Origin of the sequence: Microbacterium nymphoidis (assembly GCF_021044885.1) — a bacterium.
GTDB lineage: Bacteria > Actinomycetota > Actinomycetes > Actinomycetales > Microbacteriaceae > Microbacterium > Microbacterium nymphoidis.
In genome coordinates this window covers 458,202-515,348 of the sequence record NZ_JAJNOD010000002.1, presented here as the reverse complement: position 1 = coordinate 515,348, position 57,147 = coordinate 458,202, and the positions used below count along the sequence as shown (strand labels likewise).

At 68.9% G+C, this 57,147-nt stretch carries 52 protein-coding genes and 1 tRNA gene (2 of these 53 running past the window's edge); 14 read left to right on the top strand and 39 right to left on the bottom strand.

Going from position 1 to position 57,147, the window contains the following annotated elements; all coding sequences use genetic code 11:
* Positions 1-128 carry the beginning of a TadA family conjugal transfer-associated ATPase gene (locus LQ566_RS17680; RefSeq protein ID WP_308070892.1) on the bottom strand. 1,957 nt of this gene lie to the left of the window's left edge, so the window shows 128 of its 2,085 coding nt (coding positions 1-128); the start codon lies at positions 126-128; its stop codon lies beyond the left edge, outside the window.
* Between the two features lie 363 nt (positions 129-491).
* Here LQ566_RS17680 and acs point away from each other — a divergent pair, with 363 nt between their 5' ends.
* Together acs and LQ566_RS11575 are read left to right on the top strand one after the other, a co-directional pair.
* Positions 492-2,459, top strand: a complete 1,968-nt coding sequence (acs, locus tag LQ566_RS11580; RefSeq protein WP_231091856.1) for an acetate--CoA ligase — start codon at positions 492-494, stop codon at positions 2,457-2,459.
* A 189-nt stretch (positions 2,460-2,648) separates the two neighbouring features.
* A complete protein-coding gene (locus LQ566_RS11575; RefSeq protein WP_231091855.1) occupies positions 2,649-4,757 on the top strand; it encodes a hypothetical protein in 2,109 nt (702 codons plus the stop codon).
* 54 nt (positions 4,758-4,811) lie between these two features.
* On the opposite strand, the gene LQ566_RS11570 is transcribed toward LQ566_RS11575, so the two are convergent.
* The 8 genes from LQ566_RS11570 to LQ566_RS11535 form a co-directional block, all read right to left on the bottom strand.
* Positions 4,812-6,440 carry an ABC transporter ATP-binding protein gene (locus LQ566_RS11570; RefSeq protein WP_231091854.1) on the bottom strand — a complete coding sequence of 543 codons (1,629 nt, stop codon included), beginning with the start codon at positions 6,438-6,440 and terminating at the stop codon, positions 4,812-4,814.
* Positions 6,437-7,489: a serine hydrolase domain-containing protein gene (locus tag LQ566_RS11565; protein ID WP_231091853.1), complete on the bottom strand. Its 1,053-nt coding sequence runs from the start codon at positions 7,487-7,489 to the stop codon at positions 6,437-6,439. Before LQ566_RS11565 ends, LQ566_RS11570 begins: the two co-directional genes overlap by 4 nt.
* Positions 7,486-8,562, bottom strand: coding sequence for a mandelate racemase/muconate lactonizing enzyme family protein (locus LQ566_RS11560; RefSeq protein WP_231091852.1), 1,077 nt, complete (start codon positions 8,560-8,562; stop codon positions 7,486-7,488). The genes LQ566_RS11565 and LQ566_RS11560 overlap by 4 nt, the downstream gene beginning before the upstream one ends.
* A complete protein-coding gene (locus LQ566_RS11555) occupies positions 8,559-9,035 on the bottom strand; it encodes a GNAT family N-acetyltransferase (RefSeq protein ID WP_231091851.1) in 477 nt (158 codons plus the stop codon). The genes LQ566_RS11560 and LQ566_RS11555 overlap by 4 nt, the downstream gene beginning before the upstream one ends.
* Positions 9,032-10,192: an anhydro-N-acetylmuramic acid kinase gene (locus tag LQ566_RS11550; RefSeq protein WP_231091850.1), complete on the bottom strand. Its 1,161-nt coding sequence runs from the start codon at positions 10,190-10,192 to the stop codon at positions 9,032-9,034. The genes LQ566_RS11555 and LQ566_RS11550 overlap by 4 nt, the downstream gene beginning before the upstream one ends.
* Before the next feature lie 76 nt (positions 10,193-10,268).
* The gene (locus LQ566_RS11545) at positions 10,269-11,153 is read right to left on the bottom strand and encodes an ABC transporter permease (protein WP_231091849.1); all 885 of its coding nucleotides are present in this window, start codon (positions 11,151-11,153) and stop codon (positions 10,269-10,271) included.
* Complete coding sequence (locus LQ566_RS11540; protein ID WP_231091848.1) at positions 11,150-12,121, bottom strand: ABC transporter permease; 972 nt, start codon at positions 12,119-12,121, stop codon at positions 11,150-11,152. Before LQ566_RS11540 ends, LQ566_RS11545 begins: the two co-directional genes overlap by 4 nt.
* Before the next feature lie 69 nt (positions 12,122-12,190).
* Complete coding sequence (locus LQ566_RS11535) at positions 12,191-13,765, bottom strand: ABC transporter substrate-binding protein (protein WP_231091847.1); 1,575 nt, start codon at positions 13,763-13,765, stop codon at positions 12,191-12,193.
* Between the two features lie 152 nt (positions 13,766-13,917).
* Here LQ566_RS11535 and LQ566_RS11530 point away from each other — a divergent pair, with 152 nt between their 5' ends.
* Both LQ566_RS11530 and LQ566_RS11525 read left to right on the top strand, forming a co-directional pair.
* A complete protein-coding gene (locus LQ566_RS11530; protein WP_231091846.1) occupies positions 13,918-14,814 on the top strand; it encodes a MurR/RpiR family transcriptional regulator in 897 nt (298 codons plus the stop codon).
* 1 nt (position 14,815) lies between these two features.
* A complete protein-coding gene (locus tag LQ566_RS11525) occupies positions 14,816-15,949 on the top strand; it encodes an MFS transporter (RefSeq protein ID WP_231091845.1) in 1,134 nt (377 codons plus the stop codon).
* 74 nt (positions 15,950-16,023) lie between these two features.
* On the opposite strand, the gene LQ566_RS11520 is transcribed toward LQ566_RS11525, so the two are convergent.
* Both LQ566_RS11520 and sp36 read right to left on the bottom strand, forming a co-directional pair.
* A complete protein-coding gene (locus LQ566_RS11520) occupies positions 16,024-16,491 on the bottom strand; it encodes a RidA family protein (RefSeq protein ID WP_231091844.1) in 468 nt (155 codons plus the stop codon).
* A gap of 2 nt (positions 16,492-16,493) precedes the next feature.
* Positions 16,494-16,709, bottom strand: a complete 216-nt coding sequence (sp36, locus tag LQ566_RS11515; protein ID WP_231091843.1) for a Sp36 family protein — start codon at positions 16,707-16,709, stop codon at positions 16,494-16,496.
* Positions 16,710-16,773: 64 nt separating this feature from the next.
* Between sp36 and LQ566_RS11510 the strand changes: the two genes are divergently transcribed.
* From LQ566_RS11510 to LQ566_RS11490, 5 genes are all read left to right on the top strand, one after another.
* On the top strand, positions 16,774-19,347 hold the full coding sequence (locus LQ566_RS11510) for a transglycosylase domain-containing protein (RefSeq protein ID WP_231091842.1): 2,574 nt from the start codon (positions 16,774-16,776) through the stop codon (positions 19,345-19,347).
* 25 nt (positions 19,348-19,372) lie between these two features.
* Complete coding sequence (locus LQ566_RS11505; protein ID WP_231091841.1) at positions 19,373-20,311, top strand: metallophosphoesterase; 939 nt, start codon at positions 19,373-19,375, stop codon at positions 20,309-20,311.
* 53 nt (positions 20,312-20,364) lie between these two features.
* Positions 20,365-20,438: transfer RNA gene (locus LQ566_RS11500), tRNA-Pro, on the top strand.
* Between the two features lie 232 nt (positions 20,439-20,670).
* Positions 20,671-21,300, top strand: coding sequence for a Pr6Pr family membrane protein (locus LQ566_RS11495; protein ID WP_231091840.1), 630 nt, complete (start codon positions 20,671-20,673; stop codon positions 21,298-21,300).
* Between the two features lie 33 nt (positions 21,301-21,333).
* The gene (locus LQ566_RS11490) at positions 21,334-22,101 is read left to right on the top strand and encodes an HAD-IIB family hydrolase (protein ID WP_231091839.1); all 768 of its coding nucleotides are present in this window, start codon (positions 21,334-21,336) and stop codon (positions 22,099-22,101) included.
* Positions 22,102-22,172: 71 nt separating this feature from the next.
* Here LQ566_RS11490 and LQ566_RS11485 read toward each other — a convergent pair whose 3' ends face one another.
* The 7 genes from LQ566_RS11485 to LQ566_RS11455 all read right to left on the bottom strand — a co-directional run bounded on the left by LQ566_RS11485 (position 22,173) and on the right by LQ566_RS11455 (position 30,888).
* The gene (locus LQ566_RS11485) at positions 22,173-23,531 is read right to left on the bottom strand and encodes an alpha-hydroxy acid oxidase (protein WP_231091838.1); all 1,359 of its coding nucleotides are present in this window, start codon (positions 23,529-23,531) and stop codon (positions 22,173-22,175) included.
* A complete protein-coding gene (locus tag LQ566_RS11480) occupies positions 23,531-24,277 on the bottom strand; it encodes a FadR/GntR family transcriptional regulator (protein WP_231091837.1) in 747 nt (248 codons plus the stop codon). Before LQ566_RS11480 ends, LQ566_RS11485 begins: the two co-directional genes overlap by 1 nt.
* A gap of 197 nt (positions 24,278-24,474) precedes the next feature.
* A complete protein-coding gene (locus LQ566_RS11475) occupies positions 24,475-25,131 on the bottom strand; it encodes a thymidine kinase (protein WP_231091836.1) in 657 nt (218 codons plus the stop codon).
* Positions 25,132-25,421: 290 nt separating this feature from the next.
* Positions 25,422-27,512 carry a RecQ family ATP-dependent DNA helicase gene (locus LQ566_RS11470; RefSeq protein ID WP_231091835.1) on the bottom strand — a complete coding sequence of 697 codons (2,091 nt, stop codon included), beginning with the start codon at positions 27,510-27,512 and terminating at the stop codon, positions 25,422-25,424.
* Between the two features lie 50 nt (positions 27,513-27,562).
* The gene (locus LQ566_RS11465) at positions 27,563-28,009 is read right to left on the bottom strand and encodes a pyrimidine dimer DNA glycosylase/endonuclease V (protein WP_231091834.1); all 447 of its coding nucleotides are present in this window, start codon (positions 28,007-28,009) and stop codon (positions 27,563-27,565) included.
* Positions 28,010-28,261: 252 nt separating this feature from the next.
* On the bottom strand, positions 28,262-29,719 hold the full coding sequence (mqo, locus tag LQ566_RS11460) for a malate dehydrogenase (quinone) (RefSeq protein WP_308070887.1): 1,458 nt from the start codon (positions 29,717-29,719) through the stop codon (positions 28,262-28,264).
* 101 nt (positions 29,720-29,820) lie between these two features.
* Positions 29,821-30,888, bottom strand: coding sequence for an aspartate-semialdehyde dehydrogenase (locus LQ566_RS11455; RefSeq protein ID WP_231091833.1), 1,068 nt, complete (start codon positions 30,886-30,888; stop codon positions 29,821-29,823).
* 174 nt (positions 30,889-31,062) lie between these two features.
* Between LQ566_RS11455 and LQ566_RS11450 the strand changes: the two genes are divergently transcribed.
* The 4 genes from LQ566_RS11450 to LQ566_RS11435 all read left to right on the top strand — a co-directional run bounded on the left by LQ566_RS11450 (position 31,063) and on the right by LQ566_RS11435 (position 34,555).
* Positions 31,063-32,013 carry an ABC transporter ATP-binding protein gene (locus tag LQ566_RS11450; protein ID WP_231091832.1) on the top strand — a complete coding sequence of 317 codons (951 nt, stop codon included), beginning with the start codon at positions 31,063-31,065 and terminating at the stop codon, positions 32,011-32,013.
* Positions 32,010-32,822 carry an ABC transporter permease subunit gene (locus LQ566_RS11445; RefSeq protein ID WP_231091831.1) on the top strand — a complete coding sequence of 271 codons (813 nt, stop codon included), beginning with the start codon at positions 32,010-32,012 and terminating at the stop codon, positions 32,820-32,822. Before LQ566_RS11450 ends, LQ566_RS11445 begins: the two co-directional genes overlap by 4 nt.
* Before the next feature lie 42 nt (positions 32,823-32,864).
* Positions 32,865-33,887, top strand: a complete 1,023-nt coding sequence (locus LQ566_RS11440) for an LLM class flavin-dependent oxidoreductase (RefSeq protein ID WP_231091830.1) — start codon at positions 32,865-32,867, stop codon at positions 33,885-33,887.
* A 176-nt stretch (positions 33,888-34,063) separates the two neighbouring features.
* Positions 34,064-34,555, top strand: a complete 492-nt coding sequence (locus LQ566_RS11435) for a hypothetical protein (protein ID WP_231091829.1) — start codon at positions 34,064-34,066, stop codon at positions 34,553-34,555.
* Positions 34,556-34,625: 70 nt separating this feature from the next.
* On the opposite strand, the gene LQ566_RS11430 is transcribed toward LQ566_RS11435, so the two are convergent.
* Entirely contained in the window at positions 34,626-35,084 is a 459-nt protein-coding gene (locus tag LQ566_RS11430) for a GNAT family N-acetyltransferase (RefSeq protein WP_231091828.1), read from the bottom strand.
* A 67-nt stretch (positions 35,085-35,151) separates the two neighbouring features.
* Between LQ566_RS11430 and LQ566_RS11425 the strand changes: the two genes are divergently transcribed.
* Positions 35,152-35,460, top strand: a complete 309-nt coding sequence (locus LQ566_RS11425) for a YciI-like protein (RefSeq protein ID WP_231091827.1) — start codon at positions 35,152-35,154, stop codon at positions 35,458-35,460.
* A gap of 14 nt (positions 35,461-35,474) precedes the next feature.
* Here the strand turns inward: LQ566_RS11425 and LQ566_RS11420 are convergent, their stop codons facing one another.
* From LQ566_RS11420 to LQ566_RS11325, 20 genes are all read right to left on the bottom strand, one after another.
* Entirely contained in the window at positions 35,475-35,852 is a 378-nt protein-coding gene (locus LQ566_RS11420; protein ID WP_231091826.1) for a RidA family protein, read from the bottom strand.
* Positions 35,853-35,914: 62 nt separating this feature from the next.
* The gene (locus tag LQ566_RS11415) at positions 35,915-37,018 is read right to left on the bottom strand and encodes an alanine racemase (RefSeq protein ID WP_231091825.1); all 1,104 of its coding nucleotides are present in this window, start codon (positions 37,016-37,018) and stop codon (positions 35,915-35,917) included.
* Complete coding sequence (locus LQ566_RS11410) at positions 37,015-38,037, bottom strand: ABC transporter ATP-binding protein (protein WP_231091824.1); 1,023 nt, start codon at positions 38,035-38,037, stop codon at positions 37,015-37,017. Before LQ566_RS11410 ends, LQ566_RS11415 begins: the two co-directional genes overlap by 4 nt.
* On the bottom strand, positions 38,034-39,032 hold the full coding sequence (locus LQ566_RS11405; protein ID WP_231091823.1) for an ABC transporter ATP-binding protein: 999 nt from the start codon (positions 39,030-39,032) through the stop codon (positions 38,034-38,036). The genes LQ566_RS11410 and LQ566_RS11405 overlap by 4 nt, the downstream gene beginning before the upstream one ends.
* Entirely contained in the window at positions 39,032-39,916 is an 885-nt protein-coding gene (locus LQ566_RS11400; protein WP_231091822.1) for an ABC transporter permease, read from the bottom strand. Before LQ566_RS11400 ends, LQ566_RS11405 begins: the two co-directional genes overlap by 1 nt.
* Positions 39,913-40,872 (bottom strand): ABC transporter permease, encoded by a 960-nt coding sequence (locus LQ566_RS11395; RefSeq protein WP_231091821.1) that lies wholly within the window; start codon positions 40,870-40,872, stop codon positions 39,913-39,915. The genes LQ566_RS11400 and LQ566_RS11395 overlap by 4 nt, the downstream gene beginning before the upstream one ends.
* An 18-nt stretch (positions 40,873-40,890) precedes the next feature.
* Positions 40,891-42,510 (bottom strand): ABC transporter substrate-binding protein, encoded by a 1,620-nt coding sequence (locus LQ566_RS11390; RefSeq protein WP_231091820.1) that lies wholly within the window; start codon positions 42,508-42,510, stop codon positions 40,891-40,893.
* A 31-nt stretch (positions 42,511-42,541) separates the two neighbouring features.
* Entirely contained in the window at positions 42,542-43,399 is an 858-nt protein-coding gene (locus tag LQ566_RS11385; protein ID WP_231091819.1) for a fumarylacetoacetate hydrolase family protein, read from the bottom strand.
* A gap of 13 nt (positions 43,400-43,412) precedes the next feature.
* On the bottom strand, positions 43,413-44,369 hold the full coding sequence (locus LQ566_RS11380) for a Gfo/Idh/MocA family oxidoreductase (protein WP_231091818.1): 957 nt from the start codon (positions 44,367-44,369) through the stop codon (positions 43,413-43,415).
* Positions 44,369-45,382 carry a Gfo/Idh/MocA family protein gene (locus tag LQ566_RS11375; RefSeq protein WP_231091817.1) on the bottom strand — a complete coding sequence of 338 codons (1,014 nt, stop codon included), beginning with the start codon at positions 45,380-45,382 and terminating at the stop codon, positions 44,369-44,371. The genes LQ566_RS11380 and LQ566_RS11375 overlap by 1 nt, the downstream gene beginning before the upstream one ends.
* Positions 45,379-46,923 carry an N-acyl-D-amino-acid deacylase family protein gene (locus LQ566_RS11370; protein ID WP_231091816.1) on the bottom strand — a complete coding sequence of 515 codons (1,545 nt, stop codon included), beginning with the start codon at positions 46,921-46,923 and terminating at the stop codon, positions 45,379-45,381. The genes LQ566_RS11375 and LQ566_RS11370 overlap by 4 nt, the downstream gene beginning before the upstream one ends.
* Complete coding sequence (locus LQ566_RS11365; RefSeq protein ID WP_231091815.1) at positions 46,924-48,249, bottom strand: aspartate aminotransferase family protein; 1,326 nt, start codon at positions 48,247-48,249, stop codon at positions 46,924-46,926. It abuts the gene before it with no gap.
* Positions 48,246-49,091: an amidohydrolase family protein gene (locus LQ566_RS11360; RefSeq protein WP_231091814.1), complete on the bottom strand. Its 846-nt coding sequence runs from the start codon at positions 49,089-49,091 to the stop codon at positions 48,246-48,248. Before LQ566_RS11360 ends, LQ566_RS11365 begins: the two co-directional genes overlap by 4 nt.
* Positions 49,088-49,894: an IclR family transcriptional regulator gene (locus LQ566_RS11355; protein ID WP_231091813.1), complete on the bottom strand. Its 807-nt coding sequence runs from the start codon at positions 49,892-49,894 to the stop codon at positions 49,088-49,090. The genes LQ566_RS11360 and LQ566_RS11355 overlap by 4 nt, the downstream gene beginning before the upstream one ends.
* Before the next feature lie 111 nt (positions 49,895-50,005).
* Positions 50,006-51,703 carry a sialidase family protein gene (locus LQ566_RS11350; RefSeq protein ID WP_231091812.1) on the bottom strand — a complete coding sequence of 566 codons (1,698 nt, stop codon included), beginning with the start codon at positions 51,701-51,703 and terminating at the stop codon, positions 50,006-50,008.
* 143 nt (positions 51,704-51,846) lie between these two features.
* Positions 51,847-53,133, bottom strand: coding sequence for an aspartate kinase (locus LQ566_RS11345; protein WP_231091811.1), 1,287 nt, complete (start codon positions 53,131-53,133; stop codon positions 51,847-51,849).
* A gap of 109 nt (positions 53,134-53,242) precedes the next feature.
* Complete coding sequence (locus LQ566_RS11340; protein ID WP_231091810.1) at positions 53,243-53,716, bottom strand: DUF2004 domain-containing protein; 474 nt, start codon at positions 53,714-53,716, stop codon at positions 53,243-53,245.
* The gene (locus tag LQ566_RS11335) at positions 53,713-54,633 is read right to left on the bottom strand and encodes a DMT family transporter (RefSeq protein ID WP_231091809.1); all 921 of its coding nucleotides are present in this window, start codon (positions 54,631-54,633) and stop codon (positions 53,713-53,715) included. The genes LQ566_RS11340 and LQ566_RS11335 overlap by 4 nt, the downstream gene beginning before the upstream one ends.
* A 33-nt stretch (positions 54,634-54,666) precedes the next feature.
* Positions 54,667-55,260 carry a recombination mediator RecR gene (recR, locus tag LQ566_RS11330; RefSeq protein ID WP_231091808.1) on the bottom strand — a complete coding sequence of 198 codons (594 nt, stop codon included), beginning with the start codon at positions 55,258-55,260 and terminating at the stop codon, positions 54,667-54,669.
* Positions 55,260-57,147, bottom strand: the 3' portion of a protein-coding gene (locus LQ566_RS11325) for a DNA polymerase III subunit gamma and tau (RefSeq protein ID WP_231091807.1). 1,052 nt of this gene lie beyond the right edge of the window; only the last 1,888 of its 2,940 coding nucleotides appear in the window; its start codon lies beyond the right edge, outside the window — the gene reads right to left on this strand; it ends in the stop codon at positions 55,260-55,262. The genes recR and LQ566_RS11325 overlap by 1 nt, the downstream gene beginning before the upstream one ends.

Here is a 57,147-nt window from a genome sequence, read left to right as displayed (position 1 = left end):
CGTGATCCGTTCACGAACACGTCGGTGACGAGCGGGTCTTCCAGCTGGGCGCGAAACGGCGCGAGCGCATCTTCGATGGCGGGCGCGTGCGTTCTCGACGCCGGTGCGATGACGAATCCAGATCCCATGCCGAGAGCGTAGGCAGGGCGTTCCGAGGGCGACGGGAATAGTCCCTCGACCGGGAGAACTCCCTCGCGGGACACTCCTGGGGAGAGACAGAAGAAAGGTGGCATCCCGTGGGGGAACAGGATGCCACCTGATGCGATGACCGCCCTTGGGGGGTGCGGCGGTCTCGCCGATGCCAGAATCGATTGATCGGCCAGCACCGATCTTACGCATCGGGCGGCGTAGAGCACAAGCCATGTTCGGACCCCTCACAAACCCCCGTGCACTACCCCTTTCCGGCAGTAGTCTGGGCTCTCGGGGCGAAGTAGATTCGCCACAGCCGCGATGGAGCGGCCTTCGTCATTTCATCGCAAAGGAGCATGCGCATGAGCAGTCAGATCGATCACCTGCTGAACGAGTCACGACGATTCCCGCCGACACCCGAGTTCACCGCACAGGCCAACGCCACGGCGGACCTCTATGACGAGGCTGCCGACCGCGAGGCCTTCTGGGCGCAGCAGGCACGCGATCTGATCACCTGGCACACTCCTTTCACCGAGGTGCTGGACTGGTCCAACCCGCCGTTCGCGAAATGGTTCGGCGATGGAAAGCTGAACGTGGCGTACAACTGCCTCGACCGCCACATCGAAGCCGGCAACGGCGACCGTGTCGCGCTGCTCTGGGAGGGCGAGCCGGGCGACTCCCGGGCCGTCACGTACGCGGAGCTCACCGACACGGTCAAGCGCATGGCCAATGTTCTCGAGGGCCTGGGCGTCACCCAGGGTGACCGTGTGGCCATCTACATGCCGATGATCCCCGAAGCGACCGCGGCGATGCTCGCGTGTGCTCGCATCGGCGCGATCCACTCGGTCGTGTTCGGCGGCTTCTCGGTGGACAGCCTGCGTTCTCGCATCGATGACGCCGGCGCGAAGGTGGTCATCACCGCAGACGGCGGCTACCGCAAGGGTCGGGTGTCGTCTCTGAAGCCAGCCGTGGACCAGGCCCTCGCCGACCGCAACGGCGAAGGCGCACAGGCCACCGTGGAGCACGTGATCGTCGTTCGCCGTGGTGAGAACGAGATCGATTGGGACGCCGAGCGCGACATCTGGTGGCACGAGGCGGTCGAAGCAGCCAGCCCGGAGCACGAGGCCCAGGGCTTCGACGCCGAATCGCCGCTGTTCATCCTCTACACCTCGGGTACCACCGGCAAGCCCAAGGGCATCGTCCACACCTCCGGCGGCTACATCACCCAGGCCGCCTACACCAACCGCATCGTCCACGATCTTCACCCGGAGACGGATGTCTACTGGTGCACCGCAGACATCGGGTGGGTCACCGGCCACACCTATGTCACGTACGGACCACTTGCGAACGGCGCGACCCAGGTGATGTACGAAGGCACCCCCGACGCACCCCACCCCGGACGCTGGTGGGAGATTATCCAGAAGTACGGCGTGACGATCCTGTACGCGGCACCGACCGCCGTGCGCTCGTTCATGAAGACCGGCCGCCAGATCCCGGAACAGTACGATCTCTCCTCCATCCGCCTGCTGGGGTCGGTGGGTGAGCCCATCAACCCTGAGGCGTGGATGTGGTACCGCGACGTCATCGGCGGCGGGTCCGCGCCGATCGTCGACACGTGGTGGCAGACCGAGACCGGCGCCATCATGATCAGCCCGCTTCCCGGCGTGACCGAGCTCACCCCCGGTTCGGCGCAGATCCCGGTCCCCGGTATCGACGTGGCGATCGTCGACGAGAGCGGCAACCCGGTGGAGGACGGCAACGGCGGCCTGCTTGTGATCACGCGCCCCTGGCCGAGCATGCTCCGCGGCATCTGGGGCGACCCGGATCGCTACGTGGAGACCTACTGGCGGATGTTCGCCGACAAGGGCTACTACTTCGCCGGTGACGGCGCGCGCAAGGACGAGGACGGTGACATCTGGCTGCTGGGGCGCGTGGACGACGTGATGAACGTGTCCGGCCACCGCCTGTCCACCGCCGAGATCGAGTCCGCTCTGGTCGCTCACGAGGCGACGGCGGAAGCCGCGGTGGTGGGGGCGAACGACGAGACCACCGGCCAGGCCGTCGTCGCGTTCGTGATCATCAAGGAGAACTACCTCAAGACGCACCAGGTCGACGGGCTCGCCGACACCCTGCGGCTGTGGGTGGGACAGCAGATCGGCCCGATCGCGCGGCCCCGCGACGTCTACATCGTGGGTGAGCTGCCCAAGACGCGTTCCGGCAAGATCATGCGTCGTCTGCTGCGTGATGTGGCCGAAGGGCGCGAGGTCGGCGACACCACGACGCTCGCCGACACCGCCGTGATGAGCGTGATCTCAAAGCAGGTCAAGTAGTCACGACGCAGACCCGAGGGCCCGATCGTTCCCGCTCCGGAACGGTCGGGCCCTCGTCCGTGCCACGGCGCACCGGAAGCTGACACCGTACGCGGGGCGGAAGAACGGGTTGTGAGCGGATTTGGCGGTCATCCATACTGGGCTTCAACCCGACTGATGCTTCACCTCCCCTCCCCCGAAAGGTGCATCATGCTTCCTCGCCGTCCCCGCGGCCTGTCCTCCCCCACCCCTTCACCGCGATTCGTCCGCGCCGCGCGCGTCAGCGGTACCGCTCTGGCCACGGCGGGTCTGCTGCTGGCGGGTCTGCCTGCCGCAGCTGTCGCCACCGCCACGACCGCCACGACCACCACCGTGGCCACCACCACCGTGGCCGTCCGCGTCACCATCGCGGACGGATCCGCCGATGCACCCCTGGCCGGGGTGCGTGTGAGTGTGCAGCGTGCCGAGGGCGATGGCACCGTCCTCGTCACCGGCGTCACCGGTCCCACCGGCGAGGTGGGGCTGGCCGTGACGGGCGAACCCACGAGCTACATCGCCGAAGCGGTCTGGCCCGGTGCGCGCGGCGATCTCGAGCAGTCGTCGGCGCGCGCGGAGTTCTTTCTGAGCGACGACGCCTCCACCGACATCTCCCTGAACGGTCCGTTCAACCGGGTGACGGGATCGCTCACCGCCTCGATCGACGGTGGCTACCTCGCCGATTTCTCCGGCGCATCGGTCGCGGTCCGAGCCGGTGAGGTCGTCGTGCAGCGGGTGCCGGTGCAGGCCGATGGCTCGTTCCAGACCGGGGCTCTGCCGACCAGCAGCGACGCGGACTACGCCGTGGCGTTCGAGCCGCCCACCGGATACCTGCTGGCGGACGAGCAGCCGTCCGTGAACAGCGCCTTCGCGCTGCCGCGCGAGCTCACCGATCCGCTTCGTCTCGAGCGCTCGTTCGCTCTCGTGTCGATGTCCACGCCCGAGCCCACACCCACGAGCACCCCCACGCCCACGAGCACGCCGGAACCCACGCGGACGCCGGAACCCACGCGGACGCCGGAACCCACGAGCACGCCGGAACCCACGCCGACGCCGGAACCCACGAGCACGCCGGAACCCACGCCGACGCCGGAACCCACGAGCACGCCGGAACCCACGCCGACGCCGGAACCGACGGCCACGCCCACCGGCACGCCGGAACCCACCCCCACGCCGGAACCCACGGCCTCCCCCGAGCCCACGGCGACCCCCACAGCGACCCCCACTCCGGAGCCCACGGTGACGCCGACATCCACCCCCACCCCGGAACCGACGTCCTCGCCCCGGCCGACGGCGACGCCCCGGCCCACTCCTCTGCCTACGGCGCCCGTCGTGAGCGTCCCCGGTGCGACAGACCTCACGAGCCTGCTGGCGAACGCGAACGGTGCGCAGTTCGAGGAGATCATTCGGATGATCCAGAACGAACGTCCCACCGTGGTCTTCGGTGATCCGGGAGAGGTGCTCGGCGTCGCCTGGCAGCCGAACCTCGGCCCGGCCACTCTGGCGCCGATCCTGAACCCCCTCATCACCCAGACCCCGGGCATGAGTCTCGGCGGCCAGCCCCTGGCCGCGATGGACCTGGAAACCATGCTGCAGGCGGTCCAGAACAGCCGTGCTTCCCTTCTCGATCAGCAGCTGGCGGATCAGATCACGGCGATCCGTGATGCGAACGCACGGATCACCGCGTACAACGCGCTGCTGACCGCGGCCAACCGGTTCGCCGCTTCCAGTACGGATGAGGCGTTCGCGGCCGTCGTGGAGGCTGCTCGTGCCGCAGCGGTCGATGACCGATTCCTCCACGTGCCGGCTGCCGAGCGCGCCGCAGCGCTGAACGGTCTCATCAGCACCGTGAAGGGGAAGATGGACTCCACCGCGAGCAGCCAGCAGATGGAGGCGCTGCGCCTGCAGACGCTGACCAACAAGCGCAACGAGTCCTTCGACCTGATGACGGACTTCATGAAGAAGATGCAGGACGAGCGCTCCCGCATCCTCGCGAGCATGCGCTCCGAGCCGGTGGACGTGGGGACGCTGCAGTGGGACCGCGGAGCGATCACGGGCACGCTCGACCTCAGCGATGTGCCCGCGGGTGAGCACCACCTCGTCCTCGGCTTCGCGGACGCGGGTGTCACCGTGATCTCCGAGGCGACGATCGGTCGCGCGCCCCTGCCCGCCACGGGGGTGGCACCGACCGCGGCGCCTGCCATCGGGGCCGGTCTCCTGCTACTGGGCGTGCTGAGCATGTGCGCACCGACGCTACGCAGCGCGCGCCGCCGCGCGCACTGACGCCACCGCCGTCGAAGCCCGTCGCACCGTTTTGGTGCGACGGGCTTCGACGTCTCACACGAGCCCGAGCTCCGCGCCTGGAATCGCCGCCAGTAGCTCGCGGGTGTACTCGTGCTGGGGTGCGTCGAAGATCTGCTCGGGTGTACCGCTCTCCACGATCCGCCCCCGCTGCATCACGTGCACCTCGTCGGAGATCATGCGCACCACCGCGAGGTCGTGGCTGATGAAGAGATAGCTCAGGCCCAGCCGCTGCTGGAGGTCGGCGAGCAGGTCGAGGATCTGCGCCTGCACCAGCACGTCCAGCGCCGACACGGCCTCATCGAGCACCACGAGCTCCGGTTCGAGTGCGAGAGCGCGTGCGATCGCCACGCGCTGGCGCTGACCGCCCGACAGCTCGTGCGGCAGCCGTGACGCCATCGCGGCGGGAAGCGCCACGCTGTCCAGCAGCTCGGCGACCCGCGCGCGCCGGGACGCGCTCGTTCCCACCCGGTGCACGGCCATCGGCTCCTCGATGCTCTGCTGCACGGTGTAGCGCGGATCGAGGGAGGCGAAAGGATTCTGGAACACCGGCTGGATCCGCCGCCGCAACGCGAACATCTGGCGGCGTCGCGCGCTGGCGATATCGACACCATCGATCGTGATCGTGCCGCTGGTGACGTCTTCGAGACCCAGCACCATGTTGGCCGTCGTGGACTTGCCCGAACCGGACTCCCCCACGATCGACACCGTGCGACCGCGCGGGATCTCGAAGCTCACCCCATCCACAGCGGTGAAGGTGGTGGGGCCGCCCGCCACCGGGTTGCGCAGCGAGAACACCTTCGTGAGATCCGAGACCACCACGAGCGGCTCGGCGGAGGTCGCTGTCCGTGCCGGCAGTGGTTCGCGGCGGCTGGAGAGGCTCGGAGCCGCCGCGATCAGCTGCTTCGTGTACTCGTGCTGGGGGTTTCGCAGCACCTCCTCGCTCGTGCCAGTCTCCACCACATCACCCCGGAACATCACCACGATGCGATCCGCGCGCTCGGCTGCGAGCGCGAGATCGTGAGTGATGAGGAACACGGCGGTTCCGAGCTCGTCCGTAAGCGTGTCCAGCTGGTCGAGGATGCGCCGCTGCACGGTGACATCGAGCGCGGATGTCGGTTCGTCGGCGATGAGCAGTCGCGGGCGGCAGGCCAGACCCATGGCGATGAGGACGCGCTGGCGCATGCCCCCGGAGAACTCGTGCGGGTACTGGCGCGCACGGTTAGGGGCATCGGGGATGCCGACCATGTCGAGCAGCTCGATGACGCGCTCCGTGGTCTTGTCCCCCTTCGTGAGGCCGTGCACCTCGAGCGCTTCGCCGATCTGATCGCCCACGCGCATCAGCGGGTTGAGGTTGGACATCGGGTCCTGGGGAACGAGGCCGATCCCGGCCCCGCGCAGGCTCACCATCTGGTGCTCGCTGAGCTCGGTGATCTCCCTCCCGTCGAAGCGGACGCTCCCCCCGGTGATCCGGCCGTTCTCCGGCAGCAGACGGTTGATGGCGGCCGCGGTGGTGGACTTTCCCGACCCCGACTCGCCCACGACCGCGACCGTCTCTCCGGCTGCGACGTCGATCGACACGCCCTTCACCGCGGTGACGGTCTCCGACCCGGAGCGGAAGGCGATCGAGAGGTTCTCGATGCGCAGAACGGGTTCTGTGCTCATGATGTGATCTCCCAGGTGAGGTCCGGGACCGCGCGAAGCGCGTCGGTCCAGATGGAGTCGGTGGTACGCGGCTCGGGTGCGAGCAGGCGATTGCTCAGCACCGCCACCGCGGTGTCTGCGCCGGGCAGCACGCCGAACGCGCATCCGGTGAAGCCGGGGTGCCAGATGAGGCGACGGGGCTCACCGCCCAGGCGCACGTCGGCTGCACGCCATCCGAGCGCCTGCCCGTCATCGGGTCCCGCCGTGAAGAACTCGCGGACGACGGGCTCAGCGATGAATTCCCCGCCCATCACGGCGCGCCCGAGTGTGAGCAGATCCTCCACGGTGGTGAAGAGTCCCGCATGCCCGGAGACGCCGCCGAAGGCGTGAGCGGCGTTCCCGTCGTTCACCACACCGCGGATGTCTTCCTCGCGCCAGGTGAATCCGGGGTCGGTGAGCAGCACGGGGTAGGGCTCGCCGGTGCGCACCATGCGCTGCTCGGTGGCATCGCCGTGACCGCTCACGACCGCGCCCGTCACGGGCCCGTATCCGGTGGAGGACAGCCCCAGCGGCTCGGTGACGAGCGTTCGCACGGCTTCGTCCAGAGGCGCAGCGGCGATCGCCGACACGATACGGCCGAGGATCATGAAACCGAGATCCGAGTAGTGACGACCGGTGCCGGGCTCATAGCGCAGGGGCAGGTCGCACACGGTGGCCCAGGGATCGGGAGTGAAGTAGAGGGGCTGCCACTCCCACAGCCCGGCGCGGTGGGTGAGCAGGTCGCGGATGCTCGCCCCGGCTGCGCTGCGGAGTTCAGGAAGGATGCGTCCCGCCGCGACGTCCAGATCGAGCGCACCCTGAGAGACCAGGCACATGAGCGCGGCCGTGGTGGCCGCGACCTTCGTCACCGACGCCACGTCGAACGTCGACGCCGGCGTGACAGTGCCGCCCGTTCCGTCCGTACCACCCGCGGCGATGTCGACGGCACCGGATATGGACGTGCCCACGACCACACCGGTGGGCGGGTTCGTCCCGCCGAGGATCTGCTCGACGGCTGCCATGGCGCTCATTCCGCTCCCTCCGCGATGGCTGCAATGCCCAGACCCGGGCGCGGGCTCAGGATGATGCGGTCTTCGTCGTAGTGCGCGCCGCCCACCACCGGCGATCCGATCAGCCACAGCCCACCGTCCAGGTCGTGGACGCCCTCGGGTGCGCAGGCGGCCGCGACGGCCGCGGACGCGGCGACGCCCACCGCACTCTCCAGCATGCAGCCGACAAGCACCCCCAGACCGGCGTCTCGCGCACGGGACGCGAGACGCAGCGCCGCGGTGGGGCCCCCGCTCTTGGCGAGCTTGAGGTTGACCGCGTCGGCGGCGCCGAGCGTGAGGACGCGGTCCAGATCTTCCTCGGTGCGCACCGCCTCGTCGGCGAGGACGGGGATGCCCACCCCCGCCCGCACCGCGGCCAGGCCCGCGAGGTCCGCGGCCGGCACCGGTTGTTCCACGAGCTCGATCGGCATGCCCGCCGACTCGGCGGCGCGGAGGCGATCGATCGCGTCGTCGACGCTCCAGGCCTGGTTCGCGTCGATGCGGATGCGGACGTCGTCGCCGACGGCGGAACGGACCGCCCGCAGCAGCGGCACCAGATCCGTGGACCGATCCGCCTTCAGCTTGATCGTGCCGAATCCCCGCTCCACGGCGGTGACGGCGGCCGCTTCGGTCTCCTCGATGGAGGCGGCGGACAAGGTCATGTCGGTGCGGACCGCGAGGGTCCCGGCTCCGAGAGCCGCGGGCAACGAGCGGTCGGCGCGCTGCGCGGCGAGGTCGAGCGCGGCGCACTCGACGGCGCTGCGCGCCGCGGCGTTTCCCCATACGGCGCCGGTGATGATCCCCGGCAGGTCCGGGTCTGCGGGATCCCGCATCAGCACCGCTTCGGCGAGCGCCCCGTCGACGACAGCGGTCACGGACTCGGGGCTCTCCCCCGTCACCCGCCAGCTGACGGCCGCCTCACCCCAACCCGACCGCCCGGTGTCGTCGCGTGCTTCGACGAGGGTCACATCGAGGTGATCGGCGCGGCGGACGGCCGTGACGAACGGGCGGGCCAGCCGTAGACGGCGTCGGTGGACGAGGAGTCGGGTGATCATCGGATCACCTTCTCCATCTGCTGTTCCTGGCTGGCGAACTCGGCCTCCACGCGCGTGCGACCGGTGGGGACCCATCCGCGCGAGCGGTAGAAGGCGACCGACGGGGCATTGTCGGCGAACACCCACAGACGCGCACGGTCGAAGCCCTCACCGATGCGCGCCACTGCCGCATCCAGCAGCATCGAGCCGATGCCCGCACCGTGCGCGTCGGGATCGACGTACAGCGAGTGGACGTCAGCGGCCGACCAGCGCGTCACACCGACCACCGATCCATCGCGCACCGCCACCAGGGACGCACCCTCCGCCGCGTCGAGCACACGCCGCCACAGGGCGTCAGCTCGTTCGTCGGTCATCGCCGCGATCGTCTCGTCGGCGATGATCCCGCGATAGCTCTCGCGGAAGCACCGGAGAAACAGCGCGGTGATCTCCGCGTGATCGTCGGCGTCCGCGAGGCGGAGGGAAATGGCGGTCATGCCGATTCCAGGCGCAGGTCGCGCAGCGCGGCGACGGGTGCGGGCAGCTGCAGCGGCCCCGCACCCGGTGTGATCGTTCCCAGCACGCGCGGTTCCCGCGCGCCGGTGCCCCCGGGAACGATCGCGGGGACGGCGTGCATCGTGCACCAGCCGATGAGGGCGAGGAGGATCGCCTCCTTCGCGTCTGCAGGGGCGCCCAGCTCATCCGCCAGCACCACCTCCGTGTCCGGGAGTCCGGCGCGCAGCCCATCGAGGATCACCGGGTTGCGCACTCCCCCGCCGGAGGCGGCGAGATAGCCGACGTTCGCGCGGCGCACGTCATCCACGATCGTGCGTACCGTGAGCTCGGTCAGCGTGGCGATGAGATCGGCGGGGGCCACCTCGCGTCCGAGTGCCGCGACGTGCTGGTGGACGTACGGCAGGTGGAACAGCTCCTTGCCCGTGCTCTTCGGGGCGGGCTGCGCGTAGTACGGCTCGGCGAGGAATGATGCCAGAAGTTCCTCGTCCACGGTGCCCGAGCGCGCGATCGCGCCGTCGGCGTCGAACCCGAGCGGATTCAGGCCGAGATCGGTGACCACGGCGTCGATCAGAGCACCTGCCGGACCGATGTCGTACGCCACGACCGACCCGTCGCGGATGACGGTGACGTTGGAGATGCCGCCCATGTTGAGGGCGGCGGCCGTGCCCCGGCCACGCAGCAGCAGCTCGTCCAGGAAGGAGACGAGCGGAGCGCCATGACCGCCGGCAGTGATGTCGCGAATCCGCACATCCGAGATCACGGCAGCGCCGGTCCGCTCCGCGATCCACGCGGGCTGGCCGATCTGCAGGGTTCCGCGGGCGTGCCCGTCCTCCACCCAGTGGAACACCGTCTGCCCGTGGGAGCAGATCGCGTCGACCTCGCCCGCTGCGGCGATCGAGGCAACAGCGGCGTCCGCGAACGCCTGCCCCACCAGAGTGTCCAGCTCGCACATCTCGGCGAAGGTGGTGGGTCGCGGCGGCAGGGCGTCGATGATGCGCTGGCGCAGCGCCGGCTCGTAGGGGGTCTCGGCGGTGTGCACGACGCGGCCGACGAGATGACCGTCGCTCTCATGGAAATCGACGATCGCGGCGTCGATCCCATCGTGGGAGGTGCCCGAGATCAGTCCGAGAATGCGCATGGTTGCTCCTGTTCCGACGCGGTGTGCCGGGTCTGCGAGAGGGAAGCCGCGGGACGCGCGGCGTGAGGGGATCGATTCATCGCTTGCCGCGGTTGCGCGGATCGAGGCTGTCACGGAGTCCGTCGCCGAGCAGGTTCAACCCCACAACGAGCAGGACAACTACCACGCCCGGGGCGATCATCGTCCACGGTGCCACCATGATCAGCGTGCGCGCCTCGAAGATCATCGATCCGAGCGAGGGGGCGGGCGGCGGCGCGCCGAGTCCGAGGAAGCTCAGCGCCGCTTCGGTGAGCACCGCCCAGGACAGCGACAGCGTCACCTGCACGATGATGATCGACGTGAGGTTGGGGATCACGTGGCGAAACACCGTGGCGATGCTGGACTGACCGGTGCTCTTGGCCGCCTTGACGTATTCCACCTCGCGCAGCGTGAGCACGGGTCCACGCGTCACGCGGATGAAAATCGGCACGTACACGATGGCGATCGCCACCGCGATGGTGAACCAGTTGCGCTCGAACACCGACGCGAGGGCGAGGGCGAGCAGCAGCGGCGGGAAGGCGAAGAGGATGTTGGTGATGGCCGTCACGACACCGTCGGAGATGCCGCGATAGAAGCCGGCGAACACCCCGGCGAGCGTGCCGACCACGGTGGCGAACGCCACAGCCACCACGGCGATGAGACCGGAGTTTGCGACACCGGCGGCGACGCGCACGAAGACGTCGCGCCCGAACTGGTCGGTACCGAACCAGTGCGCGCCGCTGGGCGGCTGCAGGCGCGAGGGCGGATCCTGCGCAAGCGGGTCGTACGGCAGCCAGCCGAACGCGGAGGCGAGGCTGAGCAGGGTGAGAAGGATGACGAGGATCATGCCGATGAGACCCGAGCGGCTGCGCAGCAGGAGCCGGACGCGTTCGCCGAGCTGGCCGCCTCCGGGGGCGATCGCGGTGGTGGAGATGTCGCTCATGATGCACGCACCCGGGGGTCGATGATCCGGTAGAGGAGGTCGGTCAGCAGATTCACGATGACGAAGGACAGCGCGATGATCAGCACCGTCGACTGCACCAGCGCATACTCCTTCTGCTGGATGCCCAGCAGCACCTGGCGGCCGATGCCGGGAAGCGAGAAGATCTGCTCCACGACGACCGCACCGCCGAGCAGGTAGCCGAACTGGAGGCCGGTCATCGTCACGATCGGCACCAGCGCGTTGCCGAGGACGTGGGTGAACTGGAGGCGGCGCGCGGGAACGCCCTTGGCACGCGCTGTGCGGATGAAGTCGTTGGAGCGGACTTCGAGCACCGCCGTGCGTGTGGTGCGCATGATCGGTGCGGCGATACCGAAGGCCAGCACGAACGCGGGCATCAGCATCTGCTGCAGGTTCAGCCCCGGGTTCACCCACAGCGGGGCGTATCCCTGGCCGTTCGGGTTGTAGCCGAACGAGGCCGCGAAGACCGCGAGCAGTGCGGTGCCGAGGAGGAAGGCGGGAATGGAGAGGCCGGCCAGACCCACGACCTGTCCCACCGCATCGCGCGGGGAATCGGGCTTGGAGGCCGACAGCATGCCGAGCGGGATGCCGATCACCAGCGCGAGCACGATCGACAGGATCGCCAGCTCGATCGTGACGGGGAGCGAAGCCGCGGTGAGTTCGGCCACGCTCGTCTGTGCCCGCGAAGAGAAGCCGAGGTTTCCGACGAAGATGTTCCCGAGCCAGGAGAAGAACTGCACGATCAGCGGCTTGTCGATGCCGTAGTAGGCCTCCAGCGCCTGCCTTTGCTCCGGCGTCAGCGAGGCTCCCTCTGTGCCCAGGCTCGCGGTGATCTGGTCACCGGGAATGGCGCGCAGCATCACGAACACGAAGACGGCCACGCCGAACAGCGTGCCGATCGCGGCGAGGATTTTCCGCAGCCAGACGTTGCGGAGGATCGATCTCAGCATGGATCAGCTCCCGTGGGGTTCATGCGAACGTGGGGGGCGGGCGCGATGCCCGCCCCGCACGACGTCGGATCAGTTCAGGCCGGTGGTGCGCAGCGACTGCAGCGAGCCGTTGGCCATCGGGGTGAAGCCGGTCACGTTCGACGTGGTCGCGGTGTAGGTGTAGCTCGTGAACATCCAGATCCACGCCGCGTTGTTCTCGAGCTCGTCGGAGACCTGCGCGTAGATCTTCTTGCGCTCGGCGGGGTCGCTCGTGGCCTTGCCGTCGGCGAACAGCTTGTCCAGCTCGGGCGAGCTGTAGCCGGCCACCTGGTTCAGGTTGCCCGTGCTGGTGAAGTAGCGCGAGTACATGCCGTCCGGGTCCGGGCGACCGCCGTTGAGGGCGACCGCCGCGTCGAAGTCGCCGGCCTTCCAGCGCTCGACATACGCACCGGACTCCAGGACATCGAGCTTCAGCGTGATGCCGGCGTCGGCCAGCTGCGACTTCAGGTTCTGCGCCTCGTTGACCGACGTAGCGTACTCGCCCTGCGACACGATGGTGGTCAGCTCGACGCCGCCGGACTTGCCAGCCTTCGCCAAGTATTCCTTGGCCTTGTTCAGGTCGCGCGTGGGGCAGGGCCGCGCCTCCGGGTCGGAGCGGTACGCCGGCGACGTGATGGGGCCGGTCACTTCGCCCTCACCGAGTGCCGCGGTGTCCAGCACCTGCTGGCGGTCGACGGCGCACTGGATCGCGAGGCGGACGTTGACGTCGGAGACGGCGTCCTTGTGCGCGTTGAGCTGGAGTGCGTGGTAGCTCAGCTGCGGGGTCTTCTCCACCGTGATGCTGCCGGTCTCGGCGGTCTGTGCCACCAGCGGGTCGTTGAACACGGCGAACTGGACGTTGCCGGACTGCATCGCAGAGACGATCGAGGACTCGTCGGGGATCACGCGGAACTCCACCGAGTCGAGCACAGCCTTGTCGCCCCAGTACGCCTCGTTTCGCTTGAGCGTGATGGACTGGCTCGGCGTACGGCTGTCGAAGCTGAACGCGCCGGTGCCGTTGGGCTTGGTCTCCAGGGAGGACTCGGCGTCATCGCTGGAGAGCATCGCCATGTTGACCACGGCGAGGTTCGCGAAGAGGGCGGCATCCGGCGACTTCATCGTGAGCACGACCGTGCTCGCGTCCGGCGCCTCGACGGCGGCGACCGATGCCAGCGAGGCTGCGGAGACGGCGGCGGTGTCGGGGTTCATGATGGCCTCGAGCGAGTGCTTCACGTCAGCGGAATCGAACGCGCTGCCGTCGGCGAAGGTGACACCGCTGCGCAGCGTGAACGTGACGGTGAGGCCGTCCTCGGAGACGTCCCACTTCTCCGCGAGGCCCGGCACCACGTTGAGGTCGGCGTCGAACTCGGTGAGGGTGCCGTAGAGGTTCTGCAGGACGTTGACGGCCTGGAACTGGGTGGCCTTCCACGGGTCCAGCGTGTCGGGGTCACTGGTGACACCGATCACGAGCGCTCCCCCCGCTGCGGCGCTGCCGCTGTCCTCGGGCGCCGAGCTCGGCGAGGTGCCACCGCCACCGGAGGTGCAACCGGTGACGATCAGTGCCAGCGCGGCCGCCAGGCCGGTCGTGGCGAGGGTGACGCGCATCCGGCGCGATCCTGCGTTCATGAGGACTCCTCTTCAGATGCCTCGTCTGGCGATGAGTGCTGTGCCGCCGGGAGAGCATCGGTGATCTCGATTGGCACAAAAGTACACCAGAACGTTCCCAGATGAAACTTTTTTCCATTCACGGTAGTGTCATGCCGGAAAGAGGAGTTCCGATGAGCCCAACGACCGCCCGCGACGATGCGAGCGCGACCACCGTCCTCGTCCGCATCCGGGCGATGATGCCCGAACTTCGCCCCACGGAGAAACGGATCGCCGACTTCTTCCTGAGCGATCCGCTCACGGCGGCAGAGACCTCGGTCGGCCTGATCGCCACCGCCTGTGACACCTCCACGACCTCGGTGATGCGCTTCGTGCAGCGCCTCGGCTACGCGCACATGAAGCAGCTGCGGGCAGATGTGCTCGCCGCCAGCGTGAGCGAGCGGCTGGTAGCGGAGAGGCTGACCGAGGCGCGTGGCGACATCGAACGCGACGACAGCATGGACGACATCGTCGCGAAGGTCTCGCTGGCCGAGACCCTCTCGATCGCGGACACGGCGCGCACTCTCGACACCACGGAGCTGGCGCGCGCCGTGGAGATCGTCGCGCGCGCCGCGCGTGTGGACATCTTCGGAATCGGTGCGAGCGCCTTCATCGGCCTCGACCTGCAGCAGAAGCTCAATCGCATCGGCCGCACGGCGCTGTCGTGGAACGACGCACACGCCGCGTGGACGTCAGCGGCGACCTATGGCCCGTCCAGCGTTGCGATCGCGGTGTCCCACTCCGGCAACACCAGCGACACGGTCGAGTATCTGGCGCTCGCCCGCGCCCGTGGCGCCGTCACCATCGCGATCACCAATCATGCCGGCTCCCTCCTCGCCCAGCAGGCGGACATCGTCCTCACCACGGCGGCGCGTGAGACGGGGTTCCGCTCCGGTGCTCTGGGCAGTCGCATCGCTCAGCTGATGGTCGTCGACTGTCTCTTCATCGGTGTCGCGAGCTCCGACTACGACGCCTCGATGAGTGCGCTGCACTCCACCTACGACGCCATTCAGCGCATGCGCAGCCGCTGACGTGAACGCCCGTACCGCGGTCTATCTCTCCTTCGCCGGGCTCGGCATCACGACGGCCACCTTTCCCGCCCTCATTCCGGCCCGGGCCGCCTCTGACGGCGACCTGGTGCTGCTCGCGGCACCGATGCTCTTCCTGGGTCTGCTGATCGGCGTGCTCGTCACCACCGCGGTCGGCGCGCGCATGCGCCCGACGGCGATGGCGGCCATCGGCTCCGTCGTGCAGGCGACGGCGCTCATCGCGGTGCCGATCACACCCGGCCCCATCGGGTTCGTCGCCGCGGCCGCGATCGGCGGTCTCGGCTTCGGCATCTCCGAGGCCGCGGGCAACCTCGTGGCGCGCGCCGCGGCGCAGACCACGGGAACGGCCGGGCTCCTTGCCCGCCTCACCGGCGTGGTGGCGATCGTGGCGGCCACGGTTCCGCTGCTCTTCGCCGTGGCGCACGCGGAGCCGTGGCGGATCTCGCTGATCGGCGTCCTGGCGGCGGCCCACACTCTCACCGCGGTGCTGCTGTGGCGCTCGGTGCTGCCCGATGCGCGTCCCATCCTCGCCGCCGGGCGCCTCTCCCACCGCGGCACCCTCGTGATCGTCGCCATCGCTCTCGCCCTGTTCGTGGGCGTGGAGAGCGTTTTCGCAGGCTGGTCGGCGGTGTTCGGCGAGCGGCTGGGCGGCCTGGCGCCCACCACCGCGTCGATCGCGACGACCGCGTACTGGGGTGTGGTCGCCGCAGGTCGCTTCGGTTTCGCCGCACTGGTGCACCGCGGGCATCCGCCGCGGCGCACCTTCATCATCGGCATGGCCGCCGCGACGGTGCTGCTCGGCGTCGCGGCCCTGCTTCGCGACGTAGCCCCGCTCGCGGCTCTCGTGTGCATCGCCGTCGTCGTCGCGACTGTCGCCACCGGGTACGCGGCACTCGTCGGGATCGGACTGGACACGGTCACCGATGCCCAGGCCCCTCGCGTGGTGGGAGTCCTGGTGGCGTGCGGGGCCATCGGCGGAACCCTCATCCCGGCCGTACTGCTCGTGGGCACGGGGGATCCCACGGCCGTGGCGACGCTGCTGATCTGTTCCGCACTCAGCGCGACCGTCGCCATCGCGGCCGCGGTGGCGTCCCACCGGCTGCATCGCGGTTCCTGAACACCGTACGCCGCAGCCGCACAGAGCACACCGGCTCCCCTCAAAGAGCGGGAGCCGGCGCAGTGGACGAGTCGTCAGGCGACGGTGAAGACCACCTCGACCTCGACGGGTGCGTCGAGCGGCAGCACAGGAACACCCACGGCGGAGCGGGCGTGCACGCCAGCATCGCCGAAGATCTCGCCGAACACGACCGAGGCTCCGTTGATGACCCCCGGCTGCCCGGTGAACTCCGGCACGGAGGCGACGAAGCCGGTGAGCTTGAGGACGCCCGTGATGTTGTCGACACCATCCACGATCGCGGCGGCCGCAGCGAGGGCGTTCAACGCGGACTGACGCGCGTACGACTGGGCGTCGGACGCCGGAACCAGCCCGTGCCCCTCCCCTACCTTGCCGGTGGCGGGAAGCGCGCCCGAGACCATGGGAAGCTGGCCCGACGTGTAGACGAGATCGCCGTGACGAACCGCCGGGACATAGGCGGCGACGGGGGCTGCGACCGGGGGCAGCTCGATGCCGAGCTCGGCGAGGCGTGCGGAAACGGTCATGCTCACTCCTGGAACTGCTGGGCGGCCTGCGCGGCGGAGGCGAGGCCGGTGTTGGCGGGTGCCGCGTCGGTGACGGGGCGCTTGAAGTAGCCGACGAGACCACCCTCGGGCCCGGTCACCACCTGCACCAGCTCCCAGCCCTGCTTGCCCCAGTTGTTGAGGATGGCTGCGGTGTTGTGGATGAGCAGCGGCGTCGTCAGGTATTCCCACGTGGTCATTGAAAGCTCCGAATGCGGCGAACGAGAGGCCGTCCTCACAGGGAGCGGCATTAGCATCTAGCCTATGCCTCGAACCAAACGCACGGCCAGCGGCGTCGTCGGCGGCCTTCTCGGCCTCGTCGGCCTCAGTGCCATCGCCGGTGTTCTCGTCACCGCGACCGTCACGCCCGCCATCGCCGTCGGCGGCACCGCGGCCAAGGGTGCCATCTCGATGTTCAACGAGCTGCCCCCCATGCTGCAGATCGACACCGCGATGCTGCCGTCCACGTTCTACGCCAAGGATCCCGCCAGCGGGCAGTACGTGGAGATGGCGAAGTTCTACGAACAGAACCGCGACCCCGTGACGCTGGATCAGGTCGCGCCCGTGATGATCGATGCGCTGCTGTCCAGCGAGGACAACCGCTACTTCGCCCATGGCGGCGTCGACCTCACCGGCACCACCCGCGCCGTGATCTCCACGCTGCTCAAGCAGGGAACGTCGGGCGGCTCGTCCATCACGCAGCAGTACGTGAAGAACGTGCTGCTGCAGCAGTGTGAGCGAGAGACCGCCCCCGGCGACACAGAAGCTCTGGGCGCGTGCTGGGACGACTACGCCGGCCAGGAAGGCCTGGACGGCATCGAGCGCAAGCTCCGCGAGATGCGCTACGCGATCACGCTGGAGCAGCAGTACAGCAAGGAGGAGATCCTCCTCGGCTACCTCAACATCGCCTCCTGGGGTGGGCTGACGTACGGCATCGAGGCCGCCGCCCAGCGCTACTTCAGCGTCTCCGCGGCGAACCTCAACCTGAACCAGGCGGCGACCCTCGCCGGCATGGTCCAATCGCCCAACAACTACCGGCTGGATCAGCCCGAGAACGAGGTCAACGGCGCCGCCGATGGCTACTCCGTCACCAAAGAGCGCCGTGACAGCGTCCTCGGCCGCATGATCCACGACGGCAAGATCACCCAGGAAGAATACGATGCGGCCCTGGCCGCGCCGATCGAGCCGGTGATCCAGGAACTGAAGAAGGGTTGTGCCACTGCCGCCGGTGCCGAGTACTTCTGCACCCTGGTGCAGGAGAGCATCCTCTCCGACCCCGCTTTCGGCGCCGAGCAGGAGGACCGGGAACTCCTCCTCAACCGCGGTGGGCTGAAGGTCTACACGACGCTGGACTGGAACCTGCAGACGCGTGCGAACGACGCGATGCACTCCCTGGTCCCGGCCTACATGGACACGATTCAGGTGGGATCGTCCGGCCTGAACATCGAGGCGTCGACCGGCCGTGTGCTGAGCCTCACGCAGAACACGAACTACGATCCCGAGGGCGCCGCGCCCGGAACCTCTCCACAGGTGTGGGCGGGCGATTATCGCTGGGGTGACTCCAGCATCGGTTTCTCCGTCGGTTCAACCTTCAAGGTGTTCACGCTGATCGACTGGCTCGAGAAGGGCAAGTCGCTCAACGAGCAGCTCGACGGCCGCTACCGGAAGAACTTCACCTCCCACTGCGGCGATGACACCATCACCGGCACCTCCGAGAACTTCGCGAGCAACCCCGGATACCGTGGCACACCCCTCAAGTTCACGAGGGACTCCCTCAACTCCGGCTTCTTCGCCATGGCGGAGCAGCTGGACGTGTGCGAAATCATCGACGTCGCCAAGCGCTTCGGCGCCGTTTTCGGTGACCCGGCCCGCGACTTCGACAAGGTGCTGTTCACCCTGCTCGGCTCCGGCAACGTCTCGCCGCTCGGCATGGGCGGGGCCTACGCCGCACTGGCCAACGGAGGCGTCTACCACAAGCCGCGCCTCATCGACAGCGTTCAGAACGCTGACGGTTCGGAGATCGACCTCGGCATCAACCCCGACGGAACGCGGGTCACGACGCCGGAAGTCGCCGCGACCGCGCTCTTCGCGCTGCGAGGTGTCATGGAAGGCGGCACGGGAGACCGAGGCAACCCCTACGACGGCACGATGGTGGGTGGAAAGACGGGAACACACGAGTCCCAGCAGACGTGGCTGATCCAGACCAGCTCCCGTGTGACCAGCGTCGCCTGGGTGGGTCAGTACAACGGGGATGTCCCCGTCGAGCACACCTGGGTCGATCAGGCCGGCATGATGCTCAACGACATCCGCTATTACCTCGGCCGCGACCTGCAGGCCGCCGCGGATCAGTTCTACCCCGCCCCGGACTTCCCGGCACCGGATCAGAACCTCATCCGCGTCGTCCTCAAGGACCTCCCCAACGTCGTCGGCATGACCGTCGATCAGGCAACGAAGGTCCTGGAGGATGCGGGATTCCAGGTCTCGGTCGGTACCCCGGTCGACGCCGATGAGGCGGCCGGCACGATCACCGCGCAGGACCCGGGGGCGGGCAGGGCTGCAGGCGGCACGCTCGTGACCATCACCCCGAGCACCGGCAAGGGCAAGCCCGACAACACGAAGGGCAACGTCACGATCCCGGATGTGACCGGACAGTCGTTCCAGAAGGCGATCCAGGCGCTGCAAGGGGCCGGGTTCACCGACCTCGCGCAGACCTGCACGAGCGATCCCAACGCCCCGGGGGGCGGAACGGTGACCAGCACGAGCCCCGCCGCCAATACGAAGGCGAAGCCGGATACCCAGGTGGTCATCATCTACTCCGCGAAGAACTGCAACGGATGACCATGACAAGGAGCACCGCTCACTGATGCGATCCGCAGCACGCCAGGCCCTCACCGCCCTCGGGGTGGTGGGGGCCGCTGGCACCGCCGCCCTCACGTGGGGCATCGGCATCGAACGCCATCTGTACACCCTCCGTCAGCACACCGTCGCGGTGCTGCCCGACGGATCCGACCCTGTCCGCATCCTGCACATCTCTGATGTCCACATGGCGCCGTGGCAGGTGCGCAAGCAAGCGTGGCTCGCCTCGCTCGCCTCGCTGCGTCCTGACCTGATCATCGACACCGGCGACAACCTCGGCCACGAGGATGCCCTCCGCGGCATCCGGGCAGCGTTCGCCGGTTTCGCGGGCGTGCCCGGAGCCTACGTCTACGGCTCGAACGACGTCTTCAGTCCGGCACCGCGCAATCCGTTCCGGTACTTCACGGGTCCGTCGAAGTTCATCGAGGACGCCCCGCGGCTCGACATCGAGGGGCTGGACTCCTTCCTCGCGGACGGCCTCGGCTGGAACAGCGTCGACAATGGCGCGACCTCCGTGGAGATCCGCGGGCACCGCATCGACATCATCGGCACGGGTGATGCTCATCGGCAGTGGGACCGTCTGGACGAACTGCCCGGGCACGCGGCCGCGCTGCGCGCGCAGGAGTCCAGTCTCCCCCGCCTCACCATCGGCGTGACCCACGCACCGTACCGGCGCGTGCTCGACGCGTTCGCCTCCGAGGGCGCCGACATGATCTTCGCCGGGCACACCCACGGCGGGCAGATCCGGATCCCCAGCGTGGGCGCCCTGGTGGCGAACTGCGACATCCCGCTGTCGCAGTCCCGCGGCCTCAGCTCGTGGCCGTCCGCGACACGCCCGATCCCGCTCAACGTCAGTGCAGGACTCGGACACTCGATCTACGCGCCAATCCGCTTCGCGTGCCGCCCCGAGGCCTCGCTCATCACGCTCGTGCCCCGAAAAGGGTGACTTTGGTCAAGACCACCTCCCCCGATCAGGTAGACTGAATGAGTTGTCATCAACGGGGTGTGGCGCAGCTTGGTAGCGCGCTTCGTTCGGGACGAAGAGGCCGCAGGTTCAAATCCTGTCACCCCGACACAATCGCCGAAGGGCCGGTTCATCAGGACCGGCCCTTCGGCGTTTCTGCTCGTGCCTCTCGCCGTCGCAGCGCCCGGTCCCGCTCGCGGGAGGGTTCGTGTGGATAATGGCAACCGACGTCTCGAACCCTGTGGGGGAATCATGCATGCGTTGATGACCGGTGCTCGGGCACTCGCCCGCACGACGTGCTGCGCTTTGCTCGCTCGAGCCGTCGACGCGGGCGGTCTCCCGTGAACCGGCCTCCCCGGACGGCAGTCGCCGTCGCCCGGGTCTCGGTCGGCCTGGTCGTGCTCGGTGTCCTCACATACACGTTCGGTCTCCTCTCCTCCACGCACCGCATCTCACTGGTCGACTACTTCGGCTTCTTCACCAATCTGACCAGCCTTCTCACCGCGCTCGTGCTGGTGGCGACCGGTGCGACGGCACTTCTGCGACGGAGCACACCGCTCGCGCTCACACTCGCGCGCGCCGTCGCCACCGCGTGCATGATCCTCGTGGCGGTCATCTACAACCTGCTGGTGCCGGGGACGGGGGCCGCGCCGCCGTGGGTGAGCGCCGTGCTGCACGTCGTCCTGCCGGCACTGATGCTCCTGGACTGGATCGTGATCCGCGATCACCCCGGCATTCGGTGGAAGCACTTCTGGCTACTCCTCCCCTACCCCGTGGTGTGGCTCGTCGTGGTCCTGATTCGCGGTGTCACCGACGGGTGGGTGCCGTACGGTTTCCTGCTCCCGGAACGCGGCTGGCCGAGCATCCTGCTGACCTCCCTCGGGCTGCTTCTCGCCCTCCTGGCGGCCGGCGGAGTGGTGTGGGCGATGCGCGGATCCCCATCCGGCCATCGTTCAGACCCCGCTGGATAAACTGGGCACCGCTCACACAAAGGAAGAACTGCCGTGCCTGCACCGAAGCTCGTCGCCTTCGATCTCGACGACACCCTCGCTCCGTCGAAGTCCCCCGTGGACCCGCGCATCGCTCAGTTGCTCGTCGAGCTGGCGGAGCGCGTCGAAGTCGCGATCATCTCCGGCGGACAGTGGGAGCAGTTCCGCAACCAGGTGCTCGCGCACCTGCCCTCGACATCCGCTGCGGTCCTGGACCGTATGCACCTGATGCCCACCTGCGGCACCCAGTACTTCCGTCACGACGGTTCGTCCTTCACGGCCGTGTACGCCGACTACCTCACCGACGACGAGAAGGAGCGCGCGATCGCCGCACTGCGCTCTGAGGCGGAGCGGCTCGGGCTGTGGGAATCCAGTCCGGCCGGTGACGTGATCGAGGACCGCGGCTCCCAGATCACCTTCTCGGCTCTTGGCCAGCAGGCCGCTCTCGCCGACAAGAAGGCCTGGGATCCCACGGGCGCGAAGAAGTCCGCCCTGCGTGAGGCCGTCGCCGCCCTGCTTCCGGATCTCGAGGTCCGTTCGGGCGGCTCCACGTCCATCGACATCACCCGCATCGGCATCGACAAGGCGTACGGGATGACGCGGCTGTCCGAGGCCACCGGTATCGCGTTCGCCGACATGCTCTTCTACGGCGACCGTCTCGACGAGGGCGGCAACGACTATCCGGTGCTGTCACTGGGTGTGCCCGCGCGCGCCGTCGAGGGCTGGGAAGACACCGCCGCACATCTGGATGCACTGCTTCTGGAGCTTCCGGTCCGGGTGTGAAAGCACTCGCTGCGCGGGCGGCAATGCGAAGGGCCGGGCGGGAGGTTCCGTCCGGCCCTTCGCACGCATGATCAGCTCGCGGCGACGTCCTTCGCCTTGCCGGCCTTGGCAGGAGCCTTCGCCGAACGCGCCGGCTTGTTGGCCGGGACGGTCCGCGGCTGGCGCGCGGTCATCGCCTCGGCCACGTCGGCGAACGGCTTCGCGATGGGCTGCAGGCGGGACAGCTGCGTGACGTGCTTCGGGCTCAGCTCCTCGATGGTCGCGGCCTCCAGCAGCTTCATCGTGCGCTCGATCTCGCTGCCGAGGATCGAGATGGTCTTGTCGACACCGCGGCGGCCACCGGCCATCAGCCCGTACAGGTACGCGCGACCGACGAGCGTGAACTTGGCGCCCAGCGCGACGGATGCCACGATGTCGGCACCGTTCATGATCCCGGTGTCCACGTGGATCTCCATGTCGGAGCCGAGCTCCTTCACCACGTGCGGCAGCAGGTGGAACGGGATCGGGGCACGGTCGAGCTGACGACCGCCGTGGTTGGACAGCACGATGCCGTCCACGCCCTTGTCGGCGAGCAGCAGCGCGTCCTCCACGGTCTGCACACCCTTCACCATGATCTTGCCCGGCCACAGCGAGCGGATGATCTCCAGATCGTCGAAGGAGATCGTGGGGTCCATCGCGGCGTTGAGCAGGTCGCCCACGGTGCCGCCGGTGGAGGACAGCGACGCGAACTCGAGCTTCGGGGTGGTGAGGAAGTTGATCCACCAGGCCGGACGCGGGATCGCGTTGATGACCACGCCGGGTGTGAGCTGCGGCGGGATCGAGAAGCCCGCGCGCTTGTCTCGCAGACGAGCGCCGGCGACGGGGGTGTCCACGGTGAAGAAGAGGGTGTCGAAGCCTGCCGCAGCGGCGCGGCGCACCAGATCGTAGGAGACCTCGCGGTCGCGCATCACGTACAGCTGGAACCAGTTCCGGCCCGTGGGATTGTTCGCCTTCACGTCCTCGATGGACGTGGTTCCGAGGGTCGAGAGCGTGAACGGGATGCCCGCGGCGCCCGCGGCTCCAGACCCGGCGATCTCGCCCTCGGTCTGCATCATCCGCGTGAAGCCCGTGGGCGCGATGCCGAACGGCATCGACGACGTCCCACCGAGCACCTGGGTGGTCATGTCGACCTCGGGCACGTTGCGCAGGATCGACGGGTGGAACTCCACGTCCTCGAATGCCTGCCGCGCGCGTGCGAGGGACAGCTCGCCTTCGGCCGCGCCCTCGGTGTAGTCGAAGGGGGCCCGCGGGGTGCGACGCTGTGCGATCGTGCGGAGGTCTGCGATCGTGAGCGCCTTCTCGAGGCGACGATCGGTGGGGTTGAGGGTGGGCTTCTTGAACCGCATGAGCTCGGCGAGCTCGATGGGGTTCGGGAACTGGCGCTTGACCATCAGGCGCTTTCCTCTCGCTGTGCGGTGTCTGTGTGGTGGGGGTCGAGGGAGATCGCGGCGTAGTAGCCGGCGATGTGATCGTGTGTGCGGCTCGATGCCGCGTCGGCGTCGCCGTCGCGGATCGCGGCCACGATGCCGCGGTGCTCCGCACGCAGGCGAGCCGCCATCGCGGGCCAGTCCGCGAGGCGAGCCGCGCCATCGCGCACGTAGGTCTCGATGCTGTGACGCAGCCCCGCCATGGTCGCAATGATGACCTGGTTCCCCGCGGCTGATGCCAGAGCGAGGTGGAATGCAGCATCGAGGGCGAGAAATTCCTCCGCGGTGACATCGGGGGCGTCCATGGCGTCCAGCAGCGCTAGTGCTGCGGACAGGTCTCCCCCGCGGGCAAGGTCGCCGGCGACGGCCGACTCCAGCAGCAGTCGGGTGCGAACGATATCCGCGACCCGGAACCCACTGGCTGCCACCTGCAGGCGCATCAGGGCGCTCATGCCGCCCTCCGGAGTGGCGACGATGATCGCTCCCGCGTTCGGGCCGGACCCCGTGGCGGTGCGGATGAGACCCATGACTTCCAGCACACGCAGCGCCTCCCGCACGCTGGAGCGACCCACGCCGAGTTCTGCCGACAGGATCCGCTCGCCGGGCAGCCGGTCACCCGGGACGAGATCGCCGGACAGCAGGCGCGACTCGACATGCTCGATGACGCTCTGCCACGCCTTCGGCGCAGCCTCGCCGGTGTTCTCGCTCATCCTCGCCCCGTTGCTCGAACGCCGCTCCCGCGGTCGCCACTGTGGTCCGACCACAGCGTATCACCGTGGTCGGACCACACACAACGGCGCCGATACGCGCGCCGCACGCCGAAAGACCCCGGCACACCCGAAACACCCGGCGCCGCGGGGCATCTCGGACGGGCTGGGGTTTGCCGGCGTGCAGAGGGGGGCGAGGATCAGGAGGCGAGGACGCCGCCGGACTCCTCCAGGTAGCAGGAACCGCACAGCGACTCGTAGGTGACGAAGTGCTCGTCTCGAACGTCCGCGGTCGCGGCGTCGATGGCCACCTGATCACCGTCGAACACGAACCGGCCGTCGATCACGCGACCGTTGAAGACGGCCTTGCGCCCGCACCGGCAGATCGTCTTCAGTTCCTCCAGCGAGTGCGCGATCTCCAGCAGCCGTCGGGATCCGGGGAACGCGGCGGTGCGGAAATCGCTGCGAATTCCGTATGCCAGTACCGGAATCCCGTCCAGGACCGCAATGCGGAATAGGTCATCGATCTGAGCGGGAGTGAGGAACTGCGCCTCGTCCACGAGCACGCACGCGATGTCGCCGACTCCGCCCGGGATCAGCGCCTCCGCGGCCTGCGCGCGGTGCCGCTCACGGTACTCGCGCACCACGGCCCGCGCATCGTCATCCGCATGCAAGAGGAAGTCGACGTCACGGGTCATCCCGAGGCGGGACTCGATCTGTCCGGCGCCCTTGGTGTCGATGGCCGGCTTGGTCAGCAGCACGGCCTGACCGCGCTCCTCGTAGTTGTACGCGGCCTGGAGCAGTGCGGTGGACTTGCCGGAGTTCATCGCTCCATAGCGGAAGTAGAGTTTGGCCACCGGAAGAGTCTACGGACTCGAACCGATGCCCGCGGTCCGAGTCCGGCGCGCAGGGCGAGTGTGCCGCCCCGGGATGCTCGGGACGACGGCGAAGGCCTCAGAAACGAACGTCCGGCAGGACACCGTGAGGAGCGCAGCCGTCCGGAACGACGCCGTCAGACGCGCAGCCGTCCCGCGCACAGCCGCCCCGCGCACAGCCGCCCCGCGCACAGCCGCCCCGCGCACAGCCGCCCCGCGCGCAGCCGTCCCGCGCCCGGCCGTCCCGCGCGCGGCCGTCTCGCGCGCGGCCGTCAGGCGCGGAGGGCGAGCGTGAAGGGCAGTACGCGGGTGGCGCCCGCCGCGCGGAGCGCAGAGGAGGCGACCTGCAGCGTCCAGCGACTGTCGGCGATGTCGTCGACGAGCAGCACCGGCCCCGCGGGGACATCGAGGCTCGCGGCGTCCAGCGTCCCCCACACGCGCGACAGGCGGAAGGCGCTGTTGCCGCCCGTCTCGGATGGCGCACCCACCGCCGTGGTGGCAAGCTCCCCGAGATATGGCAATCGTCCCAGCCCTGCGAGACCATGCGCGAGGGACGCCACGAGTTGCGGGCGAGTCCGCGACGGTACGGAGACCACGGCAACGGGTCGCTCCGCCCACGGCCACTCCCCCAGCACTCGCGCGCAGGCCTGGAGCACGGCCGGTTGCAGGGGTGCATCTGCGGCCCCCGCGGCGAAGATCTCACGCAGGGTGTTGCCCCAGCCGAGGTCGGTGAGACGGGCAAGCGCACGACCCTCGTCGTACCGTTCGTCCACCGGGATACGACCGGACAGACTCAGCCCCAGAGAGGCCATGCCGGTGGGCCACTGAGCGCGCGGCTCAATGACGGCGCCGACCCGGTCCATCGCGGTGCGTGCCTCCTCCGCCGCGAAGGAGGCGACCTGCGCGTCGATCCATGTGCCGGCACAGTTGTCGCATCGTCCGCAGGGCGCTGCGGTGGCGTCATCGAGGGCGCGCTGGAGGAACATCATGCGACATTCGTCCGTGCGCTCGTAGGCGAGCATGGCTTCCTGCTCCGCGCGGCGGGCGGCGGCGATTCGCCCATAACGCTCGGCGTCGTAGGCCCACGGCTGGCCGGTGCCGACCCAGCCGCCCTGCACCCGCCGGACGGCACCGTCCACATCCAGCACCTTGAGGAGGAGTTCGAGGCGGGAGCGCCGGATATCCACCCGCGCCTCCAGCGCCGGCGTGGACAGCGGCGCATCGCCGAGAGCGGAGATCACACGTTCCGCACGCTCCTGGTCGGGCATGGACGAGGTGGCGAAATACTCCCAGATCGCCGTGTCCTCCGGCCCGGGCAGCAAGAGGACATCGGCACGATCCGTGGCACGACCCGCGCGTCCGACCTGCTGGTAGTAGGCCACCGGTGAGGACGGCGCGCCGAGGTGCACCACGAAGCCGAGGTCGGGCTTGTCGAATCCCATACCCAGTGCCGACGTGGCGACGAGTGCCTTCACTTCGTTGCGACGCAGCTTCTCTTCAAGCTCCTCCCGCTCTTCCACGGGCGTCTGACCGGAGTAGGCGTAGGCGTCGATGCCGGCGGCGCGCATTGCCCGCGCCGTGTCTTCCGCCGCGGCGACGGTGAGGGTGTAGACGATGCCCGATCCAGACAGCTCACCGATGTGGGTGATGAGCCAGGCGAGGCGCGTGACCGCGTCGGGAAGGCGCAGCACACCGAGTCGCAGCGATGCCCGTGCGAGCGGTCCGCGGATGGTCAGCACATCGGTGTCGGCGGTCTCCATCTGCTCCGCGATGTCTGCGACCACCCGGCTGTTGGCCGTGGCCGTGGTGGCCAGCACCGGGACCGCAGGATCGAGATCCGCGATGAGGTCGCGCAGGCGCCGGTAGTCGGGGCGGAAGTCGTGCCCCCAGTCGCTGATGCAGTGCGCCTCGTCCACCACCAGCAGCCCCATGCGGCGGACGAGAGACGGCAGCTGGTTCTCGCGGAACGCGGGGTTGTTCAGCCGCTCCGGCGAGACCAGCAGCACGTCGATCTCGTCGTTCTCCAGCGCTGCTGACACGGTGGCCCATTCGTGGGCGTTGGTGGAGTTGATGGCCACCGCGCGCACCCCGCTGCGCTGGGCGGCCGCGATCTGGTCTCGCATGAGCGCGAGCAGCGGAGAGACCAGGACAGTCGGTCCGGCACCGCGCTCGCGCAGCAGGGCCGTGGCCACGAAGTAGACGGCGGATTTTCCCCACCCGGTGCGCTGCACCACCAGGGCACGGCGGTGCCCGTCCACGAGAGCCTCGATCGCCTCGAACTGCCCGTCGTGGAAGTCCGCATCCTCCCGCCCCACGAGGGAGCGCAGGATTCGACGGGCCGCCTCACGGGTGTTCTCGCTCATCACTCCACCCTGCCACGAGCCACCGACATCGGCAGGTCCAGGAGAGGCGCCTACGCCGTGGCCGCGCCGAGCGGGACGCCGCGCTCCCACGACTCGATCGGACCGGGGATCGTGACGAATGACGGAGCGGCCGCGGGGTCGGTGAGTCTCGGCAGCCACTCGGGATCCCGCACGATCACCTTGGCGCGCAACCACTCCAGTTCATACGCGAGCTGACCCTCGGTCACCGGAATTCGCGGGTTCTCCGCGTCCGGGACGCCGATGCGGGTCGCATCGAAGCGGTAGCCGCGCGCGGTCGCCTCGACCTGCAGCGCCGTGAGGAAATGAGCGATCGCTGCGGCCGGATCACCCGCCCCACGAAATCGTTCCAGCTGAGGGTGGCGGGTGTACCCGCGCGTCCCTCCCGCGAGAACCTTCTGCGCCAGCAGTCCTTCACGCCAGCACGCGATGAGCGCGGCCCGGTCGAGGATGGACGGATCCAGAGACCAGAGGCGCATGGATCGAGCCTACTAGCCGCCGCCAGACGTACCCGCCGCCAGACGGAGCCGCCGTCAGACGCAGCCGCCGCCACACCTAGCCGCCGGATACCCGTCGCAGCCGCCGGCGCCCGACGTCCGCCGGTCTCAGAAAGTGCGCCGATGCCCGCCGACAGCAGCAGTTCCTGAGACCACACCGTTCGGTGGTCTCAGGAACTGCATGTCAGCGCCGCGATGTCGGAAGATCGTGAGACCACCCGCGACGGGCGCGCGTCAGGCGGAGAGGCGCAGCGTCTCGGCGGTGGCGGCGAACTCGGCGGCGGCCGCCTGCGGGTTGCCGTTGAGCTTCTCGCCGTAGCTGGGGATCAGCTTCTTCAGCTCCGGCTGCCACGCCTCGATGCGGTCGGGGAAGCACGTCTTCAGCAGATCCAGCATGATCGAGACGGCGGTGGAAGCACCGGGCGAGGCACCGAGCAGACCGGCGATCGATCCGTCCTGGTGGGCGACCACCTCGGTACCGAACTGGAGCTTGCCGCCCTTCATCACCTGAGCGCGCTGACCGGCCTGCAGGAGCTTCCAGTCGGAGTCCTTCGCGGTGGGCATGAACTCGCGGAGGCTCTCCACCTTGCGTCGGTGATTCTTCGCCAGCTCCGACACCAGGTACTTGATCAGGCCGAAGTTGGTGAAGGCCACCTTGAGCATGGAGAACAGGTTGCCGAAGCGCACCTGCGTGACGATGTCCGTGAACCGGCCCTTCTTCAGGAACTTCGGCGTGAACGTCGCGAACGGGCCGAACAGCAGGCTGGTCTCGCCGTTGACCACACGGGTGTCCAGGTGCGGCACCGACATGGGGGGCGCACCGACGGCAGCCTGCGAGTAGACCTTGGCCCGGTGCTGGGCGACGATCTCGGGGTTGCTGGTCATCAGCCACTGGCCGCCGATGGGGAAGCAGCCGTATCCCTTGATCTCGGGAATGCCCGAGTTCTGGAGCAGCTTGAGCGCCCATCCGCCCGCGCCCACGAACACGAAGCGCGCCCGGATCTCACCGGGAGTCTTGCCCAGCGAACGGCGGTAGCTGATGCGCCAGGTGCCGTCCTTCATGCGCTTGAGGCTCTTCACCTCGGTGTTGGTCTGGAGGGTGGCGCCCTTCTCGACCAGGTTGGCGAACATCTGGCGCGTGACCTCACCGAAGTCCACGTCGGTGCCGCTGGGCACACGGGTGGCCGCGAAGGGCTCCCCCGCAACGCGCTTCTGCATGAGCAGCGGCGCCCACGTGTTGATCACGCGCGAGTCGGTGGAGAACTCGATGCCCTCGAAGAGCGGCTGCTCCTTGAGGACCTCGTAGCGGCGGCGGAGGTAATCCACGTCCTTCTCACCACGGACGAAGGTCATGTGCGGTGCCGTGTTGATGAACGAGGACGGATCGTGCAGCACCCCGCGCTCCACCAGGCTGGACCACAGCTGGCGGCTCTGCTGGAACTGCTCGTTGATGCTGATGGCCTTGGCCGGGTCGAGGGACCCGTCCTTGCCCTCGGGCATGTAGTTCAGCTCACACAGGGCGGAGTGTCCGGTGCCGGCGTTGTTCCAGGCGTTGGAGCTCTCCTCGGCGACTTCGCTCAGTCGCTCGAAGACGGTGATCTTCCAGTCGGGCTGCAGCTCCGAGAGGAAGGTGCCCAAGGTGGCGCTCATCACGCCACCGCCGATGAGGACGACGTCTACGGTTTCGGTCACCAGACAAGTCTAGGCCGGGATTGACCCTCGCTCTGCCAGTGTGTGCATGACGAAGGCGCCGGTGGGGCGGACGAATGCCGCCCGCCTCACCGGATGACGGCTCAGGAGAGGTTGCCGGCGACCACTTCGGCGATCTGCACCGCGTTCAGTGCCGCCCCCTTGCGCAGATTGTCGTTCGAGACGAAGAGCACGAGGCCCTTGCCTTCCGGCGCGGACTGGTCCTGGCGGATACGACCCACGTAGCTCGGGTCGTTGCCTGCGGCGAGCAACGGGGTCGGGATCTCCTCGAGCGCGACTCCGGGGGCGGAGGCCAGGATGTCGCGAGCGCGGTCCGGGGTGATGTCCTCGGCGAACTCGGCATGGATCGAGAGCGAGTGACCGGTGAAGACGGGCACCCGGACACAGGTGCCCGCAACGAGCAGGTCGGGGATGCCGAGGATCTTGCGGCTCTCGTTGCGGAGCTTCTTCTCCTCGTCGGTCTCGTTGTCGCCGTCGTCGACGAGGTTGCCCGCGAACGGCAGCACGTCGAAGGCGATCGGCGCCACGTACTTGTCCGGCTGCGGGAAGTCGACCGCGCGACCGTCGTGGACGAGGTTCAGCACCTTCTCCGGCCCCTGGGCGAGCACTCCCTCGACCTGGCCGAACAGCTCCTGCGCACCCGCGAGACCCGATCCGGACACGGCCTGGTAGGTGGAGACGATGAGCCGCTGCAGCCCCGCCGCCTCATGCAGCGGCTTGAGCACCGGCATCGCGGCCATGGTGGTGCAGTTGGGGTTGGCGATGATGCCCTTCGGCGGGTTGACCGTGGCCTCGGGGTTGACCTCGCTGACGACCAGCGGAACCTCCGGGTCCATACGCCAGGCGCTGGAGTTGTCGATGACGACGGCACCGGCCGCGGCGAATCGCGGGGCGTGGGCGCGGGATCCGGTGGCGCCGGCGGAGAACAGTGCGATCTCCACACCGGCGGGGTCTGCGGTCTCGACGTCCTCCACGATCACGGTCTGGCCACCGAACTCGATGGCAGTGCCTGCGGAACGAGCGGTGGAGAACAGACGCAGCTCACGAATCGGGAACGCACGCTCGATGAGGATCTCGCGCATCACGGTGCCCACCTGGCCGGTGGCTCCCACGATGGCGACGGAGTACCCGGAATCAGAGATGCGCGTCATGTCGTGTCCTTCGAATGGGGGACGCGCGCAAACGCACGCGCCCAGCGTTCGGCGTACGTTGCCGTTTGGGCGATCTTACCCGCGAGCCGGAGCCGTCACGGCCCGTGTGACCCCGATCGACATCGTCGTTCGATTAGTTATAGTTGAAATAGAACCAAATCGAGGGAGCCGGCCATGAGCGAGACCGTCATCGCCACACGCAAGCTGGAAAAGAAGTACGGCGAGCGCACCGTGGTGCGGGGGCTGGATCTCCACGTTCGACCCGGGCGTGCGTACGGCTTGCTCGGGCCGAACGGGGCCGGGAAGACCACGACCCTCCGACTCATCACCGGCCTGATCGCTCCCACCGCCGGGACCGTCTCCGTGTTCGGCGAGCAGCTCACGCCGACGAATGCAGACCGGCTCCGCGAGCGCATCGGGGTGCAGACGGATACGGAGCTGTACGCCACGCTGACCGCTCGCGAGAACCTGGAGGTGTGGGGCGGCTTCTACGGCCTCCGCCGCTCCGAGCTGCGCCGCCGTGCCGACGAGGTCCTGGAGATGATGTCCCTGAGCGATCGTGCTTCCTCCGCCGTCGGCTCGTTCAGCAAGGGCATGCGCCAGAAACTGGCCGTGGGACGTGCTCTTCTGCCGCGCCCTCACCTGCTGTTCCTCGACGAGCCCACCGCAGGCCTGGACCCGGAGGCGACGGAGGACCTCATCGCCGATCTCACAACCCTCATGCGCGATACCGAACTGACCGTGGTGATCTGCACACATCAGCTGGCGGGGCTGGATGCCCTCTGCTCCGACGTGGGCGTGCTGGTCGGCGGAGCGCTGGTGGCACAGGGCGATATCGACGAGCTCATCGCCCGCCGGTGGCCGACGACCACCGTACGCATCGACGTGGCCGGCGACCCCGCCGTCGCGGCCACCCTCGTTCCCGGTGCGGCCCTGACGCCCACCGGTATCGCGGTGCAGGCCGCTTCGGATTCGGACACCGAGCGGGCAATCGCCGCGCTCGCCGCGGCAGGGGTGCGCATCCACGCGGCCGTTCCCCAGCGGCCCACCGTGCAGGATCTCTACTTCGCCACGGTCGATGATGCGCGTCGCAGCTCGATCGACTCCGGAAAGGCCGTCGCATGAACCGCCAGCGGGTGCTGACTCTCGTCCGCAAGGACCTCCTCGAAGTGATGCGCAACAAGCAGGCCCTCGCGCCGATTCTCGTGGTGCCGCTGATCCTCGTGGTGCTCATCCCCTCGGCGGTCATCCTGCTGGGCGGCAACCCAGCACTGCTGTCCTCCATCAACGGCGTTCGTCCGTTTCTGGAGAACCTTCCCGCCGGTTTCGTGCCAGACGGGCTGAACACGCAGCAGACGGTGATCTACGCGGTCATCGTGTTCTTCATGGCGCCGATGTTCCTGCTCATTCCGATCCTCGTGGCGTCCGTCACTGCGGCCTCGGCGTTCGTCGGCGAGAAGGAACGGCGAACGATCGAGGGCCTGCTGTACACCCCGCTCACGGATCGGGAGCTGGTGCTCGGCAAGGTGATCGCGTCCCTGATCCCCTCCGTCGGCGTCGCCTGGACGTCATTCGTGATGTACACGATCGTGGTCACGGTTCTCGGCGGGCCCGTGATGGGCGGCGCGTTCTTCCCCACCGCCACCTGGTACGTCGTCATCCTGCTCCTCGTGCCCCTGGTGGCCGTGCTGGCGATCACCCTCATCGTCGCGGTGTCGGGGCGATCCACCACGATGCAGGGGGCGCAGGGACTGGCGGTCCTGGTGATCCTGCCCGTCCTCGCGCTGATCGTGGGCCAGGCGACCGGCCTGATGCTCTTCGACCTGTGGGTCGCACTCATCGCGGCTGGCGTGCTGCTGGTCGTGGACGTGATCGTGTTCGCCCTCGTGGTGCGCTCGGTCAGCCGTGAGCGGATCATCACTCGCCTCGGCTAACGGATCGGGAATGAAGCCGAGATCCATTCGGTTGCATCGACCATGAAGAACATCGGATTCCTGTCGTTCGGGCACTGGACCGACCATCCCGACTCCGGCACGCGATCAGCCTCCGACGTGCTGCACCAGTCGATCGACCTCGCGGTCGCGGCTGAGGAGATCGGCGCGGACGGTGCGTACTTCCGGGTGCACCACTACGCTCAGCAGCTGGGATCCCCGTTCCCCCTGCTGGCCGCGATCGGTGCGAAGACCTCGAGCATCGAGATCGGAACCGGCGTGATCGACATGCGGTACGAGAACCCGCTCTACATGGCGGAGGATGCAGCGGCGGCCGATCTCATCTCCGACGGCCGACTGCAGCTGGGCGTGAGCCGTGGCTCACCCGAACAGGTCATCGACGGCTGGAAGCACTTCGGCTACGGCGCCCCGGAGGGCATGACGATGGCCGACGTCGCGCGCCAGAACACCGAGGTGTTCCTGCAGGTGATCGACGGCGCGCGCTTCGCCGAGCCGAACCCCCGACCGATGTTCCCGAACCCGCACGGCGGCCCGCTGGGTATCCAGCCCCAGTCCCCGGGTCTGCGCGATCGCATCTGGTGGGGAGCCGGCTCCAACGCCACGGCGGAGTGGGCCGCGCGCGCCGGTATGAACCTGATGAGCTCCACCCTCAAGGACCACGAATCCGACGAGCCGTTCCACGTGCAGCAGCGCCGTCAGATCGAGCTCTTCCGCGATGCGTGGAAGGAGGCGGGGCACGAGCGCACGCCTCGCGTCTCGGTGAGCCGCTCCATCTTCGCGCTCACCACCCCGGAGGATCACCGCTACTTCGGCCTCAACCGCGAGAAGAACGACCAGATCGGCTACATCGACTCGGGGCAGGCCATCTTCGGTCGCTCCTACGCGGCCGAGCCGGAGACGCTGATCGCCGAGCTCGCAGAGGACGAGGCGATCGCCGCCGCGGACACCCTCCTGCTCACGGTTCCCAACCAGCTCGGCGTCGCATACAACACCCATGTGATCGAGTCGATCATCCGCGACGTCGCGCCCGCCCTCGGCTGGCGCTGACCCACGTGGTCCCTGGGCGACGTCCGCCCGGGGACCACGGACGCGACGCCGGCGAGAGGTGCTCCTCCGCCCTCCCGCGACCCCTCCCGTTGTCCACAACTCCCCCCTCGTCGCACCAACGCCGCATCAGGTCCACTATCGTCGCAGGGCACACGGCGACCAGATATGAGGCATGGATGCGCGACATCTCAGCGGGCGGCGACATCGTGAACTCGACGATCACCGAGATCGTCGGACACAACCCTTCGGTCGAGATCCTGCAACAGCCGGCCCAGGAACTAGCGGAAGCCGAGCGCGGATCGCGTCTCATCGTGCGACACGAGCGGCTCAGGCGTGCGCGCCGCGCCGTGATCTTCGGCGTCATCGCCCTGGCGGCGTTCGGCATGGCCGGCGTGCTGGGCTACTTCTGGCTCTTCCGGGGCGGCGAGCTGTCCTTCAACGACCTCGTTCGTGACGGCTCCAACATCGCCATCGCCGCCCTCGTCTCAACACTCGTCGCAGCACTCGCCGGCGCCGTGAAAGCCGGCCTTTCCCTCCGGCAGAGAATCCCGAGGGGAGCGGAGACGCTGAATGTCGAGCGCCTGCAGACGATCTCGCTTCGATGGGATGAGCTACGAGCGCTGGGGCTCCCGAAAGCTGACATGAAGGCGCTGCGCCGTCGGCGCTAGGACGCTGCGCAACGCCCCAAGATCCGCGGATCACCCGCGGCGGCCACCCGGACGGGGGCGAAACTCCCCCTCAGATCTCGCGCGTGAGGTAGACGCTGTTCGGGTCGTCCCGGTAGCTGCCGAACGGACCGCACTCGCGGAACCCGGCACGCATGTACATCGAACGCGCGGCGACGAAGAAGTCGTCGCTGCCCGTCTCCAGTGACACGGTGCTGACGCCGCGGCTGCGGGCATCGTCCAGCGCGAACTCCAGCAGAGCACGTCCGATGCCCTGCCCCCGGCGAGCAGGGTCCGAGCGCATGCTCTTGAGCTCTTCGTGGCCCTCTTCGAGGGCCGCAAGAGCGACCGTGCCGACAACGGCGTCCTCGTCCACGGCCGTCCAGACACGCACGCCCGGAGCCTGCAGCCCGGTGAGATCCAGCGCGTGTCGGCTCTCCTCCGGAGCGGTCGGCTCCAGGTCGCGCAGGTGCTCCTCCAGGAACGCGATCACTCGGGTGTCGGTCAGATCCGCGGGCACAATGGTCACCATGACCTCCAGTAGATCACCGCGCGCGCTCCGGCGCGAAACCCGGTGATCCGCCGACGAAAGGCAAGCCATGCACGCCGTGCTCCAGTACACGTATGCCGACGACTACCTCACTTCCCGCGAAGCGCATCGGGCCGCTCACCTGGCCTACGCCTGGGAAGCGGCGCAACGGGGAGAGCTGCTCGTCGGTGGCGCCGTCGGCGAAGTCCCCGCAACGGGGCTCATCATCTTCCAGGGCGACAACGCCCTCGACGACGCTCGCCGCTTCGCCAGGGCGGACCCGTACGTGCACGCCGGCGTCGTCGTGGCCTGGACGGCCGAGCCGTGGACCACCGTGGTGGGTGACATCGCGGCGACACCGGTTCACCCGCACCCGTGAGCGGGTGATGCGGCTCAGCCCGTCACGGAGACGACAGCATCGATCTCGATGTCGAAGCCGCGCAGGGCCGCCTCGATAGTGGTGCGCGCGGGAAACGGCTCGATCAGGTACTCCTTCGCCAGCTCATTGAACTCGGCGAAGTCGTCCAGATTGCGCAGGTATACACCGATCCGCACCGCGCGATGCAGGGAGGATCCGGCTGCCTGGGCCACGGTCTCCAGATTCTGGAAGGTGCGGTGCACCTGATCGGCGAACGTCTCGCCGACGCGCTGCCCGTGTTCGTCGAAAGGACCCTGGCCCGCGAGGAACGCCAGGTCCCCGGCCACGACGGCCTGCGAGTACGGCCCCGCGGGCGGGGGTGCCTGCTCGGTCACGATCTTGGTCCTGCTCATCTTCGTTCTCCTCTTCTCTGAATCTGGTGGTCGTCTTCTCGGAATGTGGTCGTCGCCGGGGGTCAGTGCCGGGCGAGGACCGGCCACAGCCCGGTGACGACGTCGTCCTCCATGACGACGATCCGGTGGTGCATGTTCACGGCACCGCACGCATGGTTCGGCCGGATCCTCACGATGTCTCCCACGCGCGGATCGTCTGCGCCCCGCAGGAACCCGTGTTCTTCGTGGCCGGTGGCCACCACGCCGCCGCCGGCCGACACCACCGTGCCGATGCGTCCATCGCCGTGCATGCTGCCATCGCTGCTCATCGCCTTGATGCCGGCATCGATGATGGCCCATTCGGCGGGCCGGGTGCTGACCACCCGGCTGTGCACCGAGACGGCGACGTCTTCCGGCGACATCGTCCCGATGTGCACCTGGTTCTCGTCACCGAGGGCATAGGTGCCCGGGCGCGCCTCGGTGATGCCGGGCACGGTCGGCGCCGAGCGCACTCCGGGGGTGGATCCGACCGATACGCTCGTCACCTCATGCCCATCGGCACGGATCGCGTCGGCCGTCGCCACCAGCGTCTCGCCCGCGTGAACGCCGCGGCGGCGTCGCTCGACGGGGTCGGTGCCCGCCGCCTGGACCTGCCCCTCATGCGTCCAGACCCCGTCCAGTCGCAAGCCGGGAGTCGCCGCGATGGCCCGGGCGGCGGCGACAGCGCCATCGGGGGCCACGCCGGTCCGGCGCAGCCCAGTGTCGATGTCCAGGCGGATGGGGATCACGATGCCCGCGGCTACGGCTGCCTCCGACAGCTCCCGCACGGCGTCGACCGAGTCTGCGCCCACGATGACCTCGGCGGTGCGCGACGCCTGGATCACCGCTGCCACACGAAACCGTCCCACCGGCGGATAGGCCAGGAACACCGACGGTGACACCCCACTGGCCAGCGCGGTCAGCTCGGCCACCGTCGCCGCGGTGTGCCCCACAGCTCCGGCCTCCAGCTGCAGCCGCGCCACTTCCGCTGACTTCGTCGTCTTCCAGTGCGGACGCAGGGCGACGTCGAGAGCGGCCGTGTGCGCGGCCATCTCCGCGAGGTTGCGGCGAAGTACCGCGGCATCGACCACCAGCACCGGCGTGGGCAGGTCGGCGGCGTTCATCCCGATGACGATGTCGGCGCTCATGCCCGCCCCTCGCCCGCCGCGGCCGACGGCCGGCCGGCCAGCACATCCAGCGGATGAAAGCAGGCCACCGTCCGGCCACCGGCACCCATGGGTTCCAGTTCCGGCCTGCGCTGCGCACAGAGATCGTCGGCACGCCAGCACCGGGTGCGGAAGCGGCAGCCCGACGGCGGATCGAGCGGCGACGGGACATCACCCGAGAGCACGATGCGCTCCCGCTTCTCGTCCGGCCTCGAGGGCGGCGTAGCCGACGCGAGCGCTGCCGTGTAGGGGTGCGCCGGGCTCGTGAGCACCTCCTCCGCCGGCCCCTGCTCGACGATCACGCCGAGGTACATCACCACCACACGGTCGGTGACATGACGGATGACGTCGAGGTCGTGGGAGATCATGACGATCCCCAGCGAGCGGGCGGCGCGCAGATCCATCAGTAGGTTGAGGATCTGCGCCTGGATCGACACGTCGAGAGCGGACACCGGCTCATCCAGGACCAGCAAATCCGGGTCCAGGGCCAGGCCACGCGCGATGCCGATCCGCTGGCGCTGACCGCCGGAGAACTCATGCGGATAGCGGTGGAGAGCGGACGGGCTGAGGCCGACCTGGTCCAGCATCGCCACGACGTCGTCCCGGGACTGCCGCCCCCGCCACTCGCCGAAGGCGCGCAACGGCTCGGCGATGATGTCCTGCACGGTCATGCGCGGATTCAGCGACGATTGCGGATCCTGGAAGACGAACTGGATCCGGCGTCGCAGCTGCTTCCGTCGCGCGTGAGAGGCGCCGACGAGGTCCTCGCCGCGGAAGGCGATCGCCCCCGCAGAGGGCCGCTCCAGCTGAGCGACGGTCTTTCCGGTGGTGGTCTTGCCACACCCGGATTCGCCGATGATCCCGAGCGCCTCATCCTCTCTCACGGTGAAGGAGACGCCGTCGACGGCCCGCACCACGCGCCGACGTGCAGCACGAAAGCTCACCTCAAGATCCGACACCTGCAGGACGGGTGCCGTTTCGACGGCGGATTGCGCGGTCATGACATCTCCTGGAGGTCTCGGTAGTGGCAGGCGCTCAGGCGCCCATCGGCGCTCGCGGCCACCGCAGTGGGCTCTTCGACACAGCGCTGCGACTTGAACGTCGATGTGCACCGCGGTGCGAACGGGCATCCGGCGGGCAGCCGGTCCAGGGACGGCGGCTGTCCGGGAATCGCCGGAAGCCTCCCCCCGGGTTCCGCGAGCGCCGGCCTGCTGCGGATCAGCGCCTGCGAATAGGGGTGGCGGCTGTCGTCGAACAGCTCTGCCGTGGTGGCGGATTCCATCACCTGGCCTGCGTACATCACGATCACCCGGTCGGCGTACTGGGCGATCACGCCCAGGTCGTGCGTGATCAGCATGATCGCGACGCCGAGTTCCGAGCGGGCACGGGCCAGCACCTCCAGCACCTGGGCCTGGATGGTGGCATCCAGCGCAGTGGTCGGCTCATCGGCGATCAGCAGGTCCGGGTCGTTGACGAGGGCCATCGCGATGACCGCACGCTGGCGCATGCCCCCGGACCACTGATGCGGATACTGCTGCATCCGCCGCGACACGTCCGGCACCCCCACCAGCTCGAGCACCTCGGCGGCACGCGCGCGCGCCGCCGCCCGTGACGCACCCCGATGGTGAATGCGATAGGCCTCCTCGATCTGCCTGCCCACCTTCACCACCGGATCGAGGGTGGTCATGGGGTCCTGGAAGATCATCCCGATCCGGCGACCACGGACCTCGCGCATCGCGCGCTGGGATACTGCAACCAGGTCATCGCCGTCGAAGCGCACCGATCCCGAGGTGACGGAGACGGCCGCCGGCAGCAGCCCCATCACGGCCAGCGCGGTCATGCTCTTCCCGGATCCGCTCTCTCCGACCACACCGACCATCTCGCCGGGGCGGATGTCGAAGGCGACGTCGCGGAGGATGGTGACCGGGTCGTCCCGGCGATCGATGCCCGCGTACAGAGCCTCGATCTCCAGCAGAGGTGCAGTCGTCTGGGACATCACTTGTTCCTCCGGGGGTCGATCGCATCCCTGATTCCGTCGCCGATCGCCATCGCCGACAGCACGGTGAGGGCGATCATGATGCCTGGCGGCAGCCAGAGCCAGGGCATGGAGGACAGGACCGTCAGTGACTGGGCCTCGGTGAGCATGTTGCCCCAGCTGGCCTGTGGCGGGCGCACACCCGCGCCGAGGAAGGAGAGAGCCGATTCCAGCAGGACCGCTTCGGACACCAGCAGCGTCGCGGCGACGGTCACCGGGGGAAGCACGCCGGGAAGCAGGTGACGGAACATGATGAAGCCGTTGCCGGAACCCGACACGCGGGCGGCCTGGATGAACTCCTGCTCCTTGAGGCTGAGCACCACTCCGCGGGCGATGCGGGCCGACGACGGCCACGACAGTCCCGCGATCACGCCGATCAGCATCGGCACACTCGGGCCGATGATGCCGGCCACGACGATCACGACGAGCACGGGCGGGACGGAGAGCATGATGTCGACGATGCGGCTGATGACGGCGTCCAGTGCCCCGCCGAACCAGCCGGACACGGTGCCGGCCAGCGCGCCGACGCAGACGGCGATCGCAGCCGACAGAAAGCCCACCATCAGCGAGACCTGACCGCCCGAGAGGAGCCGCGCGAACACGTCGCGACCCGTCGAGTCGGTGCCGAGCACATGACCGGGTCCCGGCGGCTTTCGCACCGCCGTGAGGTCGATGGCGGTGGGATCCAGCGCCGGGAGCATCGCCGAGATCACCGTGGCCAGCACGATCACGCTCAGCACGACGGACCCGATCACAGCCACGGGGTTTCGCAGGAAACGGCGCCACGCCAGGGCACCGGGTGAGCGGTCCGGCTTCGGCAGCAGAACGGAGACGGTGTCGGTCATCGCGACGCCCTCACTCTCGGATCGACGACGGAGTACAGCAGATCGGCGACCAGGTTGCACACCAGCACCAGCACGGCGACGTACAGTCCGAAGCCGATGATCACCGGGTAGTCACGGGTGGTGAGCGAGGTCACCGCCAGCTGCCCCATGCCGGGCCAGGAGAACACCTGCTCCAGCACGACGGCACCGGCGAGGAACACGGGAATGTAGAGCGCGAGTACCGTGACGAGCGAGACCAGGCTGTTGCGGAACGCATGCATCAGCGTTCGGACGGGGCTGGCACCCTTCGCCTGGACGGCGCGGATGTAGTCCTTGCCCAGCTCCTCCAGCATGCCGCTTCGCACGTACCGGATGAACGGCGCCGCCACCGCAAGCGCCAGCAGGCCCACCGGGAGGATCATGTGCATCAGCAGGTCCGGAAGATCCGCCCTTCCGGACGCGTGCATTCCGGAGGACGGCAGCACCCGGAGCTTGACGGCGAACACGTAGATGGCCAGCATCGCGAGGAAGAAGCCGGGCACAGCGATGGCGAGCACGCTGACACCGGTGATCCCCTGATCCAGGGCGCTCCCCCGGCGTACGGCGGCGACGATCCCCAGGGGCACCGCGATGATCATGCCGACCACGAGCGCGGTTCCGGTGAGCAGGAGCGTCGGCCCCAGCCGGCCGAGCAGAAGCTGCCCGACCGGCTGGCCGTTCGCGTAGGAGTAGCCCAGGTCGCCCCGCAGAAGCGCCCCGAACCACGCGAAGAACTGCACGATGAGAGGCTGATCCAGACCGAGCCGTTCCCGCATGGCTGCGATGAACTCCTCGCGTCCGGCACCGCCGGCATCCGGCGGGATCATCATGTCGACCGGGTCGCCGGGGGCGAGCCTGACCAGCAGGAACAGCCCGATCGCGATCAGGACGAACACCAGCACGCTGGATGAGAGACGAACCAGCAGGCTCCTCAGCATCGTGCACCCCTCATTCGATCAGCCCGCGATCTTCCAGTCGGCGGCGTTCCAGAACCCGTTCGTGAAGTCACCGTGCGGTTCGAAGCCGGTCAGCCGCTCGCTGGTGGCCCAGATCGTGTTCGGAACGTTGAGCCACACATAGGGCACGAGCTTGTTGTCCAGTCGTGCGGCCTCCTGGTAGATCGCGGCGCGCTCGTCCTGGCCGGCGATCTGCTGGCCGTCGAGCATCGCCTTGTCGAGTGCGGGGTCACAGAAGAGCGCCGTGTTCGCACCCGCCGGGAACTTCTGCTCGCACGCGACGATGGGCATGGTGCTCGCCGGGTCCGGCGTGTATACGCCCCCGCCGAACAGTGCGAGGTCGTAGCTGCCATCGCTGTAGCTCGCCGTGAGAGCACCGGCATCCACCTGATTGGCGACGGCGGCGATGCCGACCTCCTTCAGGTTCTCGATGATGACATTGACCATCTGGTCACGGTCGCGCTGACCGGGGACCCAGGAGATCTTCACTTCCTGAGAGGTGTCGAATCCCGCCGCCGCGAGCAGCTCTTTCGCCTTCGCGGGGTCATGCGGATACTGTTCCAGGTCATCGGGCAGCGCCCACGAGGTCATGATGTCGCTGTTGAGCAGAGAGGCCTCTCCCCCGAGCACGCCGTCGATGATCCCCTGTCGATCGATCGCGTACACCAGCGCCTGCCGCACACGCTCGTCGGCGAAGCGGGGCTTGCTGAAGTTCACGGCCATGCGGGTGAAGCCCGCGGACGGCTTCGAGACCACGGAGACGCCGGGCAGGGAGGTGACCGCGTCCAGGTCCAGCGCGGACACCTGGACCAGGTCGATCTCTCCGGTGCCCAGCTGGGCGGTGGCCACGTCGCTGGTGAGCATCTTCAGGTAGAGGTGGTCGATGCCCACCTCGGAGCGGTAGTCGGGGTTCGCCTCCAGCTCGATGTCCTGGTCGACGTTGAAGGCCTTCATCACGTACGGTCCCATGCCGACGGTCGGCTGGGCGAACCAGGGGTCCTCCAGCAGGGTTGCCGGATCCTTCTCGCCGAGGATGTGCTCGGGGAGGATGAACATCACCGATCCGTATCCGATCAGCGAGAGGAAGCCGGCGTTGGCCGCGGACAGCTGGAACACCACGGTGTTGTCGTCGGGCGCGGTGAGCCCCGACAGCGACGTGGCCGAGCCGTCCTGGAAAGCGGCGTAGCCCTCAACGCCGGACAGACGTGCGCTCCACGCGCCGCCGACCTTCGGATTGGCGGCGAGGTTGTAGGTGAACAGCACGTCCTGTGCGGTGAACGGCTCGCCGTCGCTCCACGTCAGCCCTTCACGCAGATGGAACGTGAACGTCTTGGCGTCGTCGGACACCTCCCATTTCTCCGCGAGGCGAGGCGTGAACGAGAAGTCCGGATCCGTGGTGAACAAGTTGTCGAAGATCAGCGACATCGTCAGCTGCTCCGCGCCCTGGGCCGGCTTCAGCGGGTTGAAGGTGACCGGCTTCTGGTAGAGGTACACGTTGGCTGAGGCGTCTGCGGCCGACGTCTGTCCGCCGCTCTCCTCTGGGGGCGCCGAGGTGCATCCCGCGAGGAGGGCGCTGACCACGCCGAGCGCGGCCAGGCCGATGAGTGACTTGTAACGCATGGGAACTCCTTTGTTCGTGTGGTGCTCGTGTTCAGCTGTCGGCGTGGGGCGCGACGATCCGGGTGGTGAGGGCGCCGAGTCCCTCGACCTCGGTGACGAGGACGTCTCCGGGTTTCAGGAACGTCCCTGTGGTCGCACCGACGCCGGCCGGGGTCCCGGTGAGGATGACGTCGCCGGGTTTCAGCGTCATCAGCCGCGATGAGAACGCGACCAGCTCGGCGACGGAGTGGATCATGTCGGCCGTGCTGCCCGACTGCCGCGTCTCGCCGTTGAGCGTGAGCGTGACGGCCAGGCGCTGCGGATCGGGGACGTCGTCCGCCGTCACCAGGTACGGGCCGATGGGGGCCGACCCGTCCAGCCACTTGCCTTCCAGCCAGTCGAAGAACCCGGTCCAGACCTCTCCGTCACGGGGTGCGTCCAGGGCGAGGCTGCGCGCCGACAGATCGTTGCTGGTCGCGTAGCCGAACACGTGATCCAGGGCCTCGGTCACCGCCACCTCGCGTGCGGTGCGCCCGATGACGACCGCGAGCTCCGCCTCCCAGTCGAACTGCGTCGTGATCGCGGCGAGCTCGACCTCGGCCTCATCGCCGACGACGCTGGTGTCCGGCTTCAGGAACAGCCGCGGCGACGCCGTGACCACATCGCGTGGCTTACTACCGCTCTCGGTGACGTGCTCCTGGTAGTTCGCAGCAACGGCCAGCACCTTGCCGGGCCGTAGGACAGGGGCCAGAGCCCGCACTCCGGCGAGGGGAACGCGGCTTCCGTTCGGTGCCGCGACGGCCCCCGCCACGACCGCGGCCAGATCCCCGGTTCCGATGACGGCGACCTCGTCGCCGTCCACGACTCCGTGCTGCACGACGCCGTCGTGCTCGAAGGTGATCAGTCTCATCTGCTCTGTCCTCTCAACCCTGCTCATTCACGGTGACCGCGACGCCGCGCTCGGCGGATTCGCTCACCGCGTCGAGGAACCTCGACACGGCGAGCCAGGAGGCGGCGCTCTCGCCGGGGCGCGCCCCGTCGCTCACCCGCCGCAGCTCCCGCAGTCGCGCCACGACCGATCCGGTGCCGTATCCCGCGAACCGGCTGGTGGTGGCGGTGCGTACCTGCAGCGCCGGGCGGGCGAGGTCGACGTCGATGTGTCCGTGGGTGCCCACCACCCGCATCCGCGCCAGCAGGGTTCCCTCGCCCGACGCCGTCCGCGAAACGTGGCCGGAGAGCACCACGTCCCGCTCGGTCTGGCCGAGGAAGGTGACGGCATCGGCGGCGAGCGCCGAAGTCGCGAGCGTGGTGACGGCCGGCCCCGTCAGTCGCAGCATGAGATCGACGACGTGGGCGCCGATGTTGCGCAGATCACCCTCGGGACTGGGGCCATCACCCTCAGCCACGACGAGATCGATCATCACGGCGCGCAGCAGGCCGACCTCACCGTCGCGGACAGCAGCGGCCGCGCGAACGAAGGACGGGTGCGCGGCAAGATGATGGCCAGACAGCAGCCGCGAGGTCGAAGCGCTGCCGAGCTGGGCGGCGATCTCGGTGGTGCTATCCAGGGTCGGCTTGTCCACGAGCACGGCGACCTCCGGGCCGGCTGCGGCGAGCAGACGTCGTCGGCTCTCTCCGCGCAGGCACGCCACGATCGCGGTGCCCGCAGCGAGGTCAGGGAGATCCCCCTGCTCGAAGGGCACGTTCAGCATGCTCGCCAGTCTCGCCGCGCGCTCCCTCTCAGCATCATCGTCACCGGGCGACCACACGCCGGCGGGCATGAGCCCGGCAGCGGCGAGCGCCGGAGCCCACATCGACGACTGGTGGTCCTGACGTCCCACCCCGGCGGTGCCCGCCAGCAGTACCGGTACCCCAGCCATCAGCGTGCTCCTTCCCGCCGGACCAGGCGGCCCGTGTGCAACGACTCCTCCGCCGCGGCCGCGACCCGCACGGCATCCACGGCGTCAGCAACCGGCGGAACCACGGCGGATTCCCCGCGGATCGCCGCGGTGAACGATTCCAGTTCCGTGACGAACACGTCGCCGGCTGCGCCATCCGGCGCCCACATCGACAGTCCCTCCTCCTGCCACGCCCGGATGCCGTCGGCATCCCAGCTGCGGGTGACCACGCCCTCGGTGCCGACGACGGTGAACTCGAGGTACGACGCCTTCCGGGGCCGTTCGCCACGGCTCACCTCACACACCGCACTTGCCCCGCTGGGAAAGCCCAGCTCAATCACGAGGTAGTCGGCGATGTCGAGGGCGCGGCTGGTGACCGCCTGCCCCCGGGCGAACACGGTGTCGGGCTGCTCGCCCATCCACCAGGCGGCGAGATCCGTGAGGTGCACGCCGTTGTGCAGGGAGTGACCTCCTGAGACCGCCGGATTCAGCACCCAGGCCTGCCATCCCGGCCAGATCCAGCCGCCGTTCATCACGATGCGCGCGAACCGCGGCGCGCCGATCTCGCCGGAGGCGACCACGTCGTGCACGGCCCTGCTCTGTGCGGAGAATCGGTGGCTGTGCCCGACGGCCAGCACCAGCTCTCGCTCCTCCGCGAGCACGGCGAGCTGGCGGGCGGCGTCGACCGTCATCGCCAGCGGCTTCTCCATGAGCAGGTGCCGGCCGGATTCCAGGACGGCGGTGCCGATGCTCTGATGCGTGAGGTTGGGGGTGCACACGATGACCGCGTCCACGTCTTCGCGGGCGAGCACGTCGGCCAGCTGGTCTTCGACCGCGCAGCCCTGTTCGACGGCCACCGCGCCGGCGCGGGCGCGGTCCATGTCCTGCACGCAGACCAGGCGTGCGGTCGTCATCGCACGCAGAGCCGCCATATGGGAGGCGGCGATACCGCCGACGCCGACGATGGCGACTCCCAGCGCTCGTGAGTCGTTCACAGCGCGTGCTCCTTCCTGCGCAGCCGCCCGGGCCGCGCTCCCGTCGCTGCGCCGTTGCGGCGCACGGCGATGCCGTTCACAAAGACGTCGCGGATGCCGGCCGAGGGTTGTGCCGGAGCCGCGAACGTGGCGCGGGAGTCCAGCTCCTCCTCGGAGAACACGACGATGTCGGCGGGCAGTCCTGCCCGCAGTCCGCTCGGCACGCCGATGCGCTCCGCTGAGGCCACGCTCATCCGCCGCACGGCGGACGGCAGCGTCACGCCGAGGGCGCGCATGCGGCGGAAGGCCGCGGGAAAGGTCCCCCACGAACGCGGGTGCGGTGCCGATGTCCGGTGCCCGGCGGACAGCGCCGTGCCATCCGAGCCGATCGTGACCCACCCAGTCTGCAGCGCCAGGTCCACGTCCGCGGCCGAACCGCTCTCCACGGCGACATCGACGAGTGCGTCGTTCGCGACGAGCGTGTGTGCGAGCCAGCCCCAGGGATCAGGATGCGCGGCGGGGCTCATGCCGACGGCTCCGGGGGTGGCGGCGGCCTTCATCACGATGATCTGATCTGCCTCCCATCCGGCTTCCCGCAGCAGCTGCGCCAGCGTCTCGGGGCCGAGCGTGAGCGCTGCAGCGGGGCCGGCTGCGCGGACCTCGGAGGGCAGGAGCTGGAGCAGCGTGGTGTGACCGGCGGTGTAGGGATAGCAGTCCGCGGCGAGGTCCTGGCCCTCACGCAGCCGCTCGAGACCCGCGAGGGTCTCGGCGAAGCGTCCGTCCGCGTGCGTCGCCCGCAGGTGCGACACCTGCACCCGGGCATCACCGGCGATGGCTGTGAGCTCCGCGATCGAGTCGTCCAGTGCCCGGGCGTCATAGTCGCGCAGATGGGCAGCCAGCAGACTGTCGCGCCGGGCCACGACGTCCGCGACCGCGGAGAGCTCGTCCCGCGCGGCGGATTCACCGGGCGCGTACATGAGTCCGAGGCTCACGCCGACGCAGCCCGCATCCAGTGCTGCGTCGACCTCGGCGACCAGTGCCGTCAGCTCTGCTGGGGTCAGCTGCGTGCCACGCCCGGGGGCTGCGGCGTGGCGGGCGGAGCCGTGTCCGACCAGTGCGGCCACGTTCGCCGCGCTGGGCGAGGAATCCAGCACCGCCAGCCACTCCGCGACGCTCGCCCACGGCCGGGCCTGGTCGGGAGTGACATCGATGGTCGCGATGACTTCCGCCAGCCCCGCGGCATCGCCACCGGTCGGCGCAGCGGACATGCCACAGTTTCCGATGACCTCCGTGGTGATGCCCTGGGTGATCCGGCTCTCGGCATCGGGATAGGTGAGGCGCGTGAGGTCGGAATGACAGTGGATGTCCACGAAGCCCGGTGCGACGACGAACCCGGCCGCGTCGACGGCTTCCGCGTCGTACCCGGTCGCGGGACGCGAGGAGAGCGGGATGACCGCCTCGATCCGGCCGTCGGCGACGATCACGTCACCGACGAAGGGCGCGTCGCCGGAGCCGTCGACCACGGTGCCCGACAACAGTGCGGTTCTGCGCTTCGCGGGCATCTACCGCTCGCTTCCGCGGCCGAACTCGCCGTCGCGCTGCATCGCCGCCAGCACGCTGGCTGCGCTCTCCAGCGTGCGGTCGATATCGGCTTCCGTGTGCGCCAGCGAGATGTGGTTGCGCTTGAGGGCCATCGGGTACATCAGCGATCCCGCACCGGTCATGCGCCGGTGGAACTCCGCGTAGGCGTGGTCGTCATTGCGCATGAGGTCGCGGTAGCCGCGCACCTCCCCCTCCAGGAAGTACGTGACGAACACCGAGCCGAGTCCGGTCACCACGGCGGGGATGCCGAGGTCCGACGTGATCTGACGCATCCCGGCCCGCATCCGATCGCCCAGCGCCCGCACGTGTCCGTAGAAGTCGACGTCCGGGTCGGAGAGCACGCCGATGGTCGCGATCGCCGCCGCCATCGATGCCGCATTGCCGTTGAACGTGCCGGCGAGCATGACCGATCCCCCCGCCGGGGTGAAGTTGCTCATCACCTCGCGCGAGCCCGCCATACCCGCAACCGCGAAGCCGTTGCCCATCGCCTTGCCGAAGGTGGTGAGATCCGGGGTCACGCCGCACAGTTCCTGGTACCCGCCGAGTGCGTGACGAAAGCCGGTGATGACCTCGTCGAAGATGAGGAGCGAGCCGTGCTCGCGGGTGATCTCCCGCAGTCCCTCCAGGAACTTCTGCTCCGGCAGCAGCGCTCCCACATTGTGCGGGACGGGTTCCAGGATCACCGCGGCGATCTCGTCGCCGTGACGGGAGAACAGCTCACGCACCGAGTCGAGATCGTTGAACTCCGCGATCAGCGTGTTCTGCAGCGCATCATCCAGAATTCCTGAGGAGTTCGGGTCCCAGCCGTAGGCGCGCGCCGGCGTCGAGATGACGTTGCGGGCGACCGCGTCGAACGACCCGTGGAAGCAGCCCTGGAACTTGACGATCCGGCTGCGCCCGGTGGCCCCGCGAGCCAGGCGCACCGCCTGCAGCACCGACTCGGAGCCGCTCATGGTGGTGATCGTCATCTCCGCGGACGGAATGGCCGCAACGATCAGCTCCGCGAGCTGGAGCTCCAGTTCTGTGATGCCGAGCCCCACGAGTCCGAGGCGGCGCGAGGCGTCCTCGACAGCGGTGGTGACGCGCTCGTCACCGTGCCCGAGCAGGATCGCGCCGAACGCCGCGTGGTAGTCAATGTAGTCAGTGCCGTTCGCGTCCGTCACGGTCGCGCCGTGCGCCGAGCGGAACACCCAGGGCGCTCCGATGGCTCGCGTGGCGGAGTTCACGCCGCCCGGGATGATCTCCGCGGCCCGCGCCGCCATGCTCCTCGCATCGATGGTCGTCATGATCGCTCCTTCACGGTCAGTCCGAGCAGCGCGAGGGTGTCGCGGTGCACGATCTCGTCGATGGTCTCCTCGTGCACGAACGGCAGATCTCCCGCCCGGAACCCTGCGATGCCCTGCAGCCGGGAGATCGCATCCTCCGGCGTCCACAGCGGATAGTCGGATCCGAAGAGAAGCTTGTCCACGGTCCCCCACTCCTGGGCGTGTACGAGCGCCAGGTACGCGTCCATGGGCCGCGAGGGGACGCCGGACACGTCGGCGAACACACGGGAGTTCTTACGGAGCACCACGTTGGTGTCGCGCTGCCACGGATGCCCCATGTGCGCCATGACCTGCACCAGATCCGGGTGGCGTCGCGCGACCTCGTCGACCACGAGGGGCTGGCTGACGGCGAGGCTGCCGATCGGGCTCGGCGTTGCACCCATGTGCCACAGCACCACCAGACCGTGACGGATCATCGTGCGATAGAAGTCGTCGAACTCGGGGGACAGCGGATCGAACAGTGCGAGGACCGGGTAGAGCTTCACGCCCTGCAGCCCCAGCTCCACCGCCTCGTCCAGCTGATCACGCCAGTCCGGATCCGACGGATCGATGGCGGCGAAGCCGATGGTGGGCGTCGTGACAGACGCGACGAAGTCCGCCACGAAGGAGTTCGGTGTGCGCACACCGGCCTGGCTCGCCGCCATGCCGAAGGTGACCGCCACGTCCACTCCCGCCATCGCCTCGTCGAAGCTCTGCGGGGTGACCACCGGATAGGGCTCGCCGTACGCGCCCTCCCAGTGCTCCTCGTGCTCGGTCCCCCAGTGCTCCGGAAGGTGGCAGTGGGTGTGGATGTCGATGATCATGCGATGGCCAATCTGCGTCGGACGTTCTGCATTGCGGCGCCGAGACGGGGAAGCGCCGCCACCGCCGCGGCCGCTTCGGTGAGCGCGCGGTGGACCAGCTCTTCGTCATCGGCCGAGAGCTCACCGGCAGGTCCCGACACGCTGAGCGAGATCGCCGTCTCGCCCTCCGCCGGAACCAGGATCGCCATGCACCGCACGCCGCGGTTGCGCTCCTGGTCGTCGATGCTCACGCCCCGGACGCGGATGCGCTCCAGCTCGGCATCGAGCTGTTCGCGGGTCGTGATGGTGTGGTCGGTGAAACTCTCGTACGGCGCGCGAGTGGGAACGTGATCGTCCACCTCTCGCGCGTCGAGCACCGACAGCAGCATCTTGCCGAGGCCGGTGCAGTAGGTGTGGTCGAGGAATCCCCCGGCGGCGATGCGCAGCGCGCGGGCAGGCTCCTCGACCGCGAGGTGCAGGACGGCCCGCCCCTGCAGGATGCCGAGGTTGGAGGTGAAGCCGAGGTCATCGGCCAGCGCCTTCATCACCGGCGCGGCGATCTCCGCGATCTCCACGGGAGCCAGCGACTCGGTGAGCTCATACAGGCTCGGTCCGAGGGCGTAGGCGGGCGGCTGTCCGACGCGCATCACGAAGCCCTCGCGCTCCATGACGGCCAGGAGGCGAAGGAGCGTGGGCTTGGGCAGGTCGATCGCGCGAGCGAGCGCGGCCAGCGGCATGGGGTGCTGCTCTGCGCCGAGCGCGCGAAGCGCCGCCAGACCGCGGGAGAGCCCCTGCGAGTGATACGACGTGGAATTCTGTTCCATGTCATGAACCCTGACGTGGAGCAGCGTTTCATGTCAAGCATTTCGTGCAGATCACCCGAGAAACGCCGAAACCCCGGGCATCGCCCGGGGTTTCGGTTCCTGCCGCGACGGTCAGCCCGCGTAGTCCGAGCGCTGGGTGAACACCGCCGAGAGCGTACGCGCCACCACGTCGTAGCTCATCGTGAGGAACGTGCCCGGTGCGAGCTCGACGTTCGACGGATTCGCCTGATCGCCGTTGCCCGCGTCGTACACCAGCGTCGAGCGCACGGCGAGACCGTTCCAGCTCGCCGACGGATTCGCGATGATCACACCTTCGGTGGGGCGCCCGGTTCGCGCCGGGTTGCCGTAGGTCAGCAGCACGCTGCCGTCGGCGAGCACCGTCTGCGAGTGCGACTCCGCCGGGATATCGGTGATCGTGGCCGCCGACCAGGTGACTCCGTCGTCGAACGAACGCGAGAGGTACGCCCGCACCGGGCTCGAGGTCGACCGGATGAGGGCGACGATCTCCCCGGAGGGCAGCACCGAGAGGTTCGGTTCCTGGAACGACACCGAGCCGACCGCGAGGGTCACCTCGTTCGCCGCGTCCCAGGTCAGCCCGCCGTCGGTGCTGCGCACGACGGTGGCTCGCTGGCGCGCATCGCCCGGCAGCGTTCCGTAGAGCGGGATTAGCAGGTCGCCCGAGGAGAGCTCGACGATCGGGCCGTGGTTGGCCGCCCATCCGAGCGGGTATCCGCCCGTCACCGGACCACAGGCGCAGCTCATCTGCGTGGACACCTGCGTGGGTGTGGACCAGGTGGTTCCCCCGTCGGTGCTGCGCATCACGTAGGTGCCGTGGAGGACGTTCGGCGAGCCCCACTGCGTGTAGAAGTACGTGAGCAGGAGCGTGCCATCGGTCAGGACCGCCAGCTTCGGATCACGCGGATCGTACGGCGGATCGATCACCACGGCCGGCGCAGACCAGGTCGTCCCGCTGTCCGTGCTGCGCACCAGCTTGATCACGCCGTTCGTGCCGGCGTGGGCGGGAGCTTCGTAGTACGACGCCAGCACGGTGCCGTCGGCGAGCTTCACGGCTCCGGGGAACCGGATTGCGGAGCCGGCGGGAGCGGTCGCTGCCACCGTCGTGCGGAACGCCGGGATCGTCTCTGCGATACCGAGGTCGTCGACGTACAGCTTGAGCCCGACCGGGGCGGTGCCCTCGGATCCGATCATGAGCGCACCCATCGTCGTGCCGCTGCTCGCGCGAACGGTCGTGGGGAATCGCACCCGATCCACCTCGATGGTCGCCTTCGCGGTGGTCGCGTCCAGTCGCACCTCGATCCAGCGCGACGTCGGATCGACACCGGGAGCGGTACCCAGGGTCACCCAGGCTGAGCCGTTGTAGGCCTTGACGATCACGTCACCACCAGAGCGGGTGAGGAAGAACCGCCAGATGCCGAGGGCATCGGTGGCGGAGGTGCCGAGAGAGACGATGGCCCCCGTGTCCATCTGCGCCGCGAGCAGCCGGAAGGTCACGGACTTCTGCGCCGACGCCGCGTGCGTGCAGGTCATCCGGGTGTGCACGGACGCGCTGACGTCGGTCAGGCGCACCGCGCGATTGCTCGCCGGCGCACCGGCGAGGGCCGCGGGCTGAACGGTCACGTCCCCCACGACCGTGCAGCCGGTCGGCGCTGCGCCGACGGTCTCGCCGTCGAACGAGCGCACGGCGCCGACGAACGGCGCCGCTGTCGCGGGCGCTGCGACGCTGAGCCCCAGCGCCAGGGCGGTCGTCGCGACGAGCGTCGCGATCACCCGCGGAAAACGGTTCGGCATCTTTGCCTCCTCCTCCGAGACCGGCCCGTCGCCGGTCGGTGCTGGGGAAGCTAAAGTGACCCGCCGTTCCATGTCAATTCATGGAACGGTGAACGACGAAGGTCCGAGCCCGCACAGGGCCCGGACCTTCGGGAACGGTGTCGTCAGCGACCGGTGCCGGCGTAGACCGTGGCCTCGCCGTCGGCGTCCAGTCCGTAGGCCGTGTGCACCGCTGCGGCGGCCGAGGCGATGTCGGAGGCGCGCAGCACCACCGAGATGCGGATCTCGCTGGTGGAGATCATCTCGATGTTGACGCCTGCCTTGCTCAACGCCTCGAAGAGCGTCGCAGAGACGCCCGAGTGGACGCGCATGCCCGCCCCCACCACGGAGAGCTTGCCGATCTGGTCGTCGTGCAGCAGGTTCTCGAAGCCCACAGCGTCCTTCTCGCCCTGCAGCGCGCGGATCGCGGTGGCCGCGTCGGCCTTGGGAAGCGTGAACGAGATGTCGGTGCGACCGGTGCTGGCCGCCGACACGTTCTGCACGATCATGTCGACGTTGGCGCCGGACTTGGCGACGATGGTGAAGATATCAGCGGCCTTACCTGGCACGTCGGGAACACCGACCACGGTGACCTTGGCCTGGCTCAGATCGGTGGCGACACCGGCGACGACGGGCTCTTCCATTGCATCTCCCTCAGCAGCGCGCGGGCTCTTCATGCCCTCGCCAAGAACGTAGGTTCCCTCGTTCGAGGAGAACGAGGATCGGGCGTGGATCAGCACGCCGTGACGGCGCGCATACTCGACGGCGCGGATGTACAGCACCTTGGCGCCGTTCGCGGCAAGCTCCAGCATCTCCTCGCTGGAGACGGTGTCGAGCTTGCGGGCGTGCGGGACCACACGCGGGTCGGCGGTGAAGATGCCGTCCACGTCACTGTAGATCTCGCACACATCGGCGTCGAGCGCCGCGGCGAGTGCGACGGCGGTGGTGTCGGATCCGCCGCGACCCAGCGTGGTGATGTCACGGGTGTCGCGATTGAAGCCCTGGAACCCGGCGACGATGACGATGGCGCCCTCGTCCAGAGCCTCGCGCAGGCGCACGGGTGTGACGTCGACGATGCGTGCGGCGCCGTGGTGGGCGTCGGTGATCATTCCAGCCTGGCTACCCGTGAAGGAACGTGCCTCGAAGCCCATCGAGTGGATCGCCATGGCGAGCAGGGCCATCGAAATCCGCTCACCCGAACTCAGCAGCATGTCGAGTTCGCGCGGAGCGGCGATGGGGGCCACAGCGTTCGCGAGGTCGAGGAGCTCATCGGTGGTGTCGCCCATCGCGCTGACGGCGACCACGACATCGTGTCCGGCACGACGCGTGTCCACGATCCGCTTGGCCACCCGCTTGATGCTCTCCGCGTCGGCGACCGAGGATCCGCCGTACTTCTGCACGATCAACGCCATGGGGCAACTCCTGTGAATGTTGAGCGATCTGCTCACCGAATCACCAGTTTACGAGGCGTTGCATGCCGCTTCTGCCATGTGACGCCCTCTCGTCACGCAGAGCGCGCGGTCAGCTCTCCCAGCTGATCACCGGCGTGCGGCCGTCGGGGAAGCGCGCGACCAGCAGCTGATCCGTCTCCGGGTCCTCGATGCCGTAGTCGATGCTGAGCGTCGAATCCGTCGCCCAGGCACCGTCCGGGAAGATGCCGACGCGGATCACGACCAGGGCGTCGAGGAAGTCACCGGGGGTACGGTCCTGCCACCCCTCCACCTCCTCGTGGAAGAAGCGCCAGTAACCGGCGGCCGCGGTGCCCTCGTCACCGAGATCTGCGGCGATGCGCTCGCGCGCCCCGGCGTCGTGCAGGTCCAGCCGATCGAGGACGTCATCCAGACGCTCCACGGCGTCCTCGTCGAAGGCGGCCGGATCTGCCACCACGAGAGTCGCCGGCGCGGGGCGCTCAGCGACGACGACGGCGGCGTCCACGACGGATTCGTCCCCGTCCTCGCAAAACGCGAGCGAGCCCAGATGTCTGCTGTGCTTCATGGCGTGAGCGTAGCGTCTTCCGGTTCGGGGGTCACCGGGCGTGGGCGCAGACGCCCGCCGGTGGCGGCCAGCCAGCAGCCGACGAGGACGATCGGTGCTCCGATGAGAAGGCCGGGGCCCAGGTGCTCCCCCATGATGATGACGCCGAGCACCAGCGCCACGATCGGGTTGATGTAGGTGAACAGCGGCGCGTTCACGGGCCCGACCTGGGCGATGAGCGCGAAGAAGACCAGGAAGGCGACCGCCGTGCACAGTACGCCGAGCAGGACCAAGCTGACGATGCTTGGCGCGGTCGGGACGGTGTGTGTCGTGAGGATCGCAGCGGGCAGGTACCCGATGCCCACGATGAGCAGAGCCAGGCAGATGGAGCCCATCGAGGGGACATCGGCGAGCTTGCGCGCCACGATGAACGGGGCGATCGCGTAGAGCAGCGCCACGAGGAGCACCTCGCCCACCGCGAAGAGCGCCCCGTCCGTCACCCCGACCCCCGGACCGAGCACGATGAGCGCGACGCCGCCGAGACCGAGGAGGAGACCGAGGATGCGCACCGGGCGAAGTGCCGCTCGGTCGCCGCCGCCGAGGGCGATGAGTGTTGCGAACAGCGGCACGGTGGCCACGAGCAGTCCGGTGAGCCCCGAGGGCAGCGACTGTTCCGCATGGCCGAGCAGGAGGAAGGGGCCCGCCATCTCGATCAGACCGAACGCCAGCACCCAGGGCCACTTCTTCGCCGCCTGCTTCAACGCCCCGGAACGGATCGCGAACGGCAACAGCAGGAGCGCACCGATGAGCGTGCGTCCCGCAACGATCGCGGGCGGTGAGAACGAGTCGACGGCGATCTTGATGAGCAGGTACGGGATGCCCCAGAGCAGCCCCATCGCGGCGAACAGCAGCCAACCTCGGCGGGTGAACCCGGTCATGGGCGCGCGCTCCTCGACGGCGCGACGGCGCCGTCAGACGGCACGGCGCCCCTCGAAGGCCCGACCGAGGGTGACCTCGTCCGCGTACTCCAGATCGCCGCCCACGGGAAGACCCGAAGCGAGCCGGGTGACCGAGATCTGCATCGTGGTGAGCAGACGGCTGAGGTAGGCCGCGGTGGCCTCGCCCTCCAAGTTGGGGTTGGTGGCGATGATCACCTCCTGCACGGTGCCGTCAGCAAGGCGGGACAGCAATTGGGAGATGCGCAGATCATCCGGGCCGACACCGGCGATCGGGCTGATCGCGCCGCCGAGCACCTGGTAGAGGCCGCGGTATTCGCGGGTGCGCTCGATGGCAGCGACGTCCTTCGCATCCTCCACGACGCAGATGAGGCTCGGGTCGCGGCGCGGGTCCCGGCAGATAGCGCATCGCTCCTGCTCCGAGACGTTGCCGCACACCTCGCAGAAGCGCACCTTCTCCCGGATGTCGACGAGGAGTGCGGACAACCGGGACACGTCGAAGCTCGGCGTCTGCAGGATGTGGAAGGTGATCCGCTGCGCGGACTTGGGCCCGATTCCGGGCAGGCGGCCGAACTCGTCGATCAGCTCTTGAACGATTCCGTCGTACATCAGGCGAACCTCGTGGGCGGCTCGTAGGGTTCCTCACGGACGAAGGTGGCGCCGAGCACCTGTCGCACGACCGCTTCGCCGTAGCGCTGGCGGCCGTCACCGATGTCAATGGAGCGAGACGAGACGGTGGGTCGTTGCTCGGCCTCGACAGGGTCAGGTTCGGGGTCGGGCTCCGGTTCCGGGCTCGCCGGCGCCGGTTCCGCCGGGGCGGCGACGGAGAGGGGCGTGGAACCACCCGGGATCGCGGCCACGGCCCAGTCCGTGACCGGCGCAGCGGCGGCGGGGGCCGACCGCGGGGCGCGCCCAGCCGACGACGCCGCGGTCGGAGCGCCCGCGTTCGACCCCTGCGGGGAACGAGGTGCGGGGCGTCGTCCGCTGTCTTCCGGTGCTTCGTCCTCCTCGGGCGGCGCCTCATCAGACGGGTACCAGCCGTCATCAGCGGGCATCGAGGGTGCAGGCGCATCGGTCCGCCATCCGGGTCCCGGAGCTTCCGGAGCGCCCGGAAGGGGCGCCGCGGCGCGGTCGTGGCGCGCGAGGTACTTCACCCGCACGCCGAGCACGTCGATGATCGCGGCCCGGAGATCCTCGCTCGGGCCCGCGCCGGCGTTCAGCTTCTTGAAGGCGGCAACATCTGCCTGGCTCTGGAAGCCCAGGGTGAGGACATCACCCTCGAACGCCAGCACGCGGGCATCGCTGGCCACCAGCCACGACGCGCGATTGATCGCCTCCAGGCGCTGGAGCACCTCGGGCCAGACATCCTTCATACGCTGGGCGGTGATCGGCGCGTCCGCTTCGGCCGACGCATCGGCAGCAGCGGTCGGCGCGGACGCATCCGATGGGGCAGCCGTACCCGATGGGGCAGCCGTACCCGACAGGGCAGTCGTATCCAACGGTGCAGCCGTACCCGATGGGGCAGCCGTACCCGACAGGGCAGTCGCATCCGACGGGGCAGTCGCATCCGACGGGGCGGCGCCAGCAGTCCGGGCTCCCGCAGCCGGCGCAGCCGGTGCATCGGCGGTTTCGGACGAGACGGCCGACGCGAGAACGGAGTCCGTCGTGACGGGCGCGGCCGCCGGAGCGGATTCGGGCCGTGCCGCATCGGCGGTGGGCGACACATCAGCCGGAGACGAGACATCCGTCGGGGTCTCGACGTCAGCGGTCACGGAGACGTCCGTCCGGTCCTCGGCCTCAGCGGCCGCCGTGGCGTCAGGGGCCGTGGCGGCACCCGGCCGCTCGGGCGATACCGGCGTCGCCGGATCCTCGGTTGCATCGGGTTCAGCTGCCGGAGCCTCCTCCACCGCGAACATCGGTGTATCGCCCGGGGCGCCCTCGTCGTCGATCGCGTCCGACGGCTCCTCCATCGCGGCATCCGCCGGTCCGGCGCCGGATGTACCGGCAGAGCTGGCGTCCAAGACATCGGCCGAAGCAGCGCGGACGTCGTCGCCTGCTGAGTGGTCACCTTCGGCGGTCTCGACCGGGACGGACTCCCCAGCGGTGGGCGCCGTCACGGCCTCCGGACCTCCCTGCGCGGGCGTCGCGTCGGAGGGGACGGACGTGGACGCGGCCCCTGTGGGGGCGGGAGAGCCGGGCGCTGCACTCGGCGCAGCACCCCCGGGTGCCCCCGCCGCAGCCGCAGCCGCCGCGGGTGCAGCCCCCACGGAACCACCTGACGCCGGTGCGGAGGTCACGGAACCACCTGACGCCGGTGCGGAGGTCACGGGAGCTGAGCCGTTCGCCGCCGCACGTGCGCCTGCGGTCGGTGCATCTGCCGCAGGCGCACCTGCCGCAGCGCCTGCTGCGAGTGCGCCCGGCGCCACGGGAACCGCCCCGTCGATGGCACCTGTGCCGGCGAGCACGCGGGCCACGAGGAGCTCCAGATGCAAGCGT

Bases quoted from the DNA above. Each gene is read 5' to 3' on its own strand.
- LQ566_RS11355 (WP_231091813.1), bottom strand. From the start codon at position 49,894: ATGGAACAGAATTCCACGTCGTATCACTCGCAGGGGCTCTCCCGCGGT.
- LQ566_RS11425 (WP_231091827.1), top strand. From the start codon at position 35,152: ATGCACGCCGTGCTCCAGTACACGTATGCCGACGACTACCTCACTTCC.
- LQ566_RS11440 (WP_231091830.1), top strand. From the start codon at position 32,865: ATGAAGAACATCGGATTCCTGTCGTTCGGGCACTGGACCGACCATCCC.
- LQ566_RS11535 (WP_231091847.1), bottom strand. From the start codon at position 13,765: ATGAACGCAGGATCGCGCCGGATGCGCGTCACCCTCGCCACGACCGGC.
- LQ566_RS11395 (WP_231091821.1), bottom strand. From the start codon at position 40,872: ATGCTGAGGAGCCTGCTGGTTCGTCTCTCATCCAGCGTGCTGGTGTTC.
- LQ566_RS11390 (WP_231091820.1), bottom strand. From the start codon at position 42,510: ATGCGTTACAAGTCACTCATCGGCCTGGCCGCGCTCGGCGTGGTCAGC.
- LQ566_RS11550 (WP_231091850.1), bottom strand. From the start codon at position 10,192: ATGCGCATTCTCGGACTGATCTCGGGCACCTCCCACGATGGGATCGAC.
- LQ566_RS11445 (WP_231091831.1), top strand. From the start codon at position 32,010: ATGAACCGCCAGCGGGTGCTGACTCTCGTCCGCAAGGACCTCCTCGAA.
- LQ566_RS11415 (WP_231091825.1), bottom strand. From the start codon at position 37,018: ATGAGCGCCGACATCGTCATCGGGATGAACGCCGCCGACCTGCCCACG.
- LQ566_RS11520 (WP_231091844.1), bottom strand. From the start codon at position 16,491: ATGACCGTTTCCGCACGCCTCGCCGAGCTCGGCATCGAGCTGCCCCCG.
- LQ566_RS11410 (WP_231091824.1), bottom strand. From the start codon at position 38,037: ATGACCGCGCAATCCGCCGTCGAAACGGCACCCGTCCTGCAGGTGTCG.
- LQ566_RS11345 (WP_231091811.1), bottom strand. From the start codon at position 53,133: ATGGCGTTGATCGTGCAGAAGTACGGCGGATCCTCGGTCGCCGACGCG.
- LQ566_RS11555 (WP_231091851.1), bottom strand. From the start codon at position 9,035: ATGACCGCCATTTCCCTCCGCCTCGCGGACGCCGACGATCACGCGGAG.
- LQ566_RS11505 (WP_231091841.1), top strand. From the start codon at position 19,373: ATGCGATCCGCAGCACGCCAGGCCCTCACCGCCCTCGGGGTGGTGGGG.
- LQ566_RS11370 (WP_231091816.1), bottom strand. From the start codon at position 46,923: ATGCCCGCGAAGCGCAGAACCGCACTGTTGTCGGGCACCGTGGTCGAC.
- LQ566_RS11340 (WP_231091810.1), bottom strand. From the start codon at position 53,716: ATGAAGCACAGCAGACATCTGGGCTCGCTCGCGTTTTGCGAGGACGGG.
- sp36 (WP_231091843.1), bottom strand. From the start codon at position 16,709: ATGACCACGTGGGAATACCTGACGACGCCGCTGCTCATCCACAACACC.
- LQ566_RS11480 (WP_231091837.1), bottom strand. From the start codon at position 24,277: ATGAGCGAGAACACCGGCGAGGCTGCGCCGAAGGCGTGGCAGAGCGTC.
- LQ566_RS11455 (WP_231091833.1), bottom strand. From the start codon at position 30,888: ATGACGCGCATCTCTGATTCCGGGTACTCCGTCGCCATCGTGGGAGCC.
- LQ566_RS11565 (WP_231091853.1), bottom strand. From the start codon at position 7,489: ATGAGCGCCATGGCAGCCGTCGAGCAGATCCTCGGCGGGACGAACCCG.
- LQ566_RS11530 (WP_231091846.1), top strand. From the start codon at position 13,918: ATGAGCCCAACGACCGCCCGCGACGATGCGAGCGCGACCACCGTCCTC.
- LQ566_RS11350 (WP_231091812.1), bottom strand. From the start codon at position 51,703: ATGCCGAACCGTTTTCCGCGGGTGATCGCGACGCTCGTCGCGACGACC.
- LQ566_RS11420 (WP_231091826.1), bottom strand. From the start codon at position 35,852: ATGAGCAGGACCAAGATCGTGACCGAGCAGGCACCCCCGCCCGCGGGG.
- LQ566_RS11560 (WP_231091852.1), bottom strand. From the start codon at position 8,562: ATGATCACCCGACTCCTCGTCCACCGACGCCGTCTACGGCTGGCCCGC.
- LQ566_RS11335 (WP_231091809.1), bottom strand. From the start codon at position 54,633: ATGACCGGGTTCACCCGCCGAGGTTGGCTGCTGTTCGCCGCGATGGGG.
- LQ566_RS11465 (WP_231091834.1), bottom strand. From the start codon at position 28,009: ATGCGCCTCTGGTCTCTGGATCCGTCCATCCTCGACCGGGCCGCGCTC.
- LQ566_RS11570 (WP_231091854.1), bottom strand. From the start codon at position 6,440: ATGAGCACAGAACCCGTTCTGCGCATCGAGAACCTCTCGATCGCCTTC.
- LQ566_RS11430 (WP_231091828.1), bottom strand. From the start codon at position 35,084: ATGGTGACCATTGTGCCCGCGGATCTGACCGACACCCGAGTGATCGCG.
- LQ566_RS11385 (WP_231091819.1), bottom strand. From the start codon at position 43,399: ATGAGACTGATCACCTTCGAGCACGACGGCGTCGTGCAGCACGGAGTC.
- LQ566_RS11365 (WP_231091815.1), bottom strand. From the start codon at position 48,249: ATGACGACCATCGATGCGAGGAGCATGGCGGCGCGGGCCGCGGAGATC.
- LQ566_RS11510 (WP_231091842.1), top strand. From the start codon at position 16,774: ATGCCTCGAACCAAACGCACGGCCAGCGGCGTCGTCGGCGGCCTTCTC.
- LQ566_RS11435 (WP_231091829.1), top strand. From the start codon at position 34,064: ATGCGCGACATCTCAGCGGGCGGCGACATCGTGAACTCGACGATCACC.
- recR (WP_231091808.1), bottom strand. From the start codon at position 55,260: ATGTACGACGGAATCGTTCAAGAGCTGATCGACGAGTTCGGCCGCCTG.
- acs (WP_231091856.1), top strand. From the start codon at position 492: ATGAGCAGTCAGATCGATCACCTGCTGAACGAGTCACGACGATTCCCG.
- LQ566_RS11545 (WP_231091849.1), bottom strand. From the start codon at position 11,153: ATGAGCGACATCTCCACCACCGCGATCGCCCCCGGAGGCGGCCAGCTC.
- LQ566_RS11450 (WP_231091832.1), top strand. From the start codon at position 31,063: ATGAGCGAGACCGTCATCGCCACACGCAAGCTGGAAAAGAAGTACGGC.
- LQ566_RS11540 (WP_231091848.1), bottom strand. From the start codon at position 12,121: ATGCTGAGATCGATCCTCCGCAACGTCTGGCTGCGGAAAATCCTCGCC.
- LQ566_RS11575 (WP_231091855.1), top strand. From the start codon at position 2,649: ATGCTTCCTCGCCGTCCCCGCGGCCTGTCCTCCCCCACCCCTTCACCG.
- LQ566_RS11360 (WP_231091814.1), bottom strand. From the start codon at position 49,091: ATGATCATCGACATCCACACCCACTGCCACCTTCCGGAGCACTGGGGG.
- LQ566_RS11380 (WP_231091818.1), bottom strand. From the start codon at position 44,369: ATGGCTGGGGTACCGGTACTGCTGGCGGGCACCGCCGGGGTGGGACGT.
- LQ566_RS11400 (WP_231091822.1), bottom strand. From the start codon at position 39,916: ATGACCGACACCGTCTCCGTTCTGCTGCCGAAGCCGGACCGCTCACCC.
- LQ566_RS11470 (WP_231091835.1), bottom strand. From the start codon at position 27,512: ATGAGCGAGAACACCCGTGAGGCGGCCCGTCGAATCCTGCGCTCCCTC.
- LQ566_RS11485 (WP_231091838.1), bottom strand. From the start codon at position 23,531: ATGGTCAAGCGCCAGTTCCCGAACCCCATCGAGCTCGCCGAGCTCATG.
- LQ566_RS11405 (WP_231091823.1), bottom strand. From the start codon at position 39,032: ATGTCCCAGACGACTGCACCTCTGCTGGAGATCGAGGCTCTGTACGCG.